General features: G+C 72.1%; 53 protein-coding genes (1 of these 53 running past the window's edge). 31 read left to right on the top strand and 22 right to left on the bottom strand.

What is annotated here, in order from left to right:
* The 4 genes in view from ACIPRD_RS05305 to ACIPRD_RS05290 are tightly spaced (each overlapping or abutting the next) and all read left to right on the top strand, a layout consistent with a single transcriptional unit that may run on beyond the window.
* A protein-coding gene (locus tag ACIPRD_RS05305) for a redox-sensing transcriptional repressor Rex (RefSeq protein WP_356401178.1) crosses the window boundary here: on the top strand, positions 1-155 show its 3' end. It extends 643 nt beyond the left edge of the window; 155 of the gene's 798 nt are visible here — the last part of the coding sequence; the start codon falls outside the window, past its left edge; its stop codon occupies positions 153-155.
* Positions 152-1,849, top strand: a complete 1,698-nt coding sequence (locus ACIPRD_RS05300; protein WP_356401176.1) for a glutamyl-tRNA reductase — start codon at positions 152-154, stop codon at positions 1,847-1,849. Before ACIPRD_RS05305 ends, ACIPRD_RS05300 begins: the two co-directional genes overlap by 4 nt.
* A complete protein-coding gene (hemC, locus tag ACIPRD_RS05295) occupies positions 1,846-2,820 on the top strand; it encodes a hydroxymethylbilane synthase (protein WP_356401174.1) in 975 nt (324 codons plus the stop codon). The genes ACIPRD_RS05300 and hemC overlap by 4 nt, the downstream gene beginning before the upstream one ends.
* Positions 2,817-4,526, top strand: coding sequence for a bifunctional uroporphyrinogen-III C-methyltransferase/uroporphyrinogen-III synthase (locus ACIPRD_RS05290; protein WP_356401171.1), 1,710 nt, complete (start codon positions 2,817-2,819; stop codon positions 4,524-4,526). Before hemC ends, ACIPRD_RS05290 begins: the two co-directional genes overlap by 4 nt.
* A gap of 67 nt (positions 4,527-4,593) precedes the next feature.
* Here the strand turns inward: ACIPRD_RS05290 and ACIPRD_RS05285 are convergent, their stop codons facing one another.
* The gene (locus ACIPRD_RS05285; RefSeq protein ID WP_401559948.1) at positions 4,594-4,797 is read right to left on the bottom strand and encodes a DUF397 domain-containing protein; all 204 of its coding nucleotides are present in this window, start codon (positions 4,795-4,797) and stop codon (positions 4,594-4,596) included.
* Positions 4,794-5,630, bottom strand: a complete 837-nt coding sequence (locus ACIPRD_RS05280) for a helix-turn-helix domain-containing protein (RefSeq protein WP_401559945.1) — start codon at positions 5,628-5,630, stop codon at positions 4,794-4,796. The genes ACIPRD_RS05285 and ACIPRD_RS05280 overlap by 4 nt, the downstream gene beginning before the upstream one ends.
* A gap of 157 nt (positions 5,631-5,787) precedes the next feature.
* On the opposite strand from ACIPRD_RS05280, the gene ACIPRD_RS05275 reads away from it, so the two are divergent.
* From ACIPRD_RS05275 to hemB, 3 genes are all read left to right on the top strand, one after another.
* Entirely contained in the window at positions 5,788-6,219 is a 432-nt protein-coding gene (locus ACIPRD_RS05275; protein WP_401559942.1) for an ATP-binding protein, read from the top strand.
* 287 nt (positions 6,220-6,506) lie between these two features.
* Entirely contained in the window at positions 6,507-7,682 is a 1,176-nt protein-coding gene (locus tag ACIPRD_RS05270) for a helix-turn-helix domain-containing protein (protein ID WP_401559940.1), read from the top strand.
* 103 nt (positions 7,683-7,785) lie between these two features.
* A complete protein-coding gene (gene hemB, locus ACIPRD_RS05265; protein WP_356401162.1) occupies positions 7,786-8,778 on the top strand; it encodes a porphobilinogen synthase in 993 nt (330 codons plus the stop codon).
* A 112-nt stretch (positions 8,779-8,890) separates the two neighbouring features.
* Here the strand turns inward: hemB and ACIPRD_RS05260 are convergent, their stop codons facing one another.
* Complete coding sequence (locus tag ACIPRD_RS05260) at positions 8,891-9,721, bottom strand: DUF4253 domain-containing protein (protein ID WP_401559937.1); 831 nt, start codon at positions 9,719-9,721, stop codon at positions 8,891-8,893.
* 38 nt (positions 9,722-9,759) lie between these two features.
* Complete coding sequence (locus tag ACIPRD_RS05255) at positions 9,760-10,146, bottom strand: VOC family protein (protein ID WP_401559935.1); 387 nt, start codon at positions 10,144-10,146, stop codon at positions 9,760-9,762.
* A gap of 71 nt (positions 10,147-10,217) precedes the next feature.
* Between ACIPRD_RS05255 and ACIPRD_RS05250 the strand changes: the two genes are divergently transcribed.
* Positions 10,218-11,204 (top strand): YafY family protein, encoded by a 987-nt coding sequence (locus ACIPRD_RS05250; RefSeq protein ID WP_356401156.1) that lies wholly within the window; start codon positions 10,218-10,220, stop codon positions 11,202-11,204.
* Positions 11,205-11,228: 24 nt separating this feature from the next.
* On the opposite strand, the gene ACIPRD_RS05245 is transcribed toward ACIPRD_RS05250, so the two are convergent.
* From ACIPRD_RS05245 to argS, 6 genes are all read right to left on the bottom strand, one after another.
* Positions 11,229-11,774 (bottom strand): SUKH-4 family immunity protein, encoded by a 546-nt coding sequence (locus ACIPRD_RS05245; RefSeq protein WP_356401154.1) that lies wholly within the window; start codon positions 11,772-11,774, stop codon positions 11,229-11,231.
* Between the two features lie 27 nt (positions 11,775-11,801).
* Positions 11,802-12,356, bottom strand: coding sequence for an SUKH-4 family immunity protein (locus tag ACIPRD_RS05240; RefSeq protein WP_356401152.1), 555 nt, complete (start codon positions 12,354-12,356; stop codon positions 11,802-11,804).
* Between the two features lie 49 nt (positions 12,357-12,405).
* On the bottom strand, positions 12,406-14,043 hold the full coding sequence (locus ACIPRD_RS05235; RefSeq protein WP_401559931.1) for a nucleic acid/nucleotide deaminase domain-containing protein: 1,638 nt from the start codon (positions 14,041-14,043) through the stop codon (positions 12,406-12,408).
* 126 nt (positions 14,044-14,169) lie between these two features.
* A complete protein-coding gene (locus tag ACIPRD_RS05230) occupies positions 14,170-15,966 on the bottom strand; it encodes a WD40 repeat domain-containing protein (protein ID WP_401559928.1) in 1,797 nt (598 codons plus the stop codon).
* Between the two features lie 21 nt (positions 15,967-15,987).
* Positions 15,988-16,863, bottom strand: a complete 876-nt coding sequence (locus ACIPRD_RS05225; RefSeq protein ID WP_401559926.1) for a nucleic acid/nucleotide deaminase domain-containing protein — start codon at positions 16,861-16,863, stop codon at positions 15,988-15,990.
* A 60-nt stretch (positions 16,864-16,923) separates the two neighbouring features.
* The gene (gene argS, locus ACIPRD_RS05220) at positions 16,924-18,702 is read right to left on the bottom strand and encodes an arginine--tRNA ligase (protein ID WP_356401146.1); all 1,779 of its coding nucleotides are present in this window, start codon (positions 18,700-18,702) and stop codon (positions 16,924-16,926) included.
* Between the two features lie 152 nt (positions 18,703-18,854).
* Here argS and lysS point away from each other — a divergent pair, with 152 nt between their 5' ends.
* Positions 18,855-20,597, top strand: a complete 1,743-nt coding sequence (gene lysS / locus ACIPRD_RS05215) for a lysine--tRNA ligase (protein WP_401559923.1) — start codon at positions 18,855-18,857, stop codon at positions 20,595-20,597.
* Positions 20,598-20,771: 174 nt separating this feature from the next.
* Here the strand turns inward: lysS and ACIPRD_RS05210 are convergent, their stop codons facing one another.
* The 3 genes from ACIPRD_RS05210 to ACIPRD_RS05200 all read right to left on the bottom strand — a co-directional run bounded on the left by ACIPRD_RS05210 (position 20,772) and on the right by ACIPRD_RS05200 (position 24,166).
* Positions 20,772-22,130 carry a DUF2637 domain-containing protein gene (locus ACIPRD_RS05210; protein WP_401560064.1) on the bottom strand — a complete coding sequence of 453 codons (1,359 nt, stop codon included), beginning with the start codon at positions 22,128-22,130 and terminating at the stop codon, positions 20,772-20,774.
* Between the two features lie 98 nt (positions 22,131-22,228).
* Positions 22,229-23,170 carry a DUF3558 domain-containing protein gene (locus tag ACIPRD_RS05205; protein ID WP_356401142.1) on the bottom strand — a complete coding sequence of 314 codons (942 nt, stop codon included), beginning with the start codon at positions 23,168-23,170 and terminating at the stop codon, positions 22,229-22,231.
* A gap of 126 nt (positions 23,171-23,296) precedes the next feature.
* Positions 23,297-24,166, bottom strand: a complete 870-nt coding sequence (locus ACIPRD_RS05200) for a DUF3558 domain-containing protein (protein ID WP_401559920.1) — start codon at positions 24,164-24,166, stop codon at positions 23,297-23,299.
* A gap of 243 nt (positions 24,167-24,409) precedes the next feature.
* Here ACIPRD_RS05200 and ACIPRD_RS05195 point away from each other — a divergent pair, with 243 nt between their 5' ends.
* On the top strand, positions 24,410-25,603 hold the full coding sequence (locus ACIPRD_RS05195) for an RtcB family protein (RefSeq protein ID WP_401559918.1): 1,194 nt from the start codon (positions 24,410-24,412) through the stop codon (positions 25,601-25,603).
* A gap of 60 nt (positions 25,604-25,663) precedes the next feature.
* Here the strand turns inward: ACIPRD_RS05195 and ACIPRD_RS05190 are convergent, their stop codons facing one another.
* On the bottom strand, positions 25,664-26,440 hold the full coding sequence (locus ACIPRD_RS05190; RefSeq protein ID WP_356401136.1) for an SDR family NAD(P)-dependent oxidoreductase: 777 nt from the start codon (positions 26,438-26,440) through the stop codon (positions 25,664-25,666).
* 52 nt (positions 26,441-26,492) lie between these two features.
* The gene (locus tag ACIPRD_RS05185; RefSeq protein WP_356401134.1) at positions 26,493-26,834 is read right to left on the bottom strand and encodes a YnfA family protein; all 342 of its coding nucleotides are present in this window, start codon (positions 26,832-26,834) and stop codon (positions 26,493-26,495) included.
* A 141-nt stretch (positions 26,835-26,975) separates the two neighbouring features.
* Between ACIPRD_RS05185 and ACIPRD_RS05180 the strand changes: the two genes are divergently transcribed.
* From ACIPRD_RS05180 to ACIPRD_RS05165, 4 genes are all read left to right on the top strand, one after another.
* Entirely contained in the window at positions 26,976-27,473 is a 498-nt protein-coding gene (locus ACIPRD_RS05180; protein ID WP_356401132.1) for a hypothetical protein, read from the top strand.
* Between the two features lie 266 nt (positions 27,474-27,739).
* Positions 27,740-28,825 (top strand): LLM class flavin-dependent oxidoreductase, encoded by a 1,086-nt coding sequence (locus tag ACIPRD_RS05175; protein WP_401559915.1) that lies wholly within the window; start codon positions 27,740-27,742, stop codon positions 28,823-28,825.
* A gap of 80 nt (positions 28,826-28,905) precedes the next feature.
* Positions 28,906-29,664, top strand: a complete 759-nt coding sequence (locus tag ACIPRD_RS05170; protein WP_356401128.1) for a response regulator transcription factor — start codon at positions 28,906-28,908, stop codon at positions 29,662-29,664.
* A 42-nt stretch (positions 29,665-29,706) separates the two neighbouring features.
* On the top strand, positions 29,707-31,116 hold the full coding sequence (locus tag ACIPRD_RS05165; RefSeq protein WP_356401240.1) for a HAMP domain-containing sensor histidine kinase: 1,410 nt from the start codon (positions 29,707-29,709) through the stop codon (positions 31,114-31,116).
* Between the two features lie 151 nt (positions 31,117-31,267).
* On the opposite strand, the gene ACIPRD_RS05160 is transcribed toward ACIPRD_RS05165, so the two are convergent.
* Together ACIPRD_RS05160 and ACIPRD_RS05155 are read right to left on the bottom strand one after the other, a co-directional pair.
* Positions 31,268-33,091, bottom strand: coding sequence for a phosphatidylglycerol lysyltransferase domain-containing protein (locus ACIPRD_RS05160; protein ID WP_401559913.1), 1,824 nt, complete (start codon positions 33,089-33,091; stop codon positions 31,268-31,270).
* 97 nt (positions 33,092-33,188) lie between these two features.
* Positions 33,189-33,488 (bottom strand): hypothetical protein, encoded by a 300-nt coding sequence (locus ACIPRD_RS05155; RefSeq protein WP_401559910.1) that lies wholly within the window; start codon positions 33,486-33,488, stop codon positions 33,189-33,191.
* A gap of 126 nt (positions 33,489-33,614) precedes the next feature.
* On the opposite strand from ACIPRD_RS05155, the gene ACIPRD_RS05150 reads away from it, so the two are divergent.
* Positions 33,615-34,445, top strand: coding sequence for a M55 family metallopeptidase (locus ACIPRD_RS05150; protein WP_356401121.1), 831 nt, complete (start codon positions 33,615-33,617; stop codon positions 34,443-34,445).
* A gap of 36 nt (positions 34,446-34,481) precedes the next feature.
* Here ACIPRD_RS05150 and ACIPRD_RS05145 read toward each other — a convergent pair whose 3' ends face one another.
* Positions 34,482-34,988, bottom strand: coding sequence for a hypothetical protein (locus tag ACIPRD_RS05145; protein WP_401559907.1), 507 nt, complete (start codon positions 34,986-34,988; stop codon positions 34,482-34,484).
* 378 nt (positions 34,989-35,366) lie between these two features.
* Here ACIPRD_RS05145 and ACIPRD_RS05140 point away from each other — a divergent pair, with 378 nt between their 5' ends.
* On the top strand, positions 35,367-36,722 hold the full coding sequence (locus ACIPRD_RS05140; protein WP_401559904.1) for a hypothetical protein: 1,356 nt from the start codon (positions 35,367-35,369) through the stop codon (positions 36,720-36,722).
* Positions 36,723-36,882: 160 nt separating this feature from the next.
* Here ACIPRD_RS05140 and ACIPRD_RS05135 read toward each other — a convergent pair whose 3' ends face one another.
* Positions 36,883-37,584 (bottom strand): hypothetical protein, encoded by a 702-nt coding sequence (locus ACIPRD_RS05135; RefSeq protein WP_356401116.1) that lies wholly within the window; start codon positions 37,582-37,584, stop codon positions 36,883-36,885.
* A 410-nt stretch (positions 37,585-37,994) separates the two neighbouring features.
* Here ACIPRD_RS05135 and hemL point away from each other — a divergent pair, with 410 nt between their 5' ends.
* The 8 genes from hemL to ACIPRD_RS05095 all read left to right on the top strand — a co-directional run bounded on the left by hemL (position 37,995) and on the right by ACIPRD_RS05095 (position 46,251).
* On the top strand, positions 37,995-39,311 hold the full coding sequence (gene hemL, locus ACIPRD_RS05130) for a glutamate-1-semialdehyde 2,1-aminomutase (protein ID WP_356401238.1): 1,317 nt from the start codon (positions 37,995-37,997) through the stop codon (positions 39,309-39,311).
* A gap of 53 nt (positions 39,312-39,364) precedes the next feature.
* Positions 39,365-40,012 carry a histidine phosphatase family protein gene (locus ACIPRD_RS05125; protein ID WP_356401236.1) on the top strand — a complete coding sequence of 216 codons (648 nt, stop codon included), beginning with the start codon at positions 39,365-39,367 and terminating at the stop codon, positions 40,010-40,012.
* Positions 40,013-40,207: 195 nt separating this feature from the next.
* Positions 40,208-41,518 (top strand): hypothetical protein, encoded by a 1,311-nt coding sequence (locus ACIPRD_RS05120; RefSeq protein ID WP_356401114.1) that lies wholly within the window; start codon positions 40,208-40,210, stop codon positions 41,516-41,518.
* A gap of 103 nt (positions 41,519-41,621) precedes the next feature.
* The gene (locus ACIPRD_RS05115; RefSeq protein WP_356401112.1) at positions 41,622-42,212 is read left to right on the top strand and encodes a TlpA disulfide reductase family protein; all 591 of its coding nucleotides are present in this window, start codon (positions 41,622-41,624) and stop codon (positions 42,210-42,212) included.
* A 1-nt stretch (position 42,213) separates the two neighbouring features.
* A complete protein-coding gene (locus ACIPRD_RS05110; RefSeq protein ID WP_356401110.1) occupies positions 42,214-42,987 on the top strand; it encodes a cytochrome c biogenesis protein CcdA in 774 nt (257 codons plus the stop codon).
* Between the two features lie 3 nt (positions 42,988-42,990).
* Positions 42,991-44,715: a cytochrome c biogenesis protein ResB gene (locus ACIPRD_RS05105; RefSeq protein ID WP_356401108.1), complete on the top strand. Its 1,725-nt coding sequence runs from the start codon at positions 42,991-42,993 to the stop codon at positions 44,713-44,715.
* The gene (ccsB, locus tag ACIPRD_RS05100; protein ID WP_356401106.1) at positions 44,712-45,791 is read left to right on the top strand and encodes a c-type cytochrome biogenesis protein CcsB; all 1,080 of its coding nucleotides are present in this window, start codon (positions 44,712-44,714) and stop codon (positions 45,789-45,791) included. Before ACIPRD_RS05105 ends, ccsB begins: the two co-directional genes overlap by 4 nt.
* Positions 45,792-45,816: 25 nt before the next feature.
* On the top strand, positions 45,817-46,251 hold the full coding sequence (locus ACIPRD_RS05095) for a hypothetical protein (protein WP_356401104.1): 435 nt from the start codon (positions 45,817-45,819) through the stop codon (positions 46,249-46,251).
* Between the two features lie 19 nt (positions 46,252-46,270).
* Here the strand turns inward: ACIPRD_RS05095 and ACIPRD_RS05090 are convergent, their stop codons facing one another.
* The 3 genes from ACIPRD_RS05090 to ACIPRD_RS05080 all read right to left on the bottom strand — a co-directional run bounded on the left by ACIPRD_RS05090 (position 46,271) and on the right by ACIPRD_RS05080 (position 49,546).
* Complete coding sequence (locus tag ACIPRD_RS05090; RefSeq protein ID WP_401559898.1) at positions 46,271-47,665, bottom strand: condensation domain-containing protein; 1,395 nt, start codon at positions 47,663-47,665, stop codon at positions 46,271-46,273.
* 205 nt (positions 47,666-47,870) lie between these two features.
* Positions 47,871-48,320: a nucleoside deaminase gene (locus tag ACIPRD_RS05085; RefSeq protein WP_356401100.1), complete on the bottom strand. Its 450-nt coding sequence runs from the start codon at positions 48,318-48,320 to the stop codon at positions 47,871-47,873.
* Positions 48,321-48,571: 251 nt separating this feature from the next.
* Positions 48,572-49,546 (bottom strand): zinc-binding dehydrogenase, encoded by a 975-nt coding sequence (locus ACIPRD_RS05080; protein ID WP_356401098.1) that lies wholly within the window; start codon positions 49,544-49,546, stop codon positions 48,572-48,574.
* A 158-nt stretch (positions 49,547-49,704) separates the two neighbouring features.
* Here ACIPRD_RS05080 and ACIPRD_RS05075 point away from each other — a divergent pair, with 158 nt between their 5' ends.
* The 7 genes from ACIPRD_RS05075 to ACIPRD_RS05045 all read left to right on the top strand — a co-directional run bounded on the left by ACIPRD_RS05075 (position 49,705) and on the right by ACIPRD_RS05045 (position 55,701).
* Positions 49,705-51,162 carry a menaquinone biosynthesis decarboxylase gene (locus ACIPRD_RS05075; protein ID WP_356401096.1) on the top strand — a complete coding sequence of 486 codons (1,458 nt, stop codon included), beginning with the start codon at positions 49,705-49,707 and terminating at the stop codon, positions 51,160-51,162.
* Positions 51,159-52,064, top strand: a complete 906-nt coding sequence (gene mqnP, locus ACIPRD_RS05070) for a menaquinone biosynthesis prenyltransferase MqnP (RefSeq protein WP_356401094.1) — start codon at positions 51,159-51,161, stop codon at positions 52,062-52,064. The genes ACIPRD_RS05075 and mqnP overlap by 4 nt, the downstream gene beginning before the upstream one ends.
* 239 nt (positions 52,065-52,303) lie before the next feature.
* Positions 52,304-52,978, top strand: a complete 675-nt coding sequence (locus ACIPRD_RS05065; RefSeq protein ID WP_401559894.1) for a UbiX family flavin prenyltransferase — start codon at positions 52,304-52,306, stop codon at positions 52,976-52,978.
* 61 nt (positions 52,979-53,039) lie between these two features.
* Complete coding sequence (locus ACIPRD_RS05060; protein ID WP_356401089.1) at positions 53,040-53,495, top strand: Lrp/AsnC family transcriptional regulator; 456 nt, start codon at positions 53,040-53,042, stop codon at positions 53,493-53,495.
* An 82-nt stretch (positions 53,496-53,577) separates the two neighbouring features.
* Entirely contained in the window at positions 53,578-54,741 is a 1,164-nt protein-coding gene (gene mqnE / locus ACIPRD_RS05055) for an aminofutalosine synthase MqnE (protein ID WP_356401087.1), read from the top strand.
* 57 nt (positions 54,742-54,798) lie between these two features.
* A complete protein-coding gene (locus tag ACIPRD_RS05050) occupies positions 54,799-55,323 on the top strand; it encodes a GNAT family N-acetyltransferase (RefSeq protein ID WP_401559890.1) in 525 nt (174 codons plus the stop codon).
* Positions 55,324-55,398: 75 nt separating this feature from the next.
* On the top strand, positions 55,399-55,701 hold the full coding sequence (locus ACIPRD_RS05045) for a DUF4229 domain-containing protein (protein ID WP_356401083.1): 303 nt from the start codon (positions 55,399-55,401) through the stop codon (positions 55,699-55,701).
* The last annotated feature ends 159 nt before the right edge of the window (positions 55,702-55,860 follow it).

The raw sequence follows: 55,860 nt of genomic DNA, 5'->3' as shown, positions 1-55,860 counted from the left end.
AGCAGCGCAAGGCCGGCGAGGAGACCGCCGCCGGTGACGGCGCGGCGCCCGCGGCCGCCCCCCGTGCGGACCGCGCCGCCCGTGCGGCCGCCGAGGACCGCGGACCGGCCGGCCAGGGACCCGACGGGGACGTACCCGCCGTGATGCCGGCATGAGCCTCCTCGTCGTAGGGCTGAGCCACCGCAGCGCCCCCGTGAGCGTGCTGGAGCGGGCCGCGCTGAGCGTGGACGCCCAGGTCAAGCTGCTCCAGGACACGGTCGCCGCCGAACCGGCCACCGAGGCCGCGGTGCTCGCCACCTGCAACCGCATCGAGCTGTACGCCGACGTCGACAAGTTCCACGCCGGTGTCGCCGAGCTGTCCACGCTGCTCGCGCAGCACAGCGGGGTCGGCCTGGAAGAGCTGACGCCGTACCTGTACGTGCACTACGAGGACCGGGCCGTCCACCACCTGTTCTCGGTGGCCTGCGGCCTGGACTCCATGGTCGTCGGCGAGGGCCAGATCCTCGGCCAGATGAAGGACGCGCTGGCCCGCGCCCAGGATCTGCACACCGCCGGACGTCTGCTGAACGACCTGTTCCAGCAGGCCCTGCGGGTCGGCAAGCGCGCCCACTCCGAGACCGGCATCGACCGCGCCGGACAGTCCCTGGTCACCTTCGGCCTGGAGCAGCTGGCCGCCGGCGGGGACGTGCGGGACTGGGCCGCGGGCCGCAGGGCGCTGGTCATCGGCGCCGGCTCGATGTCCTCGCTGGCCGCCGCCACCCTCGCGCGCGCCGGGGTCACCGAGATCGTCGTGGCCAACCGCACCTTCGACCGCGCCGAGCGGCTCGCCCAGATCCTCACCGAGGCCGACGACAACGCGGTGACCGCCCGTGCGGTACGGATGAACGCCGTGCCGGACGAGCTGACACGTGCCGACGTCGTCGTCTCCTGCACCGGCGCGACCGGGCTGGTCCTGACGGCCGACGCCGTCGCGGAGGCCGTCGAGGGCCGCACCGGGGCCCTTCTCGGGCCCGTCGAGGCGGAACCCTCGGCTCCGCTGCCGCCCACCAGCGTCGGCACCGAGGAGAACTGCCCGCTGGACCTGGCCGCCGTCCAGGGCGCGACCGGCTTCTCCGTGCACGGCGAGTCCGCCGTCGCCGGCATGGACGCCGCCACCCTGGAGCAGCACGCCGCCTGGGTCGCCGGCGGGACCGTCGACCGGCGCGAGACCCGCCGCGACCCCGCGGCCGACGCCGAGGCGGAGAGCGAGCTGATCACCGCGCTCGCCGCCGCCGTCGCCACCGTCGGACGCGTCCCCGAGCACCGCAGGCCCGAACCGGTCGCCGAGATCCCGCGTCCGGCACCGGCCGTGTTCCTCCTCGACCTCGCCATGCCCCGCGACATCGACGCGGCCGTGCACCGGCTGGCCGGGGTGCGCCTGGTGGACATCGAGTCCCTCGCCGACGCCTCGGCCGACGCGCCGATGGCCGCCGACGTGGACTTGGTCCGGCGTATCGTCTCCGACGAGGTCGCCGCCTTCGGCGCGGCCCAGCGGGCGGCGCACATCACGCCGACCGTGGTCGCCCTGCGCACCATGGCCGCCGATGTCGTCGCCACGGAGATCACCCGCCTCGACGGCCGGCTGCCCGACCTGGACGACCGCCAGCGCGGCGAGATCCGCCAGGCCGTGCACCGTGTCGTCGACAAGCTGCTGCACGCGCCGACCGTAAGGGTCAAGCAGCTCGCGGCCGAACCCGGCGGCGCCGGGTACGCGGACGCGCTGCGCACCCTCTTCGACCTCGACCCCGAGACGGTCGCCGCCGTCTCCCGGGCCGAGGACAGCACGGACAAGAAGGACCGACCCGCATGACTGAGAAGGCACTGCGACTGGGGACGAGGCGAAGCAAACTCGCCATGGCCCAGTCCGGTCAGGTGGCCGATGCCGTGAGCCGGGTGACCGGCCGGCCCGTCGAGCTGGTCGAGATCACCACGTACGGCGACGTGTCCCGCGAGGCGCTGGCGCAGATCGGCGGCACCGGCGTGTTCGTCACCGCGCTGCGTGACGCGCTGCTCAAGGGTGAGGTGGACTTCGCGGTTCATTCGCTGAAGGACCTGCCCACCACGCAGCCCGACGAGCTGGTCCTGGCCGCCGTACCGGTGCGCGAGGACCCGCGGGACGTGATCGTCGCGCGGGACGCCCTGAAGATCACGGACCTGGCGGCGTCCGCCCCGAACGGGGTGGCGCGCGTCGGCACCGGTTCGCCGCGCCGCATGGCGCAGCTGAACGCGTACGCGCGTGCCCACGGACTGGACATCGAGACCGTCCCGATCCGTGGCAACGTCGACACCCGCATCGGGTACGTCCACGACGGCGAGCTCGACGCGGTCGTGCTGGCCGCCGCCGGACTGAACCGGATCGGCCGGATCGACGAGGTCACCGACTTCCTGTCGGTCGACACGGTTCTGCCCGCCCCCGGCCAGGGGGCCCTGGCGATCGAGTGTGCCGCGGACCGTGCGGACCTGATCGCCGCCCTCGGCGTGCTCGACGACCCCTTCACCCGGGTCGCCGTCACCGCCGAGCGTTCACTGCTCGCCGCCCTGGAGGCCGGCTGCAGCGCCCCTGTGGGCGCGCTGGCCGACCTCCTGGCCGACGGGCAGATTGTCAAGGAAATGCGCCTGCGCGGCGTCGTCGGTACGACCGACGGCACCCGCATGGTGCAGCTGTCCACCACCGGTCCCGTGCCCCAGACGCATGAGCAGGCGATGGCTTTCGGTCGCGAACTCGCCACCGAGATGCTCGCCCAGGGCGCGGCCGGTCTGATGGGGGAGCGAGAACATTGAGCCCCGCCAACCTTCCCACCGGCCTGGAACACGGGCACGTCACCTTCCTGGGTGCCGGACCCGGGGATCCGGGGCTGCTGACTCTGCGCGCCGTGGAGGCGCTGTCGAACGCGGACGTTCTGGTCGCCGAGCACGAGGTGCTCGACGTGATCAGGACGCACGCGCGGCAGGGCGTCACCGTCGTGCCGACGGACGCGGTCGCTTCCTCGGATCCGCTTCCGGGCACGGGCACGCCTCAGCTCACGGTGGTTGACGGCACGTCAACAACCGTTGGGCTCCCGGCTGCTGCTCGGGATGCCGCTCATCTTGTCATGGAGGCCGCGCGCACCGGCAGGCGGGTCGTGCGTGCCGTGTCCGGCGATCCCGGGCTCGATTCGCACGCCGCCGAGGAGATGCTCGCCTGCGTCGCCGCGGGCGTGCGCTTCGAGGTCGTCCCCGGTGTCGCGGCCGCCGTCGGCGTGCCCGCGTACGCCGGTGTGCCGCTGCGCGACGCGCAGGGCGCGGACGTCCGCTTCGTGGACGCCCGCACCGCCACCAGCCGCTGCTGGACGGAGGTGGGCGCCTCGGACGGCACGGTCGTCGTCTCCACGACGCTGGACTCCGTCGCGGCCACCGCCGGCGAACTGGTGTCGGCCGGCCGCAAGCCGGACACCCCGATGACGGTCACCGTCGCCGGTACGACGACCCGCCAGCGCACCTGGACGGCGACGCTCGGCACCATCGCGCAGACGCTGAAGCAGGCGAAGGTGCTGCCGTCCCCGGACGGCGGCCGCCCGGTCATAGCCGTGGTCGGTGAGCGATCCGCCGCCGCCCAGCGCGACCAGCTGTCGTGGTTCGAGTCCAAGCCGCTGTTCGGCTGGCGGGTGCTCGTGCCGCGCACGAAGGAGCAGGCCGCGTCGCTCTCCGACCAGCTGCGCTCCTACGGCGCGGTGCCGCACGAGGTCCCGACGATCGCCGTCGAGCCGCCGCGCACGCCCCAGCAGATGGAGCGCGCGGTCAAGGGCCTGGTCACCGGCCGCTACGAGTGGATCGCGTTCACCTCGGTCAACGCGGTCAAGGCGGTCCGCGAGAAGTTCGAGGAGTACGGCCTCGACGCGCGTGCCTTCGCCGGCATCAAGGTCGCCGCGGTCGGCGAGCAGACCGCCAAGGCGCTGATCGACTTCGGTGTGAAGCCGGACCTGGTGCCGAGCGGTGAGCAGTCGGCCGCCGGTCTCCTGGAGGACTGGCCGCCCTACGACCCGGTCTTCGACCCGATCGACCGTGTCTTCCTGCCCCGCGCCGACATCGCCACCGAGACCCTGGTGGCCGGCCTGATCGAGCTGGGCTGGGAGGTCGACGACGTCACGGCCTACCGCACCGTGCGCGCCTCGCCGCCGCCGGCGGACACCCGTGAGGCGATCAAGGGCGGCGGCTTCGACGCGGTCCTGTTCACGTCGTCCTCCACCGTGCGGAACCTGGTCGGCATCGCCGGCAAGCCGCACAACGTGACCGTGATCGCCTGCATCGGTCCCGCCACGGCCAAGACGGCCGAGGAGCACGGGCTGCGTGTCGACGTCATGGCCCCGGAACCGTCGGTCCTGAAGCTGGCCGAGGCGCTGGCCGAGTTCGGCCTGCGGCGCCGGGCCGCCGCGCTGGAGGCCGGCGACCCGGTCACCCGGCCGAGCGAACGCCGGCCGGGGGCGCGCAGGCGTCGTACGACCACGTGAGTCACGCCCCGGCGTGAGGTGAGGCGGAGCGGTCCCGGTGCGGGGCGCTCCGCCTCTCTCTTTGCGGTCAGCGCGCGCGGGCGTACGCGAGGAAGCCGTGCCAGGCCTCCTGGGTGAGGGTGAGACGGGGGCCGTCCGGGTTCTTGGAGTCACGGACGCGGACGGTGGCGGGACCGGCCGCGACCTCGACGCAGTCGGGGCCGTCCGCGGTGCTGTGGCTGCTCTTCGTCCACTCCAGAGCGGTGCCGGCTCCGGAGACCTTCAGAGTCATGTGTTCTCTCCCAGTACTTTCGCGATGAAGGCCGACGACTCCTGCGGGCTGAGGGCCTGGGCCCGGATCACCCCGTAGCGGATGTCGAGGACCGTCGTCTCCTTGGGGTCGGTCATCACTCGGCTGCTCAGCGGAGCTTCGCTGAAGGCGACCGTGGCTCCGTTCCTCAGTCTGAGGAGCCGGAACGAACCGTCCGTTCCCGAGTTCTCCTCGCGGTCCAGGGGCAGGATCTGGAGATCCACGTTGCGCCTCCGCCCCAAGTCCAGCAGATGTTCGAGCTGTTGCCGCATCACCATCCTGCCCCCGATGGGTCTGCGCAGCGTCGATTCGCACTGTACGAAACTGAATACCTGGCATCCCGCCTGGGGCGCCAGGATCTCCTGGCGTGCGAGCCGGGCCGCGACCCGCTGCTCCACCTCTTCCTCGGCGAAAGCCGGCCTGCGCGCGCCGAACACCGCCCGCGCGTACGCCTCCGTCTGCAACAACCCGTGGACCACGGAGTTGTTGTACGCGCCCAGTTCGACGGCCTCCGCCTCCAGGCGTTTCAGGTCGCGGACCTTCTTCGGGTAGCGGGCCTCCGCCACGTCCTGCCGCATGGCGGCCACCCTGCCGCCCGCGGCCAGGACCCGGTCGGCCGCGTCCAGGTACTCCGCGCGCGGGATGCGCCGTCCCCGTTCCACGGAGGAGACCAGTTCCTCCCCGTATCCGACGGCCGCGCCGAACTCGGCCTGGGTGAGGCCGGCCGCCTCCCGCCACAGCTTCAGCTGCCGCCCGACCGCCCTGATCACGGCTCCGGCCTCGTCGTCCCGGGGTTCCGGGTTCCAGTCGCCCATGCTCGCCGCCCCTTCGCGCGCACTTCCTGTCCAACCCCGCCGGTGCCGTGCGGTCACCCCGTACAGCCCGGACGGATCCGGACGCGACCCGGACAACGGCTGTCTGCCCGGACCCTCCAGCTTCACACGTCACGCACGGACGGACACGCTGGGTGACATGGATCAGCGCATCGCTCCCGGGGTGCCCGCGCCGCCGGGCCTCTTCTCCGTGCCGCTCTCGGCCACCCGTCGCGGGGCCCGCCTCGCCCGGCTGCTCGCCACCGAGCAACTGCGCTCCTGGGAGCTGCCGTTGGACCCGGCCCGGCTCGTCGTGGCGGAACTCGCCGCGAACGCCGTGCTGCACGGCCGGGTGGCCGGGCGCGGCTTCCGGCTCACGCTGCGGCTCGACCCGCCGTCGGTGCTGCGGATCGAGGTCGCGGACACGCGGGGCGACCGGCTGCCCGTCCCTGCGCCTGCCGCCGAGGAGCCGGGCGAGTCCGGCTACGGGCTGCTGTTGGTGGGGGAGTTGGCCGATCGCTGGGGTGTGCGGTGCGGGCCGGTGCCGGGCAAGACGGTGTGGGCGGAGCTGCACGTTCCGCCCCGCCGGTGAGCCTTCCACCGGAGCCCGGAATCACGTGTCCCGGTGCGATGGGCCCCGGTGCCGCGGGACGTAAAAGACCAAAGAACCCGGGGTGAAAACCCACCGACCGACCAAACCCCGCGTGCATCACCCGGCCGGGTGAAACGGGCCGGAGTGGCTGGCGCGGCGGGGGCCGGTCCGTGCAGTCTCGCCCCGAGGGGACACTCCAACTCCCCTTGCCCACACATGCTTCGGCCCCCGCCGGGACGGCAATCCCAGTGCGAGGGCCTGACCATCGAGGAAGAAGAAGCTTCCCCATGGCTGAGAAAAAGCCTAACCCTGTCCGGCGCCCGAATCAGGGTGTTCGGCCGACGACCACCCACTCCGGTGTCGTCCACGTACGTGCGTGCCCGGCGAAGCGCTTCACCGTCGTCGGCAACCACCTCCTCCAGCACCGTGAGCTGTCGCTGATCGCCATCGGGCTGGCCTCCCACATCCTGTCGCTGCCGGACGGCGCGCCCGTCGACATCCGCAGCCTCGCCGAGCGTTTCCCCGAGGGCCGGGACCGGATCGCCTTCGCGTTGCGGGAGCTGGTGGCGCACGGCTACCTGGAGCGGGTGCGGGAGCACACGGAGACCGGGCGGATCGCCACGCGCACCTACGCCCACCACGCCCCGCTCGGCCCGCCCGGAAGCCTCACGTGCGACCGCGGCGCGGCGCCGCGCCCCGCTTCGGGCGGCCGCGGCACCCAGCGGGAGGACGACAGGGACGGCCTCCGGACGCCACGCCCACCCGCGCCGCCCGCGCCGCCCGCGCCGCCCGAGTCAGCCGCGTCGCCCGAGCCGCCGGCCATGGAGCCCGCGTCGCCCGCGCTGCCTGCCGGTCCCGCGTCGGTGACCGGGCCTGCGGCACCCGCGTCGGTGACCGGGCTTGCGGCACCCGCGTCGGCACTGGTGCCTGCGTTACCCGCGTCGTCCCCGGTGCCTGCCGCGCCCGCGTTGCCCGCGTCGTCCCCGGTGCCTGCCGCGCCCGCGTCGCTCACCGCACCGGAGCCGGACGCCCCGCCGGGAGCGGCGGACGCTCCCGGTCCGCGTCACGAGAAGGCCGTCGCCCTGCTGGCCGGCCTGCGCCGCACGGACCACCGGCTCACCCTCTCCCGCAGGGACGTGCACCGGCTCGCGCCCGCCGTCACCGCCTGGTTCGACGTCGGCGTCACGGCCGCCACGGTCCACCACACCCTCACCGCCGACCTTCCCCTGACCATGAAGAGCCCGGCCGGAGTCCTCGCCTACCGCCTCCAGGAGCAGCTTCCGCCGCCCCTGCCCCCACGGCAGGCACCCGCCCCGTCCGCCACCGCAGGTGCCCCGGTGCGCCCGCACCCCTTCCAGACCTGCGACGGCTGCGAACGCGCCTTCCGCGCCTCTCACCCCGGACACTGCCGCGACTGCCGGCCCGCACCCCCCGGCGACGCCGTGACCGGCCGCGCGGCCTGAGCCGGGCCCCGGACGATCTTCGATCCGGGCGCCCGCCGGGCCCCTTCCCGGTCCGACAGCGCGTCGGCAAAGGCGGGGTGTGTGCGGGCGTAGCGTAGAAGTCATGACGAAGTACGGATCATTCCCCGGTACCCGTCCCCGGCGACTGCGCACCTCGCCCGTCATGCGGCGCATGGTCGCCGAGACGCGGCTGCACCCCGCCGACTTCATCCTCCCGGCGTTCGTCCGGGAAGGCGTGAGCGAGCCCGTGCCGATCGCGGCGATGCCCGGCGTCGTGCAGCACACCCGGGACAGCCTGAAGAAGGCCGCGCTGGAGGCCGTCGAGGCGGGTGTCTCCGGCATCATGCTGTTCGGCGTGCCCGAGGACGCGAAGAAGGACGGCCAGGGCACCGCCGGCACGGACCCCGACGGGATCCTCCAGGTCGCCCTGCGCGACGTGCGCGCCGAGGTGGGCGACGACCTGCTCGTCATGTCCGACCTGTGCCTGGACGAGTTCACCGACCACGGGCACTGCGGTGTGCTGGACGCCGAGGGCCGCGTCGACAACGACGCCACCCTGGAGCGGTACGCCGAGATGGCCCAGGTGCAGGCCGACGCCGGCGCCCATGTGGTCGGCCCGAGCGGCATGATGGACGGCCAGATCGGCGTCATCCGTGACGCGCTGGACCAGATCGGCCGCGAGGACGTGGCGATCCTCGCCTACACCGCGAAGTACTCCTCCGCCTTCTACGGCCCGTTCCGCGAGGCCGTCGGCTCCTCCCTCCAGGGCGACCGCAAGACCTACCAGCAGGACCCCGCCAACCTGCGCGAGTCCCTGCGGGAACTGGAGCAGGACCTCGCCGAGGGCGCCGACATGGTCATGGTCAAGCCGGCCGGGCCCTACCTCGACGTCCTCGCCCGGGTCGCGGACGCGGTGGACGTGCCCGTCGCCGCATACCAGATCTCCGGCGAGTACTCGATGATCGAGGCCGCCGCCGAGAAGGGCTGGATCGACCGCGACCGCGCGATCATCGAGACCCTGACCGGCATCAAGCGGGCCGGCGCGCGCAACATCCTCACCTACTGGGCCACCGAGGTGGCGCAGAAGCTGCGCTGAGGCGTTCCGGAGGACGGGGCTCCCGTCCTCCGGCCGCGTCCTCCCGGCCCCGCCTTCCCGCCCCCGCTTTTCTGCCCCGCCTTCCGGCCGCGGCGGCGGGTCCTCGCGGGGGTCAGTCCCACCAGAAGGACCAGCTCGTGGCGCCGACCAGGGTTTCCGCGTAGCCGCGCAGGCCGCCGGTGCCGTTCTGGGTGACGTTGTCCGGGCAGAACGCGAAGTGTTCCGCCGCGACCGCCTCCGCCTCCGCGAGGGTGGCCGGCGGGGCCGCGACCGACACGGTCATGATGTCGAAGCCGAGTCCCACCACGCGTACGCCGAAGCGGTCCTCCCAGGAACGCAGCACCGCGCACAGGCGTGCCACGTCGTTGTCGTGGTTCAGCGGGCCGCCCCAGCCGATCGCCGCCGGGATGTCGGCCGAACGGCGGGCGGGCACGAGGGCCAGGTGCGGTTCCCTGAACCACCCCGATGACGCGGAGACCAGTTCGTCCGCCGTCCGCGACGCCTGTTCCGCCGGGTCCGCGGTCAGGGCCCCGGCGGGGGCGAGGCCCGGCCACAGCGGCCCGAACGGCAGGAGTTCTTCGAGCAGTTCGTCGTCCGGCTCCTCGTCCGGGTCGTCGAACCCCCAGTGCTCCTCCAGTACCTCACCGGCGTCGTGGTCGCCCGGGTAGGACATCCGCTCCGGCGTCAGGTCCCAGGTGAGCGGGCCTCCTTGGGTGCCGCCGGTGTCCAGGAGCACCGGCAGCAGCCCGACCCGCGCGGCCGGCGCCCCCAGTGCCGTCCACCCGCCCGGAGCGGTCACCGCGTCCGCCTGCCACAGCAGCGGCTCGCGCCGGGTGGCGCCGTCGGAGAGGTCCGGGACCGTGCCGGGCGGCAGCCGGAGCCCCAGCGAACGGCCGCTGGGGTCGGTGGCCAGCCGGGGCAGGGGGTTGGGGAGAGTCGCCATGCCGGTGACTGTAGGAGCAGCCACTGACAACGGCGTTCTCAGGCGAGCGTGGTGACGCAGAACGGGTGCCCCGCGGGATCGACCAGGACCCGCCAGCGGTCGGGGTCGGGCTGGGCGTCGGGCCGTACCGCGCCCAGGGCCAGGGCCCGCTTCTCGGCGAGGTCGAGGTCGTCCACGCCCAGCTCCAGGTGGGCCTGCTTGCCGTGGGCGGGGTCCGGCCAGGTGGGCGGCCGGTGGTCGGCGATGCAGGTGAAGCCGAGACCGGGGCTGTCCTTCCGGCCGATCAGGGCGAAGTCGTCGGTGGAGAAGAGAACCGGGAGTTCGAGCAGTTCGCCGTAGAAACCGGCGAGTTCGGCGGGGTCGGCGCAGTCGAAGGTGACGGCGACGAAACGGAAGGCGGATGCGGAAGAGGTGTCCGTGCTCATGGGGGCGACGCTACGACCCGACCCGGACAGTTCCTGTCCTGGTCATGCACCGCGTGTGGAAAACTTCCGGCGTGATCAGCGCGTCGGCCCGCCTGCTGTCCCTGTTGTCCCTGCTGTCCGCCCGCCCGTCCTGGACCTGCGCGGAACTGGCCGAGCGGATGGAGGTCACCGGCCGCACGGTGCGCCGGGACGTCGCCAAGCTCCGGGACCTCGGCTACGTCGTGGACTCCGAGCCCGGACCGTGGGGCGGATACAGCCTGCGCGCCGGCTCCCGGGTGCCGCCGCTGGTCCTCGACGACGAGGAGGCGCTCGCCGTGGCCGTCGGGCTGCGGACGGCGGCACTGAGCGGCGCGATCGGCGGCGACCAGGCCGCGCTCTCCGCGCTGCTGAAGCTCCGCCAGGTGCTGCCGCAGCGGATCGTCGACCACCTGGGGGAGTGGGACGAGGTCTTCGTACGGCTGCCAGGCCCCGCGGGACCCCGGATCAGGCCCGGCCTCCTGCTGGAGATCGCCGCCGCCTGCCGTCGCGGCGAGCGCGCCCGGCTGTCGTACACCGACGGGCAGGGGAAGGCCTCCGTCCGGGAGATCGACCCCTACCGCCTCGTGCACACCGGGCGGAACTGGTACGTCGTGGCGCGGGACGTGGAGCGTGAGCAGTGGCGGACGTTCCGCGCCGACCGGGTCGACCGGCTGCGGCCCACCGGACACCGGGTGGAGATCACCGACCCGCCGGACGCGGCGCTCCTCGTCTCCCGGAACATCGCCAACGGCCCGTTCCCGCTGTGCGCGACCGTCCGGCTGCCCGTGCCGATGCAGGAGGCGCTGCGCCTCGTCCCGGCCACCGTCGGCACGCACCGCCCCGACGGACCCGACGCGACGATCGTCGACATAGGCGGCACCGACGCGGACGGCCTGGCCCGCTACCTCCTCCGCCTGGGCACTCCCTTGCGTGTCCTCGCCCCGGACACCGTCCGCCACGCCGTCGCCCACCGCGCCAGGGAACTCACGGAGGAGAACACGGGGGTCAGGGCCGCGCCGGCCGCCGGGGACCGCCCGTGACCTCGGGTGCGCGGGACCGCGGGGTCACCAGATGCCGTTCTCCAGTTCTTCCAGGGCCAGGTTCCACTGGGATTCCTCGTCGGCGAACGGGGTCGGGTCGAAGGCTCCCACCACGCGCCTGAAGCGCTCGGCGAGTTCCTCGGGGTCCACGTCGTTGTCGTGGTCGACTTCGAGCTTGCGGAACTCGACCAGGCTGAAGAGCAGTGATTCGAGATCGCGGTGCAGCGGAATGTAGTGCTCTTCGCTCTCCGGGAACGCGTAGACCTTCCCGGAGACCGGGTCGAGGGCGATCAGTGAGGTGAAGAAGATTCCCAGCAGCCACCAGTCACGGCTCTCCTCGGGGCAGGAGAAACCGTAGTGGTCGAAATGTCCGCCGATGACGGTCGGGTCGAATCCGGGCTCGTACGGGCTCTCCGGGTCCTCCTTCACCGTGAAGACCTCGGAATCCGGGAGACCCACCGAACCGAGCAGATCGAGCACGCGCGGGTCGGCGCCTTCGCCGGCCGAGGACCGGGGGTAATAGACCACGTGGGCAAGGCCGTAGGCGGCGAGCATGTCGGCGGGGGTCACCCGGGAACTCCTCATGAGTCCCGCTGTCTACCAGATCCCGTCGAGAACCTCGTCGAGAACCAGGCTCCACTGCGAGTTCTCGTCCTCGAACGGGGCGGTGTCGAACTCCGCAACGCGATCGCGGAGTTCCCCGGCGCACGACTCCAGCTCCGCCTCGTCGTCCCGGTCGTGCCGCAGGAATCGCTGGAAGAGGCACAAGGTCCGCACCAGCGACTCGACGTCACGGTGCAGCAGGCTGTAGGCGTCCAGAGGCTCGCCCTCACCGAACGCGTACACCTCACCGCTCTTCGGAGCCAGGGCGAGCACCGAGCCGGCGAAAACGGCCAGCACCAGCCAGCCGCGGCACTCCTCGGGTAGCTCCCCGTCCTCAGGGGAGAACCACGCGGCCAGGCCGACCGACTCGCTCTGTCCCACGCTCGCCCGGGACTTGAACCAGCGCGTGTCCGGAAGCCCCACCTGGCTCAGGAACAGCGCGGTACGCATGTCGAGGACGTTCTCCGGAGAGTCGTAGCGTGGGTAGAAGACGACTCCTCTGAGTCCGAACGATTCGATTACCTCGCCATGAGAGACGGCGAAGGTCATGTCAGTACCTCGGTCCTGCGTGAAGTGTCAGGCGGGAAAATGCGACGGGTCAACGGCCGTGGTGCGCTTTCAGTTCCAGTCGGTACGCCTTGTGCTCCTTGTCGCGGACGTGGCGTGGGAGCGACTGGTCGTAGCTGCTGGTGTGATGCACGGTCGTGGTGTCGGGGAACCGATGATTGAGCCAGCGGTCGCAGCTCGGCTTCTTCTGACAGGGTTGACGTTCGGTGAACACTTCGGAGAGCCCCTTCTGCGTCCCCCGGTGAAGCAGGGGATATCCGATGGAACGTTCCGAGTGCATTCCGTCCTCGCTGTACCCGACAAGTATGCTCGTCCCCCGGCCGTCGGGGTCGATGTATCGGCCGGCCGCGTAGTTGTTGCCGTCGTAGTCGTTTCTGGCGTACCGAGCGAGCTGCGTCGCCTTGCCGAGTTCGTCGGTATAGGGGTCGACCTTCGTCGAGACAACCTTATCGGGGTGCGTGTTGGGGACCTTGGTGTCCTCCTGATGACGCCGGGTCTGCGGCCTCCACGCCCGGCCGTCCGCGTCAAGAACGCCGTGCAGCCGGTTCCGGTCCGTCTCGTCGAGATCGTGAAGGCCGCCGTCGGTGTGCAGACGCCGAACGTCTCCGTCCGTGCTGAGAAGGTAGGTGCGTACGTCCTTGCCGTCGCCGTCCTTCTCCGTTTTGACCCGCTTGGCGGCCTGGCCCACCTCGTCGTCCGTGTCCCGGTGCTTGCGGGAGACCGCCTTGGTGCGGTCCGGGACCACTTCCGCGAGGTGGTGGCCGATCTTGTCGACGGCCTTCGCGCAGCCGTGCAGGCCGCCCTCCAGGATCGAGTCGAAGGTCTGGGTGAAGGGGTCCTTGCCGTGGGTGCGGCCGAAGGCGCCCTTGGCCCGGCCGAGCGCGGCGGAGCTGTTCAGGTGGAGTTCGTTGCCGTGGAAGGAGAGCTTGCCCGCGCCGCTCTCGAACTCCTCGTGGTCGATGTGGAGGTCGCCCATGGCTCCGCTCCCGGAGGCGGAGGCCAGCTGCATGCCGCCCGCGCCGCCCGCCGACGCCAGCCGCATGCCCCCGGGTCCTGTCCCGGAGTCGGGCGGCAGGGAGAAGGCGCCCTCCGCCAGGTTGAGGACCATGTCCTCGACCATCGCCTCCAGCTTGGCGTTGACCGGCTCGCTGACCCGGGCGATCAGCTCGTCCACGATCCGGTCCACGGCCTCGTCGATGAGGCGTTTCACGACCTGGCGCAACGCGGTGACCTCGGCCGCCCCGAAGAGCGCGGACAGGCCGCCGGTGAAGACCGCGAGGGCCGCCGACGCGCCGATCGACCCCGCCATCACGGCGAGTTCGGCCTCGGCCTTGGTCTTCATGCCGAAGACGATGTCCGCGATGATGTCGCACGCGTCGGCGAACAGCCGGGCCAGCTCGGGGACTTTGTCCAGGTGGCCGGCCTTGACCTGCGACCAGTGCTTCTCCATCGAGTCGACGGCCCACCCGTGAGAGGTGCTGAGGACGCGCTCCACCGCCTTGTGGGCGTCGGCGCCATGGCCCTCGAACTTGTCGGCGAAGTCCCGCATGGCCGTGGCCATTTCGCGGTAGTCGTCCTCGTCGACGTTCGGGAAGTTGATGCCGATGAAGTCCAGTACGTCGTCCAGCCAGCCCGGCAGCGTGTAACCCATGCCCGCGACGCCCCTCACCGTGTGATCGTCGTACGAGTACGAAAACCCTAACCGGAGAACGGGCTTCCAACGCAAGGGTGTTCGGGCTCCATGGCGCGGTTGTGACAACCCGCACAGCACAACAACACGGTGAAGAAGCCGAGTTCAGCGTGGTGCGAGAGCCGTCAGCGTCTCGTCCGTACCCACCAGCAGCACCCCGGAGCCGGTCAGCGCCAGCGAGCGCACCGGTGGCCCGGGAGCGAAGGTCCGGGCCGGCTCCTCCCCGTCCAGGCCGTGGAGTTCCACGGTGCCGTCGGCCCAGGCGACGGCCAGCGACAGCCCCCGCCCCGTCGCCGCGGCGGCGAGGGCCGTGACCGGACACGGCCGCGCGCGGAGCGGGGTCTCCATCGGCTCGGCCGAGGGCCCCCAGGACCGCACGGTGCCGTCCAGACCCCCGCTGTACAGCAGCGGCACGCCCGGACCGTCCCCGGACACCGGCAGATCCAGCGCCGCCAGCGCGCTCACCGGGCCCTCGTGCAGGGCGGCGGTGCGCGGGCCGCTGTCGCCGGGGAGGAAGGCGTGGGCCCGCCCCGACGCGTCGGCGACCGCGAGGAACGTGCCGCTCGCCGCCGTCACGGTGCCGGGGTGATCCTTCAGGTGCGCGTTCACGTCGTCCACCAGGCGCTCCAGCGGCGTGGGTCCGTCGTCCAGCAGCGCCGCGAGGCCCGTGGCCGCCGGCGCGCCCGGCCGCAGGTGCAGCGTGCCGTCGCCGTCCAGCCCGAGAACCGATCCGTCCGCCCAGACGGCGAGCCCGCGCGGCCGGTGGAGCGTCTGCGCCAGGCGTCCCACCGGCGCGGCGTCCGCCTCGGCGACGACACGGACCGTGCCCCGGTCGTCGGCGGCCAGCAGCTTCCCGGCCAGTTCGCCGCGCCCCGCCGCCAGCGCGAGGGCCGGACCCGGCCACGGCGGGCGCACGTCGCCGCGCACCCGGCGCCACACCACCCGCCACGCGGCGGACCCGGCCAGGGACGCCAGGGTTCGCGGATGGCGCGGATCGGTGTCGTCGCCCAGGGCCGCGTGCAGGACGACGGCCCGCTCGGCGGGCGCCTCGGTGTGCGTCAGCGCCGGACCGGCCCGCAGCCAGGCCGCCCGCAGTCCGCCGTGGCCGTCGCCGGACCGCTCGAAGAGCCGGGTCACCCGCCACGGATCGGCGGCGCACAGGGCGCCCGGATCGTCCAGGTCCGGCGCCGCGGGCGCGGCTGCCGCCGCGCTCCCGGGCGCCGTCGCGCCGCCGCTCGCCCCTGGCCCCTCGGTCACCGCCGTGCCGCCGGTTGCCACCGGACCCCCGGTCGCCGCCGTGCCGCCGGTCGCCACCGGACCCCCGGGCGTCGGCGTGCTCCCGGGGGCCTCCTGGGGTCGGGTGGCCGCCCATGCCGCGTACCGCTCGGGGTCCGCCCACTGCGGATCGTCCAGGTCCATCACCGCCGCAGCCGCCCGCCGCAGCGCCGCAGCGGTGTCGGACCGCGTCTCCACCACCAGCCGTACGTGCTCCAACTCCAGCAGCGCGAGCACGAGTTCGGTGACGGCGTCCGGATCGTCGGCGGCGTGCAGGTCGGGCAGGACCAGAACCGTGCGCCGCCCGTCCGCCGCCAGCCGCGCCACCAGCTCACCCGGCGTGCGGGCCGCCACCAGCAACTGCCGTGCCAGTGTCCAGCCCGCCGTCAGCGCGCTCTCCCCGTCGAGCGGGACGAAACCGTGCACCCGGCGCTCCCCGCGCGTCCCCGGACGCGTCCCGTGCCCCACCAGCCAGGCCAGCAGGGTCGACTTGCCGCTCCCCGCGCCCCCGGTCACCAGGCAGAGCCTCGGCGCCCGCCGGTCGGCGAGCCAGGCCAGCAGCGCGGCCGCGGCCGGCTCGCGCCCCGCCGCGGGGCGCCCCCAGTTGTCGGCGCTGCCCTCGGTCACGGACGACTCCCCCCTGCCGCGTCAGCCGCGCCCGGCCTGCTCCGCCGCGAACGTGATCAGCTCCTTGAGTCCCTCCTCACGGGACTCCGCCGTAGCACCGTAGTCGAAGCTGTGCGTGAACTCCGCGTGGGGGAAGGTCGCTTGGAGCCACACGGCGCAGTAGTGGCCCGGCATCATGCAGGGCTCCAGCTCGCAGTACACGCGCCGCACCTGCTCCGGCGCGACGCCCTCGGCGCGCAGCCGGTGCCACACCAGTTCCTCGGGATGGGGCAGCCCCGGCCCCGTGGAGCCGGTGACGACCTGCTTCGCACCGGAGGAGTCGACGTACTCGAACGCCGAGGAGAACGGGAAGTTGAGCGTGTGCCGCACGTCGTCCAGCACCTTCGGCCACCAGCTCTCGCGCTCCGCGAAGGCCGCCGGGTCGATCCGCCGCAGCTCCGCGGTGAGTTCACGGAACGCGGCCGCGGCCACCGGGAGGCTGGTGGAGGCGGCGATCACCGGGAGCCGGCCGTCCAGCGCCGCCAGCGAGGCGTTGAACTCACGTACGCCGGAACTGACGAACACGTCGTCCTCGCCGATGTCCGGGAACACGGCCTGCACCGCGCCGTCCGGCCGTACGCACAGCGCGGCCAGCGGGTCGGTGCCGATGCGCGGCCAGTCCCTCTGCTCCTCGGGCACCGGCACACCGCGGTGTCCGCCGTCCATGCCGAGGGTGAGTCCGTCCGAGTCGCCCGCGGCCGTGAAATAGGGCGCCACACGCAGCGGAACCCCGGTGCCGGCGAGCGTCTCGCGAACGGCGTCCGGCAGCCGTACCCCGTAGGAGCCGGGGATCTGGAACCGGCGCATGCCCTGCGGGCCGAAGTGGTCCGCGGACGGGTCGGGAGCGCGCTCGGACATCGGGGTTCCTCTCGGTCGGCGGAGAGAAGGATCTCCCCACCGACCTTAAGGGTTCACCCGTCAGAGCTTCTCGGGCGTCCGGATGCCCAGCAGGCCCATGCCGCGGTGCAGGGTGCGGGCCGTCAGGTCGACCAGGAACAGGCGGTTCTCCATCTGCTCCGGCGTCTCCGCCTTCAGGACCGGGCACTGGTCGTAGAAGGTCGTCAGGTGCGAGGCCAGCTGGTACAGGTACGCGGCCAGCTTGTGCGGCTCGTGCGCGGCCGCGGCCTCCAGGACCGTCTCCGCGAACAGGTCCAGGTGCAGGCCCAGCGCCCGCTCCGCCGGGGCCAGCGCCAGCTCCGGGTGGGCGGCGGGACGGGCCTCGCCGGCCTTGCGGAGGATCGACTGGATCCGGGCGTACGCGTACTGGAGGTACACGGAGGTGTCGCCGTTCAGCGAGACCATCTGGTCCAGGTCGAACTTGTAGTCCCGGACCGCCGAGGTCGACAGGTCGGCGTACTTCACCGCGCCGATACCGACCCAGCGGCCGTTCTCGGTGATCTCCCGCTCGGTCAGGCCCACCTTCTCGGCCTTGTCCCGGACCACGGCCGTGGCCCGGTCGACGGCCTCGTCCAGCAGGTCCACCAGCCGGACCGTCTCGCCCTCACGCGTCTTGAACGGCTTGCCGTCCTTGCCGAGGACCGTACCGAAGGCCAGCTGGTGCGCCTTCACGTCGTCGTTCAGCCAGCCGGCCCGGCGCGCGGTCTCGAAGACCATCTTGAAGTGCAGGGCCTGCCGGGCGTCCACCACGTAGAGCAGGCTGGTGGCCTTCAGGTTGAAGACACGGTCGCGGATCGCGGACAGGTCGGTCGCCGCGTAGCCGAAGCCGCCGTCCGACTTCTGCACGATCAGCGGGACCGGGTTGCCGTCCGGGCCCTTGACGTCGTCGAAGAAGACGCACAGCGCGCCCTCTGAACGGACCGCGACACCGGACTCCTCCAGCAGCCGGCAGGTCTCCTGGAGCATGTCGTTGTAGCCGGACTCGCCGACCACGTCCGGGTCCCGGATCTCCATGTCCAGCTTGTCGAAGACCGAGTAGAAGTAGATCTTCGACTCGTCCACGAACTTCTGCCACATGGCCAGCGTCTCGGGGTCGCCCGCCTGGAGGTCGACCACCCGGCGCCGCGCCCGCGTCTTGAACTCCTCGTCGGAGTCGAAGACCGCGCGCGAGGCCTTGTACAGCCGGTTCAGGTTCGACATGGCCTCCTCACCGGAGACCTGGAGGTCGTCGCCCGCCTTGTGGTCCAGCTCGTGCGGGTGCTCGATCAGGTACTGGATGAGCATGCCGAACTGGGTGCCCCAGTCGCCGATGTGGTGCCGGCGGACCACGTTCTCGCCGGTGAACTCCAGCAGCTGCACGGCCGCGTCGCCGATGACCGCCGACCGCAGGTGGCCGACGTGCATCTCCTTCGCCACGTTCGGCTGGGCGTAGTCGATCACCGTGGTGCCGGGGTGCGCGGCGAGGGGCACGCCGAGGCGGCCCGACTCGTCCGTGTAGCGCGCGGCCAGGTTCTCGGTGATCGCCTTGTCCGAGACGGTGATGTTGAGGAAGCCGGGGCCGGAGACCTCGATGTCCTTGATCACGTCACCCGTCACCACCTGGGAGACGACCTGCGCCGCCAGCTCCCGCGGGTTCGCCTTCGCCTTCTTGGCGAGCGCCAGGATGCCGTTGGCCTGGTAGTCGGCCCGGTCGCTTCGTCGCAGCAGCGGGTCCGCTCCGGCGGCCTCCGGCAGGGTGGCCGAGAGGGCGGACGCGAGGTGCTGCTGGACGGAATCGCTGAGGGACGTGACCGAGGCCATAGGAGTGGGTGCCGTTCTCCTCGTGGGGATGGATAGACCCGCCCAGTATTCCACGGGCGGTAAAGCCGTTTTTTCGCGCGCGGGGGTGTCTGGGAGTATGGAGAGGCCAGTACTCGTATCCAGGTTTCCTGGGTTCAGACATCGCAGAGGACGTGCCGAACGTGGCTCAGAGCACCGAGACCACCGACTGGGTCTCCCGTTTCGCGGATGAGGTCATCGAGGAGTCGGAGCGCCGGGCCCCGGGCAAACCGGTCGTCGTCGCGTCCGGACTCTCCCCGTCGGGCCCGATCCACCTCGGCAACCTCCGCGAGGTCATGACCCCGCACCTGGTCGCCGACGAGATCCGCCGCCGCGGACACCAGGTCCGGCACCTGATCTCCTGGGACGACTACGACCGCTACCGCAAGGTGCCCAAGGGCATCGAGGGCGTCGACGAGTCCTGGGCCGGGCACATCGGCAAGCCGCTGACCTCCGTCCCGGCGCCCGAGGGCTCGGCGTACCCGAACTGGGCCGAGCACTTCAAGGCCGCGATGACCGCGTCGCTGGCCGAGCTGGGCGTGGAGTTCGACGGGATCAGCCAGACGGCCCAGTACACCTCCGGTGTCTACCGCGAGCAGATCCTGCACGCCATGAAGCACCGCGGTGACATCGACGCCATCCTCGACCAGTACCGCACCAAGAAGGCCCCGGCCAAGAAGCAGCAGCAGAAGGCCGTGGACGAGGCCGAGCTGGAGGCCGAGGAGGGCTCGGGCGCGGCGTCCGAGGACGACGGCAGCTCCGGCTCCGCCGGCTACTTCCCGTACAAGCCGTTCTGCGGCGGCTGCGGCAAGGACCTGACGACCGTCACGTCCTACGACGACGACACCACCGAGCTGTCGTACACCTGCAACGAGTGCGGCTTCACCGAGACCGTCCTGCTCAGCGAGTTCAACCGCGGCAAGCTGGTCTGGAAGGTCGACTGGCCGATGCGCTGGGCCTACGAGGGCGTGATCTTCGAGCCGAGCGGCGTCGACCACTCCTCGCCGGGCTCGTCGTTCCAGGTCGGCGGCCAGATCGTCGGCATCTTCGACGGCAAGCAGCCCATCGGCCCGATGTACGCCTTCGTCGGCATCTCCGGCATGGCGAAGATGTCGTCGTCCGCCGGCGGTGTGCCCACCCCGGGCGACGCGCTGAAGATCATGGAGCCGCAGATCCTGCGCTGGCTGTACTCCCGCCGCCGGCCCAACCAGTCCTTCAAGATCGCCTTCGACCAGGAGATCCAGCGGCTGTACGACGAGTGGGACAAGCTCGCCGCCAAGGTCGCCGACGGTTCCGCCCTGCCGGGTGACGTCGCCGCCTACACGCGCGCCGTCGGCACCGCCGCCGGTGACCTGCCGAAGACCACGCGCGCGCTGCCGTACCGCACCCTCGCCTCCGTCGCCGACATCACCGCCGGCCACGAGGACCAGGCCCTGCGCATCCTCTCCGAGCTCGACCCGGAGCAGCCGCTGTCCTCCCTGGAGGAGGCCCGCCCGCGCTACGACAAGGCCGAGGCGTGGATCAACACCCACGTCCCCGCCGACCAGCGCACCATCGTCCGCGACGAGCCGGACGCCGAGCTGCTGAAGTCCCTCGACGAGGCCTCCCGGCAGTCGCTCGGCCTGCTGCTCGACGGGCTCGCCGAGCACTGGTCCCTCGACGGACTGACCCACCTCGTCTACGGCGTCCCGAAGGTCCAGGCCGGCTTCTCCGCCGACGCGACCCCCAAGGAGCTGCCGCCGGAGATCAAGACGGCCCAGCGGACGTTCTTCGCCCTGCTGTACCACCTGCTCGTCGGGCGGGACACCGGGCCGCGCCTGCCCACGCTGCTGCTGGCCGTGGGCCAGGAGCGGGTGCGCACGCTGCTCGGCGCCTGACCTGAGCGACGACGACGGGGCGCCCGGTGCGACATGCACCGGGCGCCCCGTCGTCGTACGGCCCACCGTCCAGGGCCTTTCCTCCGGATCAGGCCGGGCCGGCCCTACAGCGCCTCACAGCGGGCCCGAGCGTGCCGGACCCCGCGACCCCGGCAAGGTCCGGAAAAACAGGACCTAGGCGATGTGCTCGTCCTCCAGCTCGGCCAGGTGGCGCTGCTGGAACTGGGCCGCGAGCTCCTTGAGCTCGCTGTTGTTCAGGGCGGTCCCGTACGTCGCCTGGATGTTGTCGCCGAGGACGCCCGCCGTGGGGTAGCTGCCGTCTATCGACTGGCGGAACACCTGGTAGAAGTCCTCGATGTCCGGCCCCGGCGTCCCGCCGCCCTCGCCCAGCTCACGGGTGCGGTTGCCGCTGACCGGGATGGGGAAGCTGCCGGTGTCCTCCGGGGAGGGCTGCTGGAACTGCTCCGCGGGCTGCTCCTCGTACCACTCCTCGTACTGCTCGTCGGGCACGTACTGCGGGTCCGCCGGCGGAGCGAAGCCCGGGTTGTAGCCGCCGTGGTAGTCGACCTCGCGGGGGGTCTGGAACCAGGGGCTCTGCTCCTCGTCCTCACCCTCGGGGCTCTGCGGCTGCTCGGTGCGCTGGGCCGGAATCCGGGGCTGCTGCCCGGCGGGTCCGGCGGCGGCCACGCCGGGTGCCATGGCTCCGGGGCCGGGAAGCGCCTGCGCCGCGGGCCCGGGGGCGGCCGCGGGGCCGGCGCCGGCCGGCACGCCGGCCGCGAGCGGCACGGCGGCCGTACCCGGCGCCTCCGTCGCACCCGGGGCCACGGCCGCGACCGGCTGGGGCTGGGGCGCCGGCGGCAGCAGGGCCGGCTCGATGCCCGCCGCCGCCAGACCGGCCGGGGCGGTGTCCGCCAGCGGCACGCCGTAACGGGCCAGCCGCAGCGGCATCAGCGACTCCACCGGGGCCTTGCGGCGCCACGCACGGCCGAAGCGGGCCTGGAGCCGCGCCTGGTAGACCAGCCGCTCCTGCTCCAGCCTGATGACCTGGTCGTAGGAGCGCAGCTCCCACAGCTTCATCCGGCGCCAGAGCAGGAACGTCGGGACCGGGGAGAGCAGCCAGCGGGTGAGCCGGACACCCTCCATGTGCTTGTCCGCCGTGATGTCCGCGATCCGGCCCACCGCGTGACGGGCCGCCTCGACCGCGACCACGAACAGCACCGGGATCACCGCGTGCATGCCCACACCCAGCGGGTCCGGCCAGGCGGCGGCGCCGTTGAAGGCGATCGTCGCCGCCGTCAGCAGCCAGGCCGTCTGGCGCAGCAGCGGGAAGGGGATGCGGATCCAGGTCAGCAGCAGATCCAGGGCGAGCAGGACACAGATGCCCGCGTCGATACCCACCGGGAACACATAGGCGAAGTTCCCGAAGCCCTTCTTGAGGGCCAGTGCGCGGACGGCCGCGTACGAACCGGCGAAGCCGATACCGGCGATGACCAGGGCGCCGGACACGACCACGCCGATGAGAACGCGGTGCATCCGGGTCAGCTGTGGCGTGGCCACTGGTACTTCCCTCCCCTGTTGCGTGTTGTTGCGCGCAACAGGGTGGCACACGCGTGCGGCGAACGCCGCCTCGGTCAGCTCTTCTTGGCGGCCGAGGACGACGGGGAGGCAGTGCCCGAAGGGGACTTGGCCGACGAATCGGACGACGGCTTCGACGACGCCTTCGACGAGGCCTTGGAGGACGGCTTCGAGGACGGGGCGGACGGGGAGGCCGGCGCCTTCGTGGACGAACCCGCCCCGGAACCACGGCCGTTGGCCGCCGAAACGGAACCGACCGCCTCCCTCGCCGCCTTCTCCGCGGACTTGGCCAGCGCGTCCGCGTCCGGGGTCTTCTCACCCGCGAGACCGGCACCGTTGTAGTCGAGCGTGACGACGACGTTCTCGACCCGGGCGACGACCGTCTGCTGCTTGAAGGCGCCCTCCTTCTTCTTCAGGTCGTAACGCACCAGCGTCGCCTCGTCGCCCGTCCCGGAGAACTGCTGCGCCTTGATGCTCTTCGCGCCGTCCACACCCTGCGCGTCGGAGACCTGCTGGGCGAAGTACGCGTGCGCCTGCTTGTTGCCGGTGCCCCGGGAGGCGTCCGACTCGAAACGCAGCAGGGAGACGTTGAGCCAGCGGAACTGCGAGCCCTTGACGCCGTTGTTGTCCAGGCTGCTCCAGGAGCAGGAGGAACGGTTCACGGTGTCGTCGCTGCTGCCGGACTTGCCGGACTTGGCGGCCTTCGGCACCAGGTCGCCCAGGGTGCCCTTCGACAGCACGCCGCACGGCTGCGGGAGCTTGCCGTACGCGGCCGGCTCCACGGTCGGGGTGGCGCTCGCCGACGGAGCCTGGCTGCCGGTGCCCGCGCTCTGCGTGGCGGCGGATCCGGCCGTGTCCTTGGAGTCCCCGGAGTCGGAGGAGCAGGCCGCGGTGATCAGTACCGCGGGGACGGCCGCCGCGCACACCAAGGCGCGGCGGAGGCTCTTGGCTCGCCGGTCGGGCTGGGCACGGTCGTCTCGCTGGGCTGCTCGCTGCATGGTTCCTTCACTCGTGACGCTCGGTGTTCGTGCGGGTTCCTGCGGGGCCACCGTACGCGGTGAAGGAGTCGTGCGGTTTCGGTTCGAACACTTCGCGGACCGCGCCGGAGGGGGCCCGCTGCGCGGTCATCCGTCGAGCGTGTCCGCCAGTTGAGAGGCCAGATTCTGGGCCCTGTCCTGCATTTCCTTGCTGTCGGGGACCGTTCCCGTGGCCATCGGGGTCTCCACGTACTCCAGCGTCACGACGACGTTCGACGTGCGGAACACCACAGTCACGGTCCGCTGTTCGGCCGCCGAACCCGAGGTGCTCGGCTTGTCGTCCAGATACGCCTGGTCGCCGAGGTCGGTCAGGACGCGCGACTGCAGCTCGGCCTGCGAGGTGCCGGAGGAGGTGTCCGAGGGGGTGCCGGGGGAGGGGCTGCCGCTGCCGGTGCCCGAGCCCGAAGGGGCGGGCGCGGACGGGGACGCCGCCCCGCCGCCCGCGCCGGACCGCGAGGGGGTGGGGGTGGGGGTGGCCGTGACCGACGACACGGAGGTGGAACCCGACGCGGGGAGGTCGGCCGCCGTCTCCATCTGCGTGAACAGCTTCTGCGCCTGGTCGTCGTCGCTGACCGCGTTGTCGTACGACACCACGCGCTCGAAGTCGACCGACAGGCGGTCGGTGGCCGCCGCGGACTCGACCTTCCAGTGGCAGCCCACCTTGCGGTCGGTGTCGTAGGTCAGGGCGGCCTCGCCCTGGTAGGCGCGGTCGCGCTGCTGCGGGTCGGTGATCTGCCGGATGCCCGGGAGCAGGGAGTCGAGGGCGCTGTGCCCGACCGCGCCGCAGGGCTCGGGGAGGGTGCGGTACTTGCCGGGCTGGGCCGCGACGGTGGTCGTGCCGGTGTCGCCGGGGTTGGCGTCGTCCGTCCGGCTGCCGCCGTCGGAACCGCTCGTGCAGCCGGCCAGCAGCGCCGCGAGAAGGGCGGCGGTGCCGGTTGCGTAGGCCTTCCGGTGCACGGTCGGGCTCCTCTCGAGGATTGCGATCCGGCGGTGGGCGACCGACGGTGGTGATCGCGTGATGCTCCAGTGTCCCCGCTGGTTATTCGCTTGCCGCAGCGGGGCGCCCCCTGGAGACAATGTCTATCGCACGCACTGCCGTGGCCGCCGGTCCTCTGTCCTTTTTCATCGACCTTGGCGCCGCTTTTGCGTTATGCCGCTTTTCTTCTACTTGATCGCCGTTCCGGGGGGAATGAGGAAGACATGTCGTACGTGGAGATGCCGGGCGCCAAGGTGCCGATCCGCCTGTGGACCGACCCGGCCACGGTCGAGGACGTCGCGCTGCGCCAGCTCCAGAACGTCGCCACGCTGCCGTGGATCAAGGGGCTGGCCGTCATGCCGGACGTCCACTACGGCAAGGGCGCGACGGTGGGCTCGGTCATCGCGATGCGGGGCGCCGTCTGCCCGGCGGCGGTGGGCGTGGACATCGGCTGCGGCATGTCGGCGGTGAGGACGTCCCTGACGGCCAACGACCTGCCGGGCGACCTGTCCCGCCTGCGCTCGAAGGTCGAGCAGGCGATCCCGGTCGGCCGCGGGATGCACGACGACCCCGTGTCGCCGGGTGAGTTCCACGGGCTCGCCACGTCCGGCTGGGACGGCTTCTGGGACCGCTTCGACGGCGTCGCCGAAGCGGTCAAGTTCCGCGAGGAACGGGCCCACAAGCAGATGGGAACGCTCGGATCGGGCAATCATTTTGTAGAGATCTGCACGGATACGACCGGATCTGTCTGGCTGATGCTGCATTCCGGCTCCCGGAACATCGGCAAGGAGCTGGCCGAGCATCACATCGGTGTGGCCCAGAAGCTCCCGCACAACCAGGGCCTGGTCGACCGCGACCTCGCGGTGTTCATCGCGGACACCCCGCAGATGGCGGCCTACCGCAACGACCTGTTCTGGGCGCAGGAGTACGCGAAGTACAACCGGACGCTGATGATGGCGCTCCTGAAGGACGTCGTCCGCAAGGAGTTCAAGAAGGCGAAGGTCACCTTCGAGCCGGAGATCTCCTGCCACCACAACTACGTGGCGGAGGAGCGGTACGAGGGCATGGACCTGCTGGTGACCCGCAAGGGCGCGATCCGCGCCGGGTCCGGGGAGTACGGCATCATCCCCGGCTCGATGGGGACGGGGTCCTACATCGTGAAGGGCCTCGGCAACGAGATGGCCTTCAACTCGGCCTCGCACGGCGCCGGCCGGCGCATGAGCCGCAACGCCGCCAAGCGGCGCTTCTCGACCAGGGACCTGGAGGAGCAGACGCGGGGCGTGGAGTGCCGCAAGGACTCCGGAGTCGTGGACGAGATCCCCGGCGCCTACAAGTCGATCGACCAGGTCATCGACCAGCAGAAGGACCTCGTCGAGGTCGTGGCCAAGCTGAAGCAGGTCGTCTGCGTGAAGGGCTGACGCGAAGGCCCCCGGTCGTCCGCCGGGGGCCTTCGCGCCGCTGTCAGCGGACCGCGGGCGTCACAGTTCGCGGTGGACCTTGGTGTTGGAGGCCTGGGCGCGGGGGCGGAGGACGAGGAGGTCGACGTTGACGTGGCTGGGGCGGGTGACCGCCCAGGTGATGGTCTCGGCGACGTCGTCCGCGGTGAGGGGCTCGGCCACGCCCGCGTAGACCTTGGCGGCCTTCTCCGTGTCGCCGCCGAAGCGGGTCAGCGCGAACTCGTCGGTCTTGACCATGCCGGGCGCGATCTCGATGACGCGGACCGGCTTGCCGACGATCTCCAGGCGCAGGGTCTCGGCGAGGACGTGCTCGCCGTGCTTGGCGGCCACGTAGCCGCCGCCGCCCTCGTAGGTGCCGTGGCCGGCGGTCGAGGAGACGATCACGATCGTGCCGTCGCCGCTCGCCTCCAGCCTGGGGAGCAGGGCCTGGGTGACGTTCAGGGTGCCGAGGACGTTCGTCTCGTACATCGTGCGCCACTCGGCCGGGTCGCCGGTGGCGACCGGGTCGGCGCCCAGGGCTCCGCCGGCGTTGTTGACCAGAACGCCGATGGTGGTGAAGGCGGTGGCGAACTCGTCGACCGCGGCGCGGTCCGTCACGTCGAGCGGGTAGGCCGTGGCCGAGTGGCCCGCCGCGGTGATCTCCTCCGCGAGCGCCTCGATGCGGTCCTTGCGGCGGGCGGTGAGGACGACGCGGTAGCCGGCGGCGGCGAGCTGCCGGGCCGTCGCGGCGCCGATGCCGCTGCTCGCACCCGTGACGACGGCGATACGGGAGGCGGCGGACGGGGCGGCGGGGGCCATGGGGTGCTCCTGGAGTGGGGCGGTGACGGGCTGCGTCCAGCGTAGGCGAGCGTCAGCCGCCGTTCCTCGGTGCCCACATGATCACGGCCATTCCGGCGAGGCAGATCAGGGCTCCGGAGATGTCCCAGCGGTCGGGGCGGTAGCCGTCGGCGACGACGCCCCACAGGATCGAGCCGGCCACGAAGATCCCGCCGTAGGCGGCCAGGATGCGGCCGAAGTGGGCGTCCGGCTGGAAGGTGGCGACGAAGCCGTACGCGCCGAGGGCGAGGACCCCGCCGGTGATCCACAGCCAGCCGCGGTGTTCCCGCAGGCCCTGCCAGACCAGCCACGCCCCGCCGATCTCGAAGAGGGCGGCGACGACGAACAGGGCGGCGGAGCGGAGGATCAGCGGCATGCGGGCAGCTTCGCACGTGGCGGCGGGGCCGCCGGGGGTGTCACCTTGTTGGAGGGGTCCTGCCGGGCGGCTCGCGTGGCATACATCCGTATGGGCTCGGGGTCCGAAACGGAAGCGGAAGCGGAAGCGGGGTGCGGTGCGGTGAGCGGTGTGGTGAGTGGTGTGCGGATCGTGCGGATGAGGGCCTGGGCGCTGCTGGGCGTGTGCGGTGCGGCGGTGCTGGGCACGGGCGGTACGGCGTGGGCCCATGGGGGGCCGCAGGCCGACCTGGCCTTCCACGGGACGGCGGTGATGAGCGACGGGCAGGTGGACGTCCGGCTCACCCCGCGCAACAACGGTCCTTCGGCGGTGCCGGACGCGAGTGTGCTGCTGCGCTGGTCGGCGCCGCTGGCCGAGCGGCAGCAGCTGCCGGAGGGCTGTGCGCGCACGGACGAGCGGACCGTGGTGTGCGGGACCGGGGCGATGGCCGTCGGCGAGGTGGGGGAGCAGATCCGGGTGTCGGTGGCGCTGGAGCAGCGGCCGTCGGAGGTGACGCTGGAGGTGGACACCGCCTGGAACGGTGGCGTGGTGGACCCGGACCGCGCGAACGACACGATGCGGGTGCTGGTCCTGGACACGGGGGACACGTACGCGTTCTGACCTCGTGCGCGTGCGGACCTCGTAGGCGCGCCGGCCTCGTGCGCGGGGGGACCTCGTAGGCGTGCCGGCCTCGTGTGCGTTCCGGCCTTGTGCGCGTACTGACCTCGTACGCCTTCTGAGCTGCGCTTTTCCGTTGGGCCTCGTTCTTCTCGCCGCCCTCGGCGGGCCGCTGTCCCGGCGGTCCGGCGGGGGCGGGGAACAACCCTGACCGGGTGACCGTTGAACCCTTATAGTTGAACGGTCAACAACCTGGAGGGTGAGTGTCCATGCAGTTCGGGATCTTCACGGTCGGCGATGTGACGCCGGACCCCACCACGGGGCGCGCGCCGACCGAGCACGAGCGGATCAAGGCCATGGTCGCCATCGCGCTCAAGGCCGAGGAGGTCGGGCTCGACGTGTTCGCCACCGGCGAGCACCACAACCCGCCGTTCGTGCCGTCCTCGCCGACGACCATGCTCGGCCACATAGCCGCCCGCACCGAGCGGCTGATCCTCTCCACCTCGACCACGCTGATCACCACGAACGACCCGGTGAAGATCGCCGAGGACTTCGCGATGCTCCAGCATCTGTCCGACGGCCGGACGGACCTCATGATGGGCCGCGGCAACACCGGCCCGGTCTACCCCTGGTTCGGCCAGGACATCCGCCAGGGCATCAACCTCGCCGTCGAGAACTACGCCCTGCTGCACCGGCTGTGGCGCGAGGACGTCGTCGACTGGGAGGGGAAGTTCCGCACCCCGCTGCAGGGCTTCACCTCGACGCCCCGGCCGCTGGACGGCGTGCCGCCGTTCGTCTGGCACGGCTCGATCCGCTCGCCGGAGATCGCCGAGCAGGCGGCGTACTACGGCGACGGCTTCTTCCACAACAACATCTTCTGGCCCGCGAGCCACACCAAGCGGATGGTCGAGCTGTACCGGAAGCGGTACGCCCACTACGGCCACGGCACGCCCGAGCAGGCCATCGTGGGCCTGGGCGGCCAGGTGTTCATGCGGCGCAGCTCCCAGGACGCGGTGCGCGAGTTCCGCCCCTACTTCGACAACGCCCCCGTGTACGGCCACGGGCCCTCGCTGGAGGAGTTCACCGAGCAGACCCCGCTGACGGTCGGCTCGCCGCAGCAGGTGATCGAGAAGACGCTGTCCTTCCGGGAGTACGCCGGCGACTACCAGCGCCAGCTGTTCCTCATGGACCACGCGGGGCTGCCGCTGAAGACCGTGCTGGAGCAGCTCGACCTGCTCGGCGAGGAGGTCGTACCGGTGCTGCGGAAGGAGTTCGCGAACCTGCGCCCGGCCGGGGTGCCCGAGGCGCCCACGCACGCGTCGCTGAAGGCCGGCCGGGACGGGTTGCCGCTGTGACGGTGAGAGGCCGGTAAAAAGGGTGATCGTAGGCCCACCGGTCCCGGCGGAAGGGCCGGGGGCCTTGGCAGACTGGGAAGGTGCCCCAGACTGTGCTGCTCGCCGAAGACGACCGTGCCATCCGCCATGCCCTGGAGCGGGCGCTGACGCTGGAGGGCTACGCGGTGACTGCGGTCGCCGACGGCGTCGAGGCGCTCGCGCAGGCCCACCGGACCCCGCCGGACGTCCTGGTGCTGGATGTGATGATGCCGGGCATCGACGGGCTCCAGGTCTGCCGGGTGCTGCGCGCCGAGGGCGACAGCACCCCGATCCTCATGCTCACCGCCCTGGTGGAGACCGCCGACCGCATCGCGGGCCTGGACGCGGGCGCCGACGACTACGTGGTCAAGCCGTTCGACGTCGAGGAGGTCTTCGCCCGGCTGCGGGCCCTGCTGCGCCGTTCCTCTCCCGCGCCGGCCGGTGCCGCGGGCGGCACGGGCGCCGCCCCGGCCCCGGAGCGGTCCGCGGACGGCGGACGGGAGGCGCCCGTCCTGTCCGGCAGGGTGATCGAGGCCGCCGGCGTCCGCATGGACCTCCAGGCCCGCCGGGCCTGGCGCGGGCGGCGGGAGCTGGAGCTGACCCGCACCGAGTTCGAGCTGCTGGAACTGCTGGCGCGCAACGCCGGGATCGTCCTCGACCACTCCACGATCTACGACCGCATCTGGGGCTACGACTTCGGTCCCGGCTCCAAGAACCTCGCCGTCTACGTCGGCTATCTGCGCCGCAAGCTGGACGAGCCCGGCGCCGCGCAGCTGATTCACACCGTGCGCGGCGTGGGTTACGTGCTGCGGGAGGGCTGAGTGCGCCTCCGCGGGCGGCGGCCGGCCGCCTCCCGCCCCGAGCTGGTCCCGGGGCGGCGGCCGGCCGGGTCCCGCTCCAAGCTGGTCTCGCTGCGCACCACCTTCGCGGTGTCCTTCGCGGCGGTGACGGCCGCCGTCACGATCCTGGTCGGCATCCTGTCGTACGGTTCCGCGGCCCGGCTGGTCCGGGTCGACCAGCAGACGGTGTTCTCCCAGGTCGTGCAGGACGTGCGGGACGAGGTGCGGCAGCACGAGATGTCCCCGGACGACTTCTCCTCCTCCCGGCCCGGCCACGACCTGGTCCGGCCCGCGCGCACCGATGTGCAGGTGCTCGGCGCGCGCGGGGAGATCGCCGACCACGGCAGTCCCGCGCTGCCGGTGACCGCCCGCGACCGGGCGGCGGCCGTCGCCGGACGGGCCGGTGAGGTGGTCGAGCACAAGGACGTCCGGGTCGGCGAGGACCTGTTCCGGATCGCCACCGTCTCGCTCGGCTCCGGCAGGGGCGCGGTGCAGGTGGCGCAGGAGTTCAGCGACACGGAGGACCTGCTGCGGACCCTTCAGCAGCGGACGCTGATCCTCATGGCGGCCGTCGTGGTCGCGGCGGGGCTGTTCGGCTGGTGGCTGGCCCGGCGGATCACCCGGCGTCTCGTCGTCCTCACCGACGCCGCGGAGGACGTGGCCCGGACCCGCCGGCTCGGCATCCAGGTGCCCGTCGCCGGGCTGGACGAGGTCGGGCGCCTCGGCCGCGCCTTCGACCGGATGCTGGGCCGGCTCGCGCAGTCGGAGGAGGACCAGCGGCGGCTGGTGCAGGACGCGGGGCACGAGCTGCGGACGCCGCTGACCTCCCTGCGGACGAACATCTCCCTGCTCAGGCGCATCGACGAGCTGCCGCCCGGCACCCGTGAGGAACTCGTCGCCGACCTCGGCCAGGAGGCCCGCGAGCTGACCGACCTGGTCAACGAGCTGGTCGACCTCGCCGCCGGGCAGTCCGACACCGAGCCGCCGCAGCGGGTGGACCTCGCCGACATCGCCGAGGACGTGGTGGGGCTGGCCAGACGGCGTACCGGGCGCGAGATCGTGCTGCGGGTCAGCGGCGACACCAGCACCGACGGGCGGCCGGGGATGCTCCAGCGGGCCCTGTCCAACCTCGTCGAGAACGCGGCGAAGTTCGACCGCGGGGACAACGGTCCGATCGAGGTCAGTATCAGCGGCCAGACGCGCGCGGGGACCGTGCGGGTCGAGGTGCTCGACCGCGGGCCCGGGATCGCCGAGGGCGACCTCCTGCGCATCTTCGACCGCTTCTACCGGGCCGCCGACGCGCGGTCCCTGCCGGGGTCCGGGCTCGGTCTCTCCATCGTGCGCGAGGTCGCCATGGCGCACGGGGGAGCGCCCTTCGCCTACCGGCGCGAGGGCGGCGGGGCCGTCATCGGGTTCACGGTCGACGGCGGCTGAGGCGCTCCGGGGCGGTCGGGGCCCACGGCGGACGGCGGCTGGCGCTCCCGGGCGGTCGCGGTCCACGGCCGACGGCTGCTGAGGCGCTCACCCGGGTTCCGGGCCGCCGCGGACGCGGCGGGGTCCACCGTGCCCCGGTGGACCCCGGCCCTCACCGCTGCGCGTCCGGGGTGTCCGGCTGCGACGGGCGCCTGCGGCGGGTGAAGGGCGGCAGGGCCGGCGGGGTCAGGAACCCCTCCGCCCGCGCGCTCGCCAGGCCGATGCGGGGGATGTCGCTGCTCTTGGCGAAGAGCAGGAAGCGGGGCTCCCAGACGGGCCGGTACTTGGCGTTGGCGCGGTAGAGGGACTCGATCTGCCACCAGCGGGAGAAGAAGGTGAGGACCGAGCGCCACAGGCGCAGGACGGGGCCCGCGCCGAGCCGGGAGCCGCGTTCGAAGACCGAGCGGAACATCGCGAAGTTCAGCGAGACCCGGCGTACGTCCAGCTCCTCCGCGCGCAGCAGGAGTTCGACGACCATGTACTCCATCAGGCCGTTCTCGCAGGCGCGGTCGCGGCGCATGAGGTCCAGGGAGAGACCGTGCTCGCCCCAGGGGACGAAGCTGAGCAGCGCGCGGGGGACACCCTCGGCGTCCCGGCACTCCAGCATCACGCAGCGGCCGTCGGCCGGGTCGCCCAGGCGCCCCAGGGCCATGGAGAAGCCGCGCTCGGTGGCGCCGTCGCGCCAGTGGTCGGCGCGGTCGATCAGCAGCGCCGTCTCGTCGTCGGGGATGTCCTCGTGGCGGCGGATGCGGACGGTGTAGCCGGCCCGGCGGACGCGGTTGTGGGCCTGGCGGACCACCCGCATCGCCCGGCCGTCCAGGGTGAAGTCGGCGAGTTCGACGATCGCCTCGTCGCCCAGTTCGAGGGCGTCCATACCGTGCCGGGCGTAGACCGTGCCGGCCTCCTCGCTCGCGCCCATCACGGCGGGCGTCCAGGCGTGCCGGCGGGCCTCGGCGAGCCAGGCGTCGATGGCGCCGGGCCACGCCTCGGGGTCGCCGATCGGGTCGCCGGAGGCCAGGCTCACCCCGCTGACGACGCGGTAGGTGAGGGCCGCCTTGCCGCTGGGCGAGAAGATGACGGCCTTGTCGCGGCGCAGGGCGAAGTACCCGAGGGAGTCGCGTTCGCCGTGCTTGTCGAGGAGTGCGCGCAGCCTGTCCTCGTCGTCCTCGCCGAGCAGGGACTCGCCGCGCGGGGCGCGGAAGCAGGCGTAGAGGACCAGCAGGAACGTGGCGGCGATCAGGACGTTGACGATCACGTCCGTCCAGCGGGGGGCGTGCACGGCCTGGACCCGGTCGGCGAGCGGGCCGACGCTGATGCCGCGCAGCAGGGTGTAGGCGATCTCGTCCCGGAGGGTGGCGCCGGACAGCTTGTTCGTCACATGGACGAGCAGGGTGCCGAGCGAGGCGCTGACCAGCGCGCCGCCCGCGCCCACGGCGAGCGCGAGGCGCGGGTTGGAGCGGTCGCCGATGGCGTCGAACTCGCGCCGGCCGAGCAGCAGGGCGGCCACGAACAGGCCGGTGAGGCCGGCGGAGACCCAGTTGAAGGGGTGCTCGCGGTAGGGGGCCTGGGTGAGCGCGAAGACGTAGAGGCAGAACAGCGGGCCGGCGAGGATCAGGTTGAAGACCCAGGCGGCGCGCTTGCGGCGGCGCATCACCACGGCCAGGAAGAGCGCGAGCGCCGCCGAGAGCAGGCCCGCGGTGGCCAGGTACGGGGTGAAGAACTCGCCCGCGTTGTGCTCGTGGACCTCTTCGCGGAACGGCAGCGACAGGACCGCGACGATGTTGAGCACGGCCATCAGCCGCAGGTACTGGACGGTGGCGCGGGCCGCGCGCCGGCGCAGCCGGCCGGTGCCCGTCGGGGGGATGAACAGACGGAGAAGAGGCTTGCGTGGGGCGCGATCCTGTGGGGAGATCAGGGTCGACTGTCGAGCGGACATGGTGACATGCACCTTGGTGACGGGGACGGGGCACGCTGACCCTACAGCTCGTAGGGTAACTCGGGTACGGCTGTGCGGCCATCCGTTCCGCCGCGTCTCACCCGGAGCGTTCGGTGCCGGTTCCGGTCCCGCCGGCGCAGGTGTCGCGCCGGGCCGCCGCCAGCGTCCAGGCCAGATTGCCCGCCGCCGCGCCCGCCGCCACCGCCGCGACGATCACCCCGCCGGTGGCCAGGCCGTCGCTGAACAGGTGCGGGCGCTGGTCGAGGCTGTGCAGCCCGAACCCGCACAGTTCGTACACCCCGACGGCCGCGACGGCGAGGCTGACGACCAGCAGGGTCAGGGTGGGAGCGAGCCCGCGTACGTCGTCCTCGGTCGCCGCCGCCGTGCGTGACTCCACCGGTTCCCCTTCCGTCCGCCCGCCTGTGCGCGCTTCCGTGTCCTGCATCTGTACCCCGATGAACTGGCTTGTGGCCGTGGGTCGTTGGGACACTACAATACGTAGGGTCGGGCTAGGGTCGATGCCATGCGGATCTTTCTCAGTGTCGATATGGAGGGCGTCACCGGACTGGTGGACGCCGAGGACGTCCAGCCGGGCGGCCGGGACTACGAGCGCGGCCGCTCCATGATGGCCGAGGATGTGAACGCGGCCGTGCGGGGCGCGCTGGCGGCCGGCGCGACCGAGGTCCTCGTCAACGACGCCCACGGCCCGATGCGCAACCTGATACCCGAGGACCTGCACCCCGCGGCCCGCCTGGTGCGCGGCCGGCCCAAGCCGATGGGCATGCTCGACGGACTCACCGGCGACCACGACGCCGCCCTGTGCGTCGGCTACCACTCCCGCGCCGGTGTCCTCGGCGTGCTCAGCCACAGCTTCATGGGGCACGAGATCGAGGACATCTGGCTGGACGGCCGCCCCGTCGGGGAGATCGGTCTCGCCCACGCCACCGCCGCGGCCCTCGGCGTCCCCCTGGTGGCCCTCACGGGTGACGACGCGGCGTGCGCGGAGATGACGGACTGGGATCCGGCGGTCGTCACCGTGCCGGTGAAGTACGCCCGCGACCGCTTCGCCGCACGGCTGCGCCCCGTGGGCGAGGCGCGCGAGGCCATCGAGGAGGGCGTCCGCCGGGCCCTGACCCCGGCCCCGGCGCGCCCGGCCCCCGCCGCCGGCGAGGCCACCCTCGCCGTGCGCTGGCAGTCCGCCTCGGTCGCCTCGCTCCTGCTGGGCATCCCGGGCGTCACCGCCGACGACAGCAGGACGGTGCGGGCGAGCGGCCCGCTCCCCGCGCTGTACCGGCTGTTCGGGGTGTGGATGCGGGTGGCGTCCTCGGTGACCGGCCAGGCGCCGTACTGCTGAGCGGGCCGCCGGGCGCGGGCGGCGCGCCGCCCCCGGTCAGTGGCGCAGGGCCGTGACCACGTTCGCGCGGACGTCGCCGTCCAGCTTGCGGTGGCTGCGGGCGGTGGCCTCGCCGGAGCCGCCGGCGGACACGTCCTGGACCGTCACCACGACGACGTCCAGCAGATGCCCGCCGCCGTCCTTGTAGTCGACCTGTACGACGAAGGACTTGGCCGAGCCTGCGGTGTTCCGCGCGGTCACCGGGACGGAGGCCCGGCCGCCGTCGTCGGTGACGGGCCCGAGGCTCACGTCGTCCCTGGCGTCGACCCCGTTCTTCACGTCACCGAGCCGGCGTCCGGCCTCCGCCGTGGCCGAGGCCAGCGCCTCGGAGGCCTGGGACGCGAGGGACGAGGCGGCGGACGCGGCAGCCGAGGCCGCCTTGCTCGCGGCGCCGGACGGGGTGCCGGAACCGTCGGAGCATCCGGTCGCCGCGACCGCGAGGGCCGCCGTCAGCAGAGCCGCGCCCGTCGCGCTCCGCGCTCCTCGCGCACAGTGCCGTGTCATCCGTCGCCTCCGCTGTCGTACCCGATCACCGCCCTCCCAGTGAAGGGGCACCGGCCGCGGCCCGCACGCCAGGTGGGGCAGCCGGGGCCGTCGGGCGCCCGAACGGCCGACTGCCGCTCGCGGGGACGGCCGCCGCGGGATCTGCTGCTGCCAGAGGCGCCGTCGCGCGGGCACCGGCGTGGCGGCGGCGCATGAGCGGCGGAAGGGCACACGGCCATGGCACAGCGGGAACCGACCGGCGAGGACGGGCACGGGGCCGCGGACGGGCACGGGGCCGCGGGTGGGAGCGGGCACGGGGCCAGGGAGGGGAACTCCGGCAGGGATGCCGGCGGAGGCGTGGCCGGGGAGGGGAACTCCGGCCGGGGTGCCGAAGGAGGCGTGGGCGGGGACGGGGCCGCCGGTGGAGAGAGGGCCACCGGCGGGGACCGGGCGGAACTGGCCCGGCTTCGCGCGCGGGTCGCCGCCCTGGAGTCGGGACGGGGAGGGGGCCGGCCCAGGGAACACCACCGGCTGCGCTCCGCGCTCGCCGCCGTGCTCCTCGTCCTCGGCTGCCTCCTCGCGCCGCTCGCCGTCCTCGCGACCTGGACCTCCGGCCTGGTGGACGACACCGACAGCTACGTCGCCACCGTCGCCCCGCTGTCCGCCGACCCCGCCGTCCAGAACGCCGTCGCCGACCGGGCCACCGACGCCGTCATGGACCACCTGGACCTCGCGTCCCTCCTGAAGGACGTCGCCCCCAAGGACCGGCCCCTGGTCGAGAAGCTGCTGGGCGGGATCGGCGGCTCGCTCGACGGGGCGGTCCGCAGCTTCGTGCACGACAAGGCGCGGGCGGTCGTCGCCTCCGACGCGTTCGCCACGATCTGGCGCGACGCCAACCGCCGCGTCCACGCCACCCTGGACAAGGCGCTGACCGGGAAGGGCGGCGGTGCCGTCGAGCTGAAGGGCGACGCGGTCACCATCGACCTGGCCCCGGTGATCGCGCAGGTCAAGGACCGCCTGGTCGACTCCGGGCTGACCATCGCCAAGGACGTGCCCGATGTGCACACCCAGTTCACCGTCGTCCGCTCCGACCAGATCGGCAAGGTGCGGACGTACCTGCGGCTGCTGGAACTGGCGGGCACGTGGCTGCCGGTGCTCGCCTTCCTGCTGCTCGCCGGCGGCATCCTGGCGGCCGTCCGGCGCCGCCGCGCGCTGGCCGCCGCCGCGCTGGGGGTCGCCGTCACGGTCCTCGCCCTCGGCATCGGGCTCACCGTCTTCCGGGCCGTCTACCTGGACAGACTGCCCGCCGGGGTGTCACGCCCCGCCGCGGCGGCCGTCTACGACACCCTCGTCCGCTATCTGCGTACGGCGGTCCGCGCGCTGGTCGCCCTCGGCGTGACCGTGGCCGTCGCCGCCTGGCTGACCGGACCCGGACGCCACGCGAGCGCCGTCCGGCAGGTCTGGCACACGGGCCTCGCCGCGGCGCGCACCCGCACGGACCGCCTCGGCCTGCGCACCGGCCCGGTCGGGCCGTTCGCGCGGCGCCACCGGGTCTGGATCGGCTGGCTCCTGGCCGCCGGGGCCGTCGTCGCCTACATCCTGTGGAGCAACCCGACCGGCTGGGTCGTGGTCGGCCTCGCCCTCGCCCTCCTGTTCGCCCTCACGGTCGTCGAGTTCCTCGCGGCGGGCGAGGACGGACCGCCGGCGGGGGAGCCGGGGAGGGCCGCCGGGGGCGCCACGGGCGCGGGGCGGTGAGAACCGGCGCGATGACGGCGCGGTGGCGTCCGGCGCGGTGATGTCCGGCACGGTGGCGTCCGGTGCGGTGGCGTCCGGTGCGGTGGCGTCCGGCGCGGCGTGGCGGACAGAAAAGGGCGAGGCCCGAAGACCCCGCCCACAGCTCCCGGAAGCCCCCGGCTCAGGGCCACACCAGGCAGTACGGCTGATGCCCCGCCTCGTGCAGGCGGTGGCTGAAGTCCTGCCACTCGTGCAGCAGTTGGTAGACGTTGAAGGCGTCGCGGGGGCCACCGCGGTCCGGGACCGTGGACCAGATGAAGGCGGCCGCGCCCACCGCCTCCTCGCCGATGTCGCGCAGCGGGTCGACGACGGTCATGGGGAGCTTGACGACCGCGTAGTCGGGGTGGAGGACGACCAGTTCCAGCGGCGGGACCTTGTGCAGGGGCACGCCCTCTATACCGGTGAGGACCATCGCGGCCATCGTCTCCGGCTTGATCTTGGTGAACATGCCGTTCATGCCCAGCTCGTCACCGCCGAGCTCCTCGGGGCGCATGGAGATAGGGACCCGGGCCGCGGTCGCGCCGTCCGGCGCGCCGAAGTATTTGTAGGTCACCCCCACCCGACCACCATTCCTGCTCTCCGCCCGGAGGCGGTCGGCCCCGTCGTCGAGCCGGCGGTCGGCCGGTCGGTCCGTCTGCTGGTCCGGATGCCGGTCGGTCTGCCGGTCGTACCGCTCGGGATCGCTCGGTACACCCTGTGCCTGACGTGCTTCGGCCTGACGCGCTTCGGCCGCCTCTTCCATTTCGCGCCGGTGCCTTCCCCGCCGGGCACGCCGAGGACCCAGGTCGTCAGTCCCCTCGCCCAGTCCGCCACCGCGATGCATATCTCCACCCGACTGCTTTTCTAGGACGCGTGGCCCCCGCCGCGCAACCCGATCATCGTGTCAGTGACCTCCCCCACGGCCGCCCGCCGAAACGTGCGGTGAATCATCCGATCCGCGGGATCCCCCTCTCCCCGATCAGTACGTACCGCAGGAGCTGTGCGTATCAGGTGTCAGTCTCGCAGATGGCGGACGACCGCCCCGGAGGCCGAGCCAGGAAGGCCGGAACAAGGGGGTCGGCCGGTACGGCGCGGACGCGGGTCACGTTGCGTGACCGCATGTGTGCCGGGGTGTGTGCCGGGGCGCGTGCCGGGCACGTGGTTGTCCGGGCGGCGACCCGCTCCGCCTACCCTGAGGAGGTCACCACGCAACCGGAGTCCGAGATGCCGGAGAAGTCGCACGCCATGAGCGCCCTGAGCGAAACGCCCTATCCCTACGACGCGCCGGTTTCCCAGGCGCTCTTCGACCGTGCCTCCGTCGTCACGCCGGGCGGGGTGAACTCCCCGGTGCGCGCCTTCCGCGCGGTCGGCGGCACGCCCCGGTTCATGGTCTCCGGCAAGGGGCCGTACCTGACCGACGCCGACGGACGCGAGTACGTCGACCTGGTGTGCTCCTGGGGTCCGATGATCCTCGGGCACTCGCAGCCCGAGGTCATCGCCGCCGTCCAGGAGGCCGTCTCGCGCGGCACGTCCTTCGGCACCCCCGGCGAGGGCGAGGTCGCCCTCGCCGAGGAGATCGTCGCCCGGATCGAGCCGGTGGAGCAGGTGCGGCTGGTCAGCAGCGGCACCGAGGCGACCATGTCGGCCATCCGGCTCGCCCGCGGCTTCACCCGCCGCTCCAAGGTGATCAAGTTCGCCGGCTGCTACCACGGCCACGTCGACAGCCTCCTGGCCGCCGCCGGTTCCGGCGTCGCGACCTTCGCGCTGCCGGACACCCCGGGCGTCACCGGCGCCCAGGCCGGCGACACGATCGTGCTGCCGTACAACGACCTCGAAGCCGTGCACGAGGCCTTCCACCGGCACCCCGGCGAGATCGCCTGCGTCATCACCGAGGCCGCGCCCGGCAACATGGGCGTCGTGCCCCCGGACCCCGGCTTCAACCAGGGGCTGAAGGACGCCTGCGGCAAGAACGGCGCGCTGTTCATCTCCGACGAGGTCATGACCGGCTTCCGCACGAGCCGTTCCGGCTGGTACGGCGTCGACGGGGTCAGGCCCGACCTGATGACCTTCGGCAAGGTCATGGGCGGCGGCTTCCCCGCGGCCGCGTTCGGTGGCCGTGCCGACGTCATGGCGCACCTCGCGCCCGCCGGTCCGGTCTACCAGGCCGGCACCCTGTCCGGTAACCCCGTCGCCACCGCCGCCGGCCTCGCCCAGCTGCGCCTGCTCGACGACGCGGCCTACGGCACGGTGGACGCGGTCTCCACGCAGATCCAGGGCCTGGTCACCGAGGCGCTGAGCAAGGAGGGCGTGGCGCACCGGCTGCAGAACGCGTCCAACATGTTCTCGGTGTTCTTCACCGACCGGCAGGTGCGCACCTACGAGGACGCCAAGCGGCAGGAAGCCTTCCGCTTCACCGCGTTCTTCCACTCGCTGCTGTCGAACGGCGTCTACCTGCCGCCGTCGGCCTTCGAGTCCTGGTTCGTGTCCACGGCCCACGACGAGCGGGCCATCCAGATCATCGCCGACGCCCTTCCGGCGGCGGCCCGGGCCGCTGCGGAGGCGACCGCGTGAGCAACAGCGTCAGCGACAAGGCCGGTGCGGGCGACATCACCGTCGTCCACCTCATGCGGCACGGCGAGGTCCACAACCCCGAGGGCGTCCTGTACGGGCGGCTGCCCGGCTACCACCTGTCCGAGCTGGGCCGGAAGATGGCCGACCGGGTCGCGGAGCACCTCGCCCCGCGCGACATCACCCACGTCGTCGCCTCGCCGCTGGAGCGCGCGCAGGAGACGGCCACCCCGATCGCCAAGGCGCACGGGCTCGACCTCGCCACCGACGCGCGCCTGCTGGAGGCGGAGAACGTCTTCCAGGGCAAGACCTTCGGGGTCGGGGACGGCGCGCTGCGCAACCCGGACAACTGGAAGCACCTGGTCAACCCGTTCAAGCCGTCCTGGGGCGAGCCGTACATCGACCAGGTGGTCCGGATGATGGGCGCGCTGAACGCGGCCAAGGACGCCGCGCGCGGCCACGAGGCGGTGCTGGTCAGCCATCAGCTGCCGATCTGGATCGTGCGGTCGTACGTCGAGAAGCGGCGGCTGTGGCACGACCCGCGCAAGCGGCAGTGCACGCTCGCCTCGCTGACCTCGTTCACGTACCAGGGCGACCGGATCGTGTCGGTCGGCTACAGCGAGCCCGCCATCGACCTGGTGCCCGCGCATCTGCGCGCCGGCGCCAAGCCGCAGCCGGGCAAGGGCAAGGCCTTCGGCGCCTGACGGCCGTTGCGACCGGGCGTCCGGACCGGGCGCCCGGACCGGGCCGCAGGCGTGGACCGGGTGCCTGAGCAGGCCTTCCGGACCGGCCGCCGGTGACGTGTCCCACCTGGCTCATCGGGTACCCCGGTGGAACCTTACGATCCGTCATGTCATCTGATGGAGTGACGAGCAGACGGCGTGACGGATCGGGGAACCATGCACACCTTCTCCCGGCGGGGACTTCTCGGCCTCGGCGCGGGCGCGGCGGCGGCCGCCGGACTGGCCGGATGCGGCACCCGGACGGCGGCCGGCGGCGGCCATGGAACCGGATCGGGACGGCACTCCGCCGCGAGCGGCCACGGGAAGGGCGCCAAGGGCAGCCCGAAGCCGGCGGCGCGACTCATCGGTGACGGTTCGACCTCGTTCACCGGCGCCCAGCCGCACCAGCCCGCCAGGCCCGAGCCGCTGGAGCCGGGGCAGACCCCGCCGCAGTTCGTGATCTTCTCCTGGGACGGGGCCGGCGAGGTCGGCAACGGCCTCTTCCCGCGCTTCCTGGACCTGGCCAAGGAGCACGGCGCGAGCATGACCTTCTTCCTCTCGGGCCTCTATCTCCTGCCCGAGTCGAAGAAGCGCCTCTACGACCCGCCGAACAACCCGCGCGGCGCCTCCGACATCGGCTACCTCACCGACGCCCACGTCAAGGCGACCCTCGGCAACGTGCACCGCGCGTGGCTGGAGGGGCACGAGATCGGCACCCACTTCAACGGGCACTTCTGCGGCGGCTACGGCACCGTCGGCAACTGGACCCCGCGGCAGTGGAAGAGCGAGATCGAGCAGGCCAAGCGGTTCGTGAAGGAGTGGCGGACCAACACCGGCTGGACCGACCTGCCCCCGCTGCCGTTCGACTACGACAAGGAGCTGACCGGCGGCCGCACGCCCTGTCTGCTGGGCCAGGACAACCTGCTGCCCACCGCCCGCGAGCTGGGCTGGCGCTACGACGCCTCCTCGCCCGGCGGCCGGCAGGTGTGGCCGGGCAAGCGGCACGGCGTCTGGGACCTGCCCCTTCAGCAGATACCTTTCCCCGGACACTCCTTCGAGGTCCTGTCGATGGACTACAACATGCTCGCCAACCAGTCGGTGAACTCCACCCGGGCGCCCGCCTACAACTACCCGGGCTGGCGGCGGCAGGCCGCGCAGGCCTACATATCGGGATTCCAGCGGGCATACGAGACGAACCGGGCGCCGTTCTTCATAGGCAACCACTTCGAGCAGTGGAACGGCGGCATCTACATGGACGCCGTCGAGCAGGCCTTCAAGCACATCGCGCGGGAGAAGGAGAAGGGCGGGGACGTGCGCCTCGTCTCCTTCCGGCAGTTCGTGGACTGGATGGACGTGCAGCGGCCCGAGGTGCTGGCCGGGCTGCGCGGGCTGGACGTCGGGCAGCGGCCGGCCGGCGGCTGGAAGGGCTTCATCGAGGGGGCCGGGGCGAGTGGCGGCGCCAAGTCGGGAGCCTCGCGCGGCGCGTGAGGAATTGCCCGGAATGTCTCGTGTAAATACGACCTGAAATGCGGTTTTCCGCCCGGCAGGGGGGCGCGCGAGAGCGCCGGAACCGACATGCGAAACTTTTCACATGAGTACCCGTAGCCGCGCCGTCCTGCTCGGTGCCGTGGCCGCCGTCGCGGCCCTGACCCTGTCCGCGTGCGGCAACGGCGGTACCTCCGGCGGTGGCGGCAACACGAACTTCGTGACCGGCCACAACGGCGTCGACACCGCCCCGCGCGGCAAGCGGGCCGCGGCCCCCGACCTGTCGGGCCGGACCATCGACGGCAAGAACCTGGACGTCGCCGACTACAAGGGCAAGGTCGTCGTCGTCAACGTCTGGGGTTCGTGGTGCAGCCCGTGCCGCGAGGAGGCCCAGTACTTCGCCAAGGTCGCCAAGGCCTACCAGGGCAAGGGCGTGCAGTTCGTCGGCATCAACACCCGCGACACCAGCACCACCCCCGCGGTTGCCTTCGAGAAGGAACACGGGATCACCTACCCGAGCCTGTACGACCCGACGGGCAAGCTGATGCTCCGCTTCAAGAAGGGCACGCTCAACCCGCAGCTGATCCCCTCCACGCTGATCATCGACAAGGACGGGAAGGTCGCGGCCCGGGCGCTGGAGGCGCTCGACGACACCGGGCTGACGAAGATGCTCGCCCCGGTCCTCGCGGAGAAGTGACGTGAGCGCGCTCCTCACGCTCGCCGCCCAGACGGGGTCCAACCAGACCGTCCTCAACGGCGCCCTGCTGGTCGCCCTGCCCGTGGCGCTGCTCGGCGGTCTGGTCTCCTTCTTCTCCCCGTGCGTGCTCCCGCTGGTGCCCGGTTACCTCTCCTACGTCACCGGGGTCGCCGGCACCGACCTGGCCGAGGCCCGCCGGGGCCGGATGGTGGCCGGCGCCTCCCTGTTCGTGCTCGGCTTCAGCGCGGTGTTCATCTCCAGCGGGGCCCTGTTCGGCTTCGCCGGCTCGAACCTCCAGGAGTACAAGGGCACGCTGTCCAAGGTGCTCGGCGTGCTCATGGTCGTCCTGGGCGTCTTCTTCATGGGACTGATGCCCTGGCTCACCCAGCGCGAGTTCCGCTTCCACCGGCGGCCGACCACCGGCCTGGTGGGCGCCCCCCTGCTCGGCGCCCTGTTCGGCGTCGGCTGGACGCCCTGCCTCGGCCCGACCCTCGCCTCGGTGAACTTCCTGTCCTGGCACGAGTCGAGCGCGGGGCGCGGGGCTCTGCTGATGGCCGCCTACTGCGTGGGACTCGGCGTGCCCTTCGTCCTCGCGGCCGTGGCCTTCCGCAAGGCCCTCGGCGCCTTCGGCTGGGTCAAGCGCCACTATGTCTGGGTGATGCGCATCGGCGGCACGATGATGATCGTGACCGGTGTGCTGCTGCTGACCGGGGCCTGGGACCGCCTGGTGCAGGAGATGCAGACCTGGTCCGACGGCTTCACTGTGGGGATCTGACCGATGAGCAAGACCACTACCGACACCTCCCCCGGCGGAGAGGGCCAGGAGACGGACGGGCTGGCCGCGGCCGGCTCCCAGCTCTCCACCGCCCCGCAGGAAGACACGGTGACCCTGCCCTCGCTGGGCGTCATCGGCTGGATCCGCTGGTTCTGGCGGCAGCTGACCTCGATGCGGGTCGCCCTGCTGCTGCTCCTGCTGCTCTCGCTCGGCGCGATCCCGGGCTCGCTGATCCCGCAGACCGGCGCCGACATCAGCAAGGTCGACGACTTCCGCAAGGCGCACACCACGCTCGCGCCGCTCTACGACAAGCTCGGGCTGTTCCACGTCTACAGCTCGGTGTGGTTCTCCGCGATCTACATCCTGCTGTTCGTCTCCCTGATCGGCTGCATCGTCCCGCGCACCTGGCAGTTCGTCGGCCAGCTGCGCGGCCGTCCGCCGGGCGCGCCCAGGCGGCTGACCCGGCTGCCCGCGTACACCACCTGGCGCACGCAGGCCGATCCCGAGCAGGTCCGCGAGGCCGCGCTCGCGCTGCTGAAGAAGCGGCGCTTCCGCGCCCACCTCGCCGGTGACGCCGTCGCCGCCGAGAAGGGCTACCTGCGCGAGCTGGGCAACCTGGCCTTCCACATCGCGCTGATCGTGCTGCTGATCGCCTTCGCCTCCGGCCAGATGTTCAAGTCGGACGGCACCAAGCTGGTCGTCGAGGGCGACGGGTTCTCGAACTCGCTCCTGCAGTACGACGACTTCAAGTCCGGCAGCCTGTTCCGCAACGACGACCTGGTGCCGTTCAGCTTCGACCTGAAGGACTTCCGGGCCACCTACGAGGTGAACGGCCCCAACAAGGGCACGCCGCGCACCTTCGAGGCGAAGATCCGCTACAGCCAGGGCGCGTTCGGCAAGGAGCGGCCGACCACCGTCAAGGTGAACCAGCCGCTGAAGATTGACGACGCCAAGGTCTACCTCGTCAGCCACGGCTACGCCCCGGTCATCACCGTCCGCGACGGCAAGGGCAAGGTCGTCTACCGCGACGCCGTGCCGCTGCTGCCGCTCGACGGCAACGAGACCTCCAACGGCGTGGTCAAGGTGATGGACGGCTACCGCAGCCCGCAGGGCGTGAAGGAGCAGCTCGGCTTCCAGGCCTTCTTCGTGCCGACCTTCGACCCGGGCGCCGGCACCATGCTGTCCCGGTTCCCCGGGCTGGTGAACCCGCTGCTCGCGGTGAACGCCTACCACGGCAGCCTGGGCGTCAACTCGGGCATCCCGCAGAGCGTGTACCAGCTCGACAAGACCCACATGAAGGCCTACAAGGACGCCAAGGGCCAGCTGTTCAAGCAGCTGCTCAAGCCGGGCGACACCATGACGCTGCCGAACGGCGCCGGCTCGCTCACCTTCGAGAAGAGCATCAAGGAATGGGCCGGCTTCGAGGTCGTCCAGGAGCCGGGCACCGGCTGGGCGCTCGGCGGCGCCATCACCGCGATCTTCGGCCTGGCGGGCTCCCTGTTCATCCAGCGCCGCCGCGTGTGGGTGCGGGCGGAGCGCGGTGCCGACGGCGTCACGGTGGTCGAGATGGCCGGACTCGGCCGCAGCGAGTCCGCCAAGGTGCCCGAGGAACTGGGCGACCTCGCCGGACTGCTCTACGACCAGGCGCCGGGGGCGGCCGACCCCGACGACGATCCTTCCCCCACCCCCGACACCGACGTCGTACCTGCCGAAGGGGCTGAGAAATGACTCTCGCCGCCGCCACCAACGAACACCTCGCGAGCATCAGCAACACGCTGATCTACTCGTCGATGGCCGTCTACACCCTCGCCTTCTTCGCCTACATCGCCGAATGGCTGTTCGGCAGCCGCAGCAAGGTGGCCCGTACGGCCGCCGCGCTGACGGCGGACACCGGTGCCGCGAAGGCCCCCGCGGTCACCGTGCGCGGTGCCGGTGGCACCGCCGTGCTGGAGCGGCCGCAGGTCGTGGTCAGGTCCGCGTCCGGCGCCCGTGACGTGCCGGACGGCCCCGGCGCGCACGGCGGCGACGCGCAGGGCGACATGTACGGCCGGATCGCCGTGTCCCTCACCGTGCTGGCGTTCCTGGTGGAGCTGGTCGGCGTGGCCGCCCGCGCGGCCTCCGTGCAGCGTGCCCCGTGGGGCAACATGTACGAGTTCAACATCACCTTCTCCACCGTCGCGGTCGGCGTGTACCTCGGACTGCTGGCGCTGAGGAAGAACGTGCGCTGGCTCGGCCTGTTCCTGATCACCACGGTCCTGCTGGACCTCGGCCTCGCGGTCACCGTGCTCTACACGGCCAGCGACCAGCTGGTCCCGGCCCTGCACTCGTACTGGCTGTACATCCACGTCTCCACCGCGATCTTCTGCGGCGCGGTGTTCTACGTCGGCGCGGTCGCCACGATCCTGTACCTGTTCAAGGACTCGTACGAGAACAAGCTCCAGTCCGGCGGCCGGCCCGGCACCTTCGCCACCTCGGTGCTGGAGCGGCTGCCCGCCTCCGCCTCCCTGGACAAGTTCGCCTACCGCGTCAACGCGGCCGTCTTCCCGCTGTGGACGTTCACGATCATCGCGGGCGCGATCTGGGCGGGCGACGCCTGGGGCCGGTACTGGAACTGGGACCCGAAGGAGACCTGGTCGTTCATCACCTGGGTCGCCTACGCCTGCTACCTGCACGCCCGTGCCACGGCCGGCTGGAAGGGCCGCAAGGCCGCCTACCTGGCGATGATCGCCTTCGGCTGCTGGCTGTTCAACTACTACGGCGTGAACATCTTCGTCACCGGCAAGCACTCCTACGCGGGCGTCTGAGCGCCCGTTCGGAGACACTGGTGCCATGAGCGGTTCCATCGAACAGGGCACCAGTCAGAGCCACGGGAACACGCGCATACTCCACTTCCTGGTGCGGCTCCCGAGGCCCATGGAAGCTGTCTGGCCGGCGGTGGCCACCCCCGAGGGACTCGCGGGGTGGTGCACCGCCGTCGACGTTCTCGAACCCCGGCTGGACGGCGAGGTCGCCCTGCGCGGCCTGGGCCCGGGGCGGGTCACGGCGTGGGACGTGGACCGGGTCGCGGAGTACACGCTGGAGGACGGCGGCCGGGTCAGGTTCCATCTGGAGCGGGACGGCGACGACGGGAGCGCGCTGCGCTTCACCCACGAGTTCCGGGGCGGCCGCGGCGAGGAGGGCTCCTGGGCGTCGGAGTCCGGCTGGCGCGGCAGGTTCGAACATCTGATCGACATCATGGCGGCGTCGCCGGAGGGCTCCCGCTGACCGGGAGCTCCCTCTCAGCTCACCTGGCCGTCGCCGTCATCAGATCGCGCAGCCGCTCGACGTAGAGCCGCATGTTCTTCCCCGCCACATCCGTGTCCGGGTAGCGGGCGGCCAGCCACAGGCCGTCGTGCACCCGGTTCACCCACACGCACACCTGGTCCCCGTACGACACCCGCAGCAGCCCGTACGCCCGCTGCTCCGCCCACCGGGCCGCGCCCGGGATGCCGCGCGCGTCGACGAACGACACGATCGAGTACAGGTCGGGCGAGGTCGGCCGGAAGTCCGTGCCGAGCAGGCGGAGCACCCGGGCCAGCGGCATCCGGGACATCGGCCGGTTCGCCTGGAGCTCGGCGCGCACGGCCCGCAGGGTGGACGGCAGGTCGGGGGTCTCGGCCACCGGCACCTCGATGGGGGCGCCGCCCACGTACCAGCCGACGGAGTCGGACCAGCGCGACTTCACCCGGGTGTGGAACGGCACCACCGTCCGGTACACCGACTGCCCGCCCAGCTCGTGCACGATCAGCGCGGTGGCGGCCAGCAGTCCGACCAGGCTGCCGCCGTACGGCCGGCAGTACGTCTCGAACGCGGCGGCCGTGTCGGCGTCCGCCAGCGGCTCGGACAGCATCCGCTGCCGGGGCAGCGGGCCGCCGGGCTCCAGACCGAGATCGACGGGGAAGCCCGGCAGGGTCCCGTCGCAGCGCCGGATGAACTCCCGCCAGCGGGCGACCGTCTCGTGGCCGTCGTCGACCCGGTCGGCGTCCGCCCGCTCGATCTCGCAGAAGTCGATGTAACTGGCGGCCGGCGTCCGCACCACGGGCCCCCGCCCCTCCTGGCCCGCCGTGTACAGCTCCTCGATCTCGGCGGCGATGCCGTGCAGCGAGTAGGCGTCCACGTTGCTGTGGTCGAAGGCCATGTACACGCTGGCCGAGTCGTCCCGTACGACGGCCGTGTAGACGAGGTTGGGCCAGCGCAGCGCGTCCGCGACGGTGTCGAACCGGTGCTGGAGGTGCCGGGTCAGCTCGTCCGCGTCGGAGAAGTCGCCGACCGTCTCGCGGCGCAGGGACACGTCCGCGGCGTCCAGCGTGAACCGGCGCAGTTCGTCGCCGGACGCGCCCGTCCAGCGGAAGCCGCTGCGCAGCGTCTCGTGCCGGACCGTCCAGGCGCGCAGGCACTCCTGGAGCAGGTCCAGGTCGACCGGTCCCGCCAGGTCGAAGGCCGTGCCGATCCAGGTCGGCACGAACAGGCCGTCCTGGCGCACCGACCTCGCCGTCCTGATGTGCGACTCCTGGATGTAGGACGGCGGCCGGGAGTCGTCGGGCAGCCCGGCCGCCGCGGCGACGGTCTCCGGGCTCAGCGTCCACTCGACGAGCCGGCCCGGCCGGACCTCGCAGCGCTGGATGTCAGTGATACGCACGCGTCTCCGATCGCAGAAGGGGACCCCGTCTGTTGTGGCCCCCCGTCAAGGGAATGCCGTCGGAGGCGGCGCGGACATGCCCGCCCGGGGCATTTCAGCGGAACGGATGGCGGGCCGAACGCGCAGGTGAATAACCGACGGTGACCGCTGCGGAAGGCGGTACGGAGGCGGGGCCCCGGCCGGACGCGGGAGGCGGGCGCGCGGGTCAGGCGCCGATGTCCTCGTTCCACAGGGCCGGTTCGGCCTCGATGAAGCCGCGCATCAGCGCGGTGCAGCCGGGGTCGTCCAGGAGCACGATCTCCACGCCGTGTGCGGCCAGCCAGTCGTGGCCGCCGTGGAAGGTCTCGGCCTCGCCGATCACCACGCGCGAGATGCCGAACTGCCGGACCAGGCCGCTGCAGTACCAGCAGGGGGACAGCGTGGTGACCATGGTGGTGCCGCGATAGGTGCGCTGCCGCCCGGCGGCGCGGAACGCGGCCGTCTCCGCGTGCAGCGAGGGATCACCGTCCTGCACGCGGCGGTTGCGCCCGCGGCCGAGGAGGGTGCCGTCGGGGCCGTAGAGGGCGGCCCCGACCGGGACGCCGCCCTCGGCGAGCCCGGCCCGGGCCTCCTCGACGGCGACGGCGAGCCAGGCGCGTGCCTGTTCCGGATCCATGCCCCACTGTCTACCCGGCCGGCACCCCCGGCAACGCGACCCCGCCGACACGGTGCCGGGCCGGCGGCGTCCGGGATCCGCCGGGATCCCCTACGGGGCCACGCGCTACCCGCCGGGACTCCCTACGGGGGCCACGCGCCATCCGCCTGGATCCCCTACGGGGCCACGCGCTACCCGTCGGGATCCCCTACGGAGCCACGCGCTACCCGTCGGGATCCCCTACGGAGCCACGCGCCATCCGCCGGGATCCCCTACGGGGCCACCCGCAGCAGCAGCTTGCCCGTGCTCGTCCGGCCGCCCATCAGCCGGTGCGCCTCCGCCGCCTCCTCCAGCGCGAACTCGGCCGTCACCGGCAGGCTCACCGTGCCGTCGGTCACCTTGGCGAAGGCCTGTGCGGCGAGGCGGCGCAGGGCCTCGGGGGCCGTCCGCGCGAGCGTGAGGATCGAGAACCCGGCGACCGAGAGGCCGAGCGGGTACAGCTCCGGCTGGCCCGCGCTCCACGGCTCGGCCGAACTCGCGTTGCCGAAGGAGACCAGGCGGCCGAAGGGCGCGAGCGAGGCCAGGCCCGCCCGCAGGGTGTCGCCGCCCACCGGATCCAGGACCAGGTCGGCGCCCCGGCCGCCGGTCGCCCGCCGCACCGCCTCCCCGAAGTCGCCGGTGAACACCTCGTCGTAGCCGTGCTCCTTGGCGTACGACGCCTTCGCCGCCGAGGAGACCACGCCGTACACCGCGCCCGCGCCCGCCGCCCGCGCCAACTGGCCCACCACCGTGCCGACTCCGCCGGCCGCGCCCTGGACGAGCACCGACTCGCCCGGCTGGAGCCGGCCGACGGTGTGCACGAGGGCGTACGCGGTGGGCAGCACGGTCGGCAGCGAGGCGGCCGTGCGCAGGTCCAGGCCGTCCGGGACCGGGAAGACGGTCGCCGCGTCGGCGACGGCCACCTCCGCGTACGCGCCGCCCGCGGTGAGCGCCGTCACCTCCTGGCCGACGGCGAGGCCCGTGACACCCGCGCCGAGCGCGCGGACCCGCCCGGAGACCTCCAGGCCGGGCACGTACGGCAGCGCCGGCACCCGGTAGCCCTCCGCGCGCGCCTTCAGGTCGGCGAAGTTGACCCCCGTCCAGGCGACGTCGACGCTCACCTGGCCGGGGCCCGGCTCCGGCACCGCGGCCGTCACCGCCCGCAGCACCCCGGGACCGCCGAACTCCCGCAACTCGACCGCACGCATGCCGAACCCCCGCCTCGAAAGGAGTGTTCAATGGGAAACGAACACTCGGGAGTGTATGGCTGCCGTCGAACACTCGGCAAGAGGGGGCGGCGCCGTGCCGACCCGGTCCGGCAGGGGTGTGCGCGGGACAAAGCGGTCCGTCGGCGATACTGGGACGCATGGCTTATGACGATCTTCGCTCCCTGCTGAGGGCACTGGAGCGCGAGGGAGACCTCAAGCGCATCAAGGCCGAGGTCGACCCCTACCTGGAGGTCGGGGAGATCGTCGACCGGGTGCAGAAATCCGGCGGTCCGGCGCTCCTCTTCGAGAACGTCAAGGGCGCGGCGATGCCGCTGGCCATGAACGTCTTCGGCACCGACCGCCGGCTACTGAAGGCGCTCGGCCTGAAGTCGTACGGCGACATCACCGACAAGATCGGCGGGCTGCTGCGGCCCGAACTGCCGCACGGGTTCGTGGGCGTGCGCGAGGCGTTCGGCAAGCTCGGCACGATGGCGCACGTCCCGCCGAAGAAGGTGAAGTCCGACAACGCGCCCGTGCAGGAGGTCGTCCTGCACGGCGACGACGTCGATCTCGACGCGCTGCCCGCCCTGTTCACCTGGCCGAAGGACGGCGGCTCCTTCTTCAACCTCGGGCTCACCCACACCAAGGACCCCGAGACCGGCATCCGCAACCTGGGTCTGTACCGCCTCCAGCGCCACGACAAGCGCACCATCGGCATGCACTGGCAGATCCACAAGGACAGCCGGAACCACTACCAGGTGGCCGCCCGGCGCGGTGAGCGGCTGCCGGTCGCCATCGCCTTCGGCTGCCCGCCCGCCGTGACCTACGCCTCCACCGCCCCGCTCCCCGGCGACATCGACGAGTACCTCTTCGCCGGGCTCGTCGCGGGCAAGCGGATCGAGATGGTCGACTGTAAGACCGTCCCGCTCCAGGTCCCGGCGAACGCCGAGGTCGTCATCGAGGGCTGGCTGGAGCCGGGCGAGATGCTCCCGGAGGGCCCCTTCGGCGACCACACCGGCTTCTACACCCCGCAGGAACCGTTCCCCGCGCTGAAGATCGACTGCGTGACGATGCGGAAGCGCCCGCTGCTGCAGTCGATCGTCGTCGGCCGGCCGCCCACCGAGGACGGCCCCCTCGGCCGGGCAACGGAACGGTTCTTCCTGCCCCTGCTCAAGATCATCGTCCCGGACATCGTGGACTACCACCTGCCCGAGGCCGGCGGCTTCCACAACTGCGCGATCGTCTCGATCGACAAGAAGTACCCCAAGCACGCCCAGAAGGTCATGCACGCGATCTGGGGCGCGCACATGATGTCCCTGACCAAGCTGATCGTCGTCGTCGACTCCGACTGCGACGTGCACGACCTGCACGAGGTCGCCTGGCGCGCCCTCGGCAACACCGACTACGCCCGCGACCTCACGGTCGTCGAGGGGCCGGTCGACCACCTCGACCACTCCTCCTACCAGCAGTTCTGGGGCGGCAAGGCGGGCATCGACGCCACGAAGAAGTGGCCCGAGGAGGGCTACACCCGTGACGGCGGGTGGCCGGACATGGTCCTGTCGGACCCGGATACGGCGGCGCTGGTCGACCGCCGCTGGAAGGAATACGGCCTGTGAGCACCCCGTCCGCCGCCGCGATCCCGCAGCCCGGCCGCACCAGGGCCTTCCTGCGCCTCGTGATGATCGAGCACTCGGTCTTCGCGCTGCCCTTCGCCTACATCGCCTCGCTCACCGCGATGTACGAGTGGGACAGGAACATCCACTGGGGCCGGCTGCTGCTCGTCACCGTCTGCATGGTGGGCCTGCGCACGTTCGCGATGGCCGTCAACCGGATCATCGACCGCGAGATCGACGCCCGCAACCCGCGCACCGCGCACCGCGAGCTGGTCACCGGCGCGATGTCGGTGCGGCACGCGTGGACCGGCGCCCTGATCGCCGTGGTGATCTTCCTGGGCGCGGCGGCGCTGCTGAACCCGCTCTGCCTGGCGCTGGCCCCCGTCGCGGTGATCCCGATGGTGGTCTACCCCTACGGCAAGCGGTTCACCAACTTCCCGCAGGCCATCCTCGGTCTGGCCCAGGCGATGGGCCCGATCGGCGGCTGGCTGGCCATCTCCGGCCACTGGTCCTGGGACGCGGTGATCCTCGGCCTCGCCGTCGGCATCTGGATCGGCGGCTTCGACCTCATCTACGCCTGCCAGGACGTCGAGTCCGACCGGGAGGGCGGGGTCCTGTCGGTCCCGGCCCGCTTCGGCATCCCGGCCGCGATCTGGGGCGCCCGCGCCTGCCACGTCGTCACCACGGCCCTGTTCGTCTGGTACGCCCTCGCCACCCACGCCGGGCCGTTCCTCTGGCTGGGCCTGGTCATCGTCGCGGGCGCCTTCGTCTACGAGCACCGCATCGTGCGCCCGCACGACCTGTCCCGGCTGAACAGGGCGTTCTTCTCGACGAATGGATTCATCGGGATCTCGTTGTTCGTCTGCGCACTGCTCGACCTGCTGGTCCGTGGGCTCACGGTGTGACTCGATCGAGCGATCGGGTGGCGAACGTATGAGATCGGGCCGATAGCGGGACCAGCTCTGGAGATGTCCCCGCCTCGGCGGGGGTCGTCCGCCGTTCACGCTGAAGAACGCCCGGTTCAGCCGGTTGTCCCCGCCAACGCGGGGTTTCCGCCCGGCGGTCCGTCGTATCGGCGGGCCGCCGGAGGCGTAGGCATCGGACCCGGCCCGAGCGTCCGGCTACGCGCCGGTACTCTCAAGGTGTGAACGCAGGAGAAACACAGCGCGCGCCTTGGATCGTGGGGGTGTCCGGAGCTTCCGGGACGCCGTATGCGGCAGCCGTGCTGCGGGCGTTGCTGGATGCCGGGGAAGCGGTCGACCTGGTGGTCAGCCGGGCCTCCCGGCTGACCCTGCTGGACGAGACCGGGATCTCCTTCCGGGACGCGCACTGGCAGGAAGACCTGCGGGAATGGCTGGCCAGGGGGGCCGACGGCAAGCCGGACACCTTCGACGCGGACGTCAGCGGGGTGCGCTACTGGAGCGCCGGGGACCTCGCGGCGGGGCCGTCCTCGGGGTCGTACCCGGCCAAGGGGATGCTCATCGTGCCGGCCTCCACGGCCTGTGTGGCGGGGGTCGCCCTCGGGCTCTCCAAGGACCTGCTCCAGCGCGCGGCGAGCGTCACCCTCAAGGAACGCCGGCCGCTGGTCGTGGCCGTACGGGAGGCCCCGCTGAACGGGCAGACCCTGCGTCAGCTGGTCGCGCTGGACGACGCCGGCGCGAGCGTGGTGCCCGCGTCGCCGGCGTTCTACGCGGGCGCGACCCACATCCAGGACCTGGTGGACTTCGTCGCGGGACGGGTGCTGGACGCGGCGGGCGTCGGGCACGGCCTGTACCGCCGGTGGAAGGGCGAACTGGGCGGCGGCACGCCGGGCCGGTAGCCGAGCAAGGCGCAGTACCTCTCATCACTTCGGGAAATCTTCAGCGGAAGGCTTCGATTCGATGGACGCGGTGGACAGGCAGCTCATCCAGGCTCTGAGAGAGAACGGCCGGGCCTCCTACGCGGAGCTGGGGCGTCTCGTCGGCCTGTCGGGCCCGAGCGTCACCGACCGCATCAACCGGCTGGAGGCGGCCGGGGTCATCACCGGCTACCGCGCCACGGTGAACTCGGCCTCGCTCGGCCTCGGCGTGACCGCCCTGATCGGCATCTCGCTCTCGGACGCCGCCGACCACGAGGACGTGGCGCGCCGGCTGAGGGACCTGCCGGAGATCGAGGACTGCTGGTTCATCGCCGGCGACGACTCCTTCATGCTCAAGGCGCGGGCCGCGGACGTGGACGGCCTGGAGCGGATCATCCGGCGGCTGTCCGGGACCAAGGGCGTCTCGCGGACGCGCACCACCATCGTGCTGTCCACCAAGTGGGAGAACCGGGTGGGGGAGCTCCCCGAGGAGATGTGACGGCCCCGGGCGCCGTGCGGGCACCGTTCGCCGGCCCGGCGGGGGAGTACGGTTGGTCAAGTTGTCGTGGAAAGGTGAGGAAATGGACGTCGGGCTCAAGCGCGAGCTGGAGGAGAAGGTCCGCTCCGGTGAGCGGCTGACTCGCGAGGACGGCATCGCGCTGTACGAGTCGGACGATCTGGCGTGGCTGGGCGGGCTCGCGCACGAGGTGCGCACCCGCAAGAACGGCGACGTCGTGCACTTCAACGTCAACCGTCACCTCAACATGACGAACGTGTGCACCGCTTCGTGCGCCTACTGCTCCTTCCAGCGCAAGCCGGGCGAGAAGGACGCGTACACGATGCGCATTGAGGAGGCCGTCAAGCTCGCCAAGGCGATGGAGACGGAGAACCTCACCGAGCTGCACATCGTCAACGGCCTGCACCCGAGCCTGCCGTGGCGCTACTACCCGCGTTCGCTGCGGGAGCTGAAGGCGGCGCTGCCGAACGTCTCGCTGAAGGCGTTCACGGCGACGGAGATCCACCACTTCGAGACCATCTCCGGTCTCTCGGCCTCCGAGATCCTCGACGAGCTGATCGACGCGGGCCTGGAGTCCCTCACCGGCGGCGGCGCCGAGATCTTCGACTGGGAGGTCCGGCAGCACATCGTGGACCACCGCACCCACTGGGAGGACTGGTCCCGCATCCACCGGCTGGCGCACGAGAAGGGTCTGAAGACCCCGTGCACCATGCTCTACGGGCACATCGAGGAGCCCCGCCACCGCGTGGACCACGTGCTGCGGCTGCGTGAACTCCAGGACGAGACCGGTGGCTTCCAGGTCTTCATCCCGCTGCGCTACCAGCACGACTTCGTCGACATGCAGGACGGCAAGGTCCGCAACAAGCTCCAGGCGCGCACCCAGATGGCGACCGGCGCCGAGGCGCTGAAGACGTTCGCCGTCTCCCGTCTGCTCTTCGACAACGTCCCGCACGTGAAGGTGTTCTGGGTCATGCACGGCGTGCAGACCGCCCAGCTCGCCCTCCAGCACGGCGCGGACGACATGGACGGCTCGGTCGTCGAGTACAAGATCACGCACGACGCGGACAACTACGGCACGCCGAACAAGCTGACCCGCGAGGACCTGCTCGACCTGATCCGCGACGCCGGCTTCCGCCCGGTGGAGCGCAACACGCGCTACGAGATCATCCGCGAGTACGAGGGCGCGGACCCGCTGCGCCGCGAGTCGCCGCAGGCCATGCGCGTGTGACGCACGGGACGGGAAAGGGGGCTGTGCGCGCACAGGTGTAATGGATAATCTGCGCGCATGCCCCTTACCTTCACCCTGGATCCCGCCGTCACCCCGGTCCTCCGCGACGGCTTCGCCGACCTGTGGACCGATGTCTCCAACGCCGGCGGTGCCGTGGGCTTCGTACCGCCCGTGACGCGGGAGGACGTGCGGCCCGAGGTGATGCGCTGCCTCGCGCAGCTGGCCGAGGGGAACCAGCGGCTGCTGATCGGCCACGACGAGACGGGCCGGGTGGCCGCGTCGGCGGTCTTCGGCCTCAACTCCCACCGCCTGAAGAAGCACTGGGTGTGGCTCTACACGGTGATGGTCCACCCGGAGCACCAGGGCAAGGGCTACGGCCGCGACCTGCTCGCGGCCGCCGCCGAGGGGGCCCGCGGCTTCGGCGGCACGGAGGCGATACGCCTCACCTGCCGCGGCGGCCTCGGGCTGGAGCACTTCTACGGCTCCTGCGGCTACAAGGAGGTCGGGCGGGTGCCCGGCGCGATCCGGGTCGCCCCCGGCGACGACCGCGACGACATCATCATGATGCTCCCGCTCGGCTGACCCCCCTGCAAGATCGGGCACATACCGTGCTTCACTGGGCGATGGCCCTTTTTGGATTCGGAAGAGTGGATTGAGATGCTCCGCTACACGCTGATGCGCCTCGGCGTCTTCGCCGGCTGCTTCGCCGTCGTCTGGGGAGCCGTCTACCTCGGCATCTTCCCGCGCGGATTCGGCGACTCCAACCTCTTCTGGGTCCTGCTGCTGTCGCTGGTCCTGTCGGCGCCGATCAGCTGGGTGGTGCTGCGCAAGGAGCGCGAGCGGGCCTCCGTGCAGGTGTCCGGCAAGGTCGACCGGATCAAGGCCAACCTGGACGCCAACCGCAGCCAGGAGGACGACGCCGCCGACGACTCCGTCCGCGCGCAGGGCCAGGCTTCCTGACCCGCCAGGCTTCCTGCCCCTCCTCCCCGCCCGGTCCGCCCTACCCGCGTCACCCCGCGCGCGCCGCGTCTCGCCGCGCCCGGTCGGCCCGTCCGGCCCGCCTGACCTCCTCGGCCCCCCCTCCCGCACACCCCGCCCGGCCTCCGGCGGGGTCGCAGC

The organism is Streptomyces sp. NPDC090108 (genome assembly GCF_044747185.1).
GTDB lineage: Bacteria > Actinomycetota > Actinomycetes > Streptomycetales > Streptomycetaceae > Streptomyces.
The sequence above is the reverse complement of the archived record's forward strand: the minus strand, read 5'-3'. Positions and strand labels throughout refer to the sequence as shown.

What these genes read in the sequence shown, in the direction of transcription:
- ACIPRD_RS05270 (WP_401559940.1), top strand. Translation starts at nt 6,507, where the DNA reads ATGGCTGAGAAAAAGCCTAACCCTGTCCGGCGCCCGAATCAGGGTGTT.
- ACIPRD_RS05145 (WP_401559907.1), bottom strand. Translation starts at nt 34,988, where the DNA reads ATGACACGGCACTGTGCGCGAGGAGCGCGGAGCGCGACGGGCGCGGCT.
- ACIPRD_RS05105 (WP_356401108.1), top strand. Translation starts at nt 42,991, where the DNA reads ATGAGCAAGACCACTACCGACACCTCCCCCGGCGGAGAGGGCCAGGAG.
- ACIPRD_RS05080 (WP_356401098.1), bottom strand. Translation starts at nt 49,546, where the DNA reads ATGCGTGCGGTCGAGTTGCGGGAGTTCGGCGGTCCCGGGGTGCTGCGG.
- ACIPRD_RS05240 (WP_356401152.1), bottom strand. Translation starts at nt 12,356, where the DNA reads ATGACCTTCGCCGTCTCTCATGGCGAGGTAATCGAATCGTTCGGACTC.
- ACIPRD_RS05050 (WP_401559890.1), top strand. Translation starts at nt 54,799, where the DNA reads ATGCCCCTTACCTTCACCCTGGATCCCGCCGTCACCCCGGTCCTCCGC.
- ACIPRD_RS05210 (WP_401560064.1), bottom strand. Translation starts at nt 22,130, where the DNA reads ATGCACCGCGTTCTCATCGGCGTGGTCGTGTCCGGCGCCCTGGTCATC.
- ACIPRD_RS05125 (WP_356401236.1), top strand. Translation starts at nt 39,365, where the DNA reads ATGCGGCACGGCGAGGTCCACAACCCCGAGGGCGTCCTGTACGGGCGG.
- ACIPRD_RS05135 (WP_356401116.1), bottom strand. Translation starts at nt 37,584, where the DNA reads ATGCATCGCGGTGGCGGACTGGGCGAGGGGACTGACGACCTGGGTCCT.
- ACIPRD_RS05260 (WP_401559937.1), bottom strand. Translation starts at nt 9,721, where the DNA reads ATGGCGACTCTCCCCAACCCCCTGCCCCGGCTGGCCACCGACCCCAGC.
- ACIPRD_RS05160 (WP_401559913.1), bottom strand. Translation starts at nt 33,091, where the DNA reads ATGTCCGCTCGACAGTCGACCCTGATCTCCCCACAGGATCGCGCCCCA.
- ACIPRD_RS05275 (WP_401559942.1), top strand. Translation starts at nt 5,788, where the DNA reads ATGGATCAGCGCATCGCTCCCGGGGTGCCCGCGCCGCCGGGCCTCTTC.
- ACIPRD_RS05075 (WP_356401096.1), top strand. Translation starts at nt 49,705, where the DNA reads ATGGCTTATGACGATCTTCGCTCCCTGCTGAGGGCACTGGAGCGCGAG.
- ACIPRD_RS05115 (WP_356401112.1), top strand. Translation starts at nt 41,622, where the DNA reads ATGAGTACCCGTAGCCGCGCCGTCCTGCTCGGTGCCGTGGCCGCCGTC.
- ACIPRD_RS05045 (WP_356401083.1), top strand. Translation starts at nt 55,399, where the DNA reads ATGCTCCGCTACACGCTGATGCGCCTCGGCGTCTTCGCCGGCTGCTTC.
- ACIPRD_RS05120 (WP_356401114.1), top strand. Translation starts at nt 40,208, where the DNA reads ATGCACACCTTCTCCCGGCGGGGACTTCTCGGCCTCGGCGCGGGCGCG.
- ACIPRD_RS05205 (WP_356401142.1), bottom strand. Translation starts at nt 23,170, where the DNA reads ATGCAGCGAGCAGCCCAGCGAGACGACCGTGCCCAGCCCGACCGGCGA.
- ACIPRD_RS05195 (WP_401559918.1), top strand. Translation starts at nt 24,410, where the DNA reads ATGTCGTACGTGGAGATGCCGGGCGCCAAGGTGCCGATCCGCCTGTGG.
- hemB (WP_356401162.1), top strand. Translation starts at nt 7,786, where the DNA reads ATGACGAAGTACGGATCATTCCCCGGTACCCGTCCCCGGCGACTGCGC.
- ACIPRD_RS05060 (WP_356401089.1), top strand. Translation starts at nt 53,040, where the DNA reads ATGGACGCGGTGGACAGGCAGCTCATCCAGGCTCTGAGAGAGAACGGC.
- hemC (WP_356401174.1), top strand. Translation starts at nt 1,846, where the DNA reads ATGACTGAGAAGGCACTGCGACTGGGGACGAGGCGAAGCAAACTCGCC.
- ACIPRD_RS05280 (WP_401559945.1), bottom strand. Translation starts at nt 5,630, where the DNA reads ATGGGCGACTGGAACCCGGAACCCCGGGACGACGAGGCCGGAGCCGTG.
- ACIPRD_RS05175 (WP_401559915.1), top strand. Translation starts at nt 27,740, where the DNA reads ATGCAGTTCGGGATCTTCACGGTCGGCGATGTGACGCCGGACCCCACC.
- ACIPRD_RS05300 (WP_356401176.1), top strand. Translation starts at nt 152, where the DNA reads ATGAGCCTCCTCGTCGTAGGGCTGAGCCACCGCAGCGCCCCCGTGAGC.
- ACIPRD_RS05150 (WP_356401121.1), top strand. Translation starts at nt 33,615, where the DNA reads ATGCGGATCTTTCTCAGTGTCGATATGGAGGGCGTCACCGGACTGGTG.
- ACIPRD_RS05225 (WP_401559926.1), bottom strand. Translation starts at nt 16,863, where the DNA reads ATGTCCGAGCGCGCTCCCGACCCGTCCGCGGACCACTTCGGCCCGCAG.
- ACIPRD_RS05190 (WP_356401136.1), bottom strand. Translation starts at nt 26,440, where the DNA reads ATGGCCCCCGCCGCCCCGTCCGCCGCCTCCCGTATCGCCGTCGTCACG.
- ACIPRD_RS05255 (WP_401559935.1), bottom strand. Translation starts at nt 10,146, where the DNA reads ATGAGCACGGACACCTCTTCCGCATCCGCCTTCCGTTTCGTCGCCGTC.
- ACIPRD_RS05085 (WP_356401100.1), bottom strand. Translation starts at nt 48,320, where the DNA reads ATGGATCCGGAACAGGCACGCGCCTGGCTCGCCGTCGCCGTCGAGGAG.
- ccsB (WP_356401106.1), top strand. Translation starts at nt 44,712, where the DNA reads ATGACTCTCGCCGCCGCCACCAACGAACACCTCGCGAGCATCAGCAAC.
- ACIPRD_RS05185 (WP_356401134.1), bottom strand. Translation starts at nt 26,834, where the DNA reads ATGCCGCTGATCCTCCGCTCCGCCGCCCTGTTCGTCGTCGCCGCCCTC.
- ACIPRD_RS05095 (WP_356401104.1), top strand. Translation starts at nt 45,817, where the DNA reads ATGAGCGGTTCCATCGAACAGGGCACCAGTCAGAGCCACGGGAACACG.
- argS (WP_356401146.1), bottom strand. Translation starts at nt 18,702, where the DNA reads ATGGCCTCGGTCACGTCCCTCAGCGATTCCGTCCAGCAGCACCTCGCG.
- mqnE (WP_356401087.1), top strand. Translation starts at nt 53,578, where the DNA reads ATGGACGTCGGGCTCAAGCGCGAGCTGGAGGAGAAGGTCCGCTCCGGT.
- ACIPRD_RS05285 (WP_401559948.1), bottom strand. Translation starts at nt 4,797, where the DNA reads ATGACTCTGAAGGTCTCCGGAGCCGGCACCGCTCTGGAGTGGACGAAG.